Origin of the sequence: Sphaerisporangium sp. NPDC051017, from assembly GCF_040683095.1 — a bacterium.
Classification (GTDB): Bacteria; Actinomycetota; Actinomycetes; order Streptosporangiales; family Streptosporangiaceae; genus Sphaerisporangium.
Map to the genome: position 1 here is coordinate 1 of NZ_JBFBCI010000038.1, position 57,671 is coordinate 57,671.

Consider the following 57,671-nt stretch of genomic DNA (forward strand, 5'->3'; position numbering starts at 1 on the left):
GGCCGGGGCCCTCATTGGGCGATCTCGGGGTTCAACACACGCCGCGGCGCGTGTTCCCCCCGGGGCGGGGGGCCGGGCCCCCCCCCGCGCCCGAGCCCAATTCGGTGGGAGCGCTCCCATTACTCGGCGTGATTTCACCCCCGAGTTGACGAGATCCGACGGGATGACCCCGGCCCACGCAGGCTCCAAACCCCCTGGCACGGCGCCCAAAACCGCCGCCCCAACCGGAATAGGATGAGTCCATCGTCCGACGACCGGCGTGTCACGGCAGACCACGGTTCCACCGACCTGCGGTTTCCCGCCGGCAGGCCCCAGATGCCCAAAATTGGGGCACACCCCCATGTCGAACCAGAATCGGTTGACCGCCCCCTCGAAAGCGTTTAGCTTTTGACGCTATGGGAGCGCTCCCAAACGGCCTGCTCACAGCATGGGCAAATTTTGATCACTGCCCGGCAACGAGGATGATGGGACGTACCCGCCTCGGTTTCGCCCGATTCAGGGCGCTCGCCCGTCGACGAGAGGATTCCCCGTGCCTCAGTACGTTCTTCAGGGTGGTGGCTACCACGCCGAGATAAGCCCCATGGGCGCCGCCCTGCGGGTGCTCACGCACGGCGGCCGCGATCTCGTGGCGAGCTGGCCGGAAGGCGGGCCCGTCCCCTTCTTCAGCGGCACCCTGCTCGCGCCGTGGCCCAACCGCCTCGGTCACGGCCGCTACACCTTCCAGGGCGAGCGCCTCGAACTGCCCGTCAACGAGCCGGAGCGCGGCCACGCGCTGCACGGCCTCGTCGCCTTCGCCGACTGGGAGCCCGCCGGGCCGCCACCCGCCGGGGACGGGCTCTCGTCCATGCGGCTCGCGCACACGATCGAGCCCTCCCCCGGCTACCCCTTCCGCCTGGCGCTGCAGGTGACCTACACCGTCGGCCACGAGGGCCTGACGACGACGCTCACCGCCGAGAACGTCGGCGACCGCCCGGCCCCGTACGGCTGCGGCCCGCATCCCTGGCTGATCGCCGACGAGGGCCCCGAGACGGGCTGGGAGTTCGACCTGCCCGCCGGGCACGTGCTGTTCACCGACGAGACCATGCTGCCCACCACGCTGGAGCGGGTCGAGGACACGACGCTCGACTTCCGCGTCCCCCGCCCGATCGGCGCCACAGTCGCCGACCACGCCTTCACCGGCCTGGAGGCGGACCACGACGGCGTCACCCGGGTGCGGCTGCGCGGCGCGGGCGGCGGCGTGCAGATCGCCTGGGAGGCGGCGGCCATGCCATGGGTGCAGGTCTGCACCGGCACCGGATTCGGCCACCGGGGCATCGCCGTCGAGCCGATGACCTGCCCGCCCGACGCCTTCAACTCGGGCAGCGACCTGGTCGTGCTCGATCCCGGGACCAAGCACGAAGCCGGCTGGACGATCTCCGCCCTCTGATCGTCTCCCGGCTTCTCTCCCCCAGACACCCCTGCCCGGCTTCCACCGGCCGGGCGGCGGCCCGGCCGCCGGCTTCCGCATGGCCCGCAACGGGCGGCGGACCGGACCCCACGGCCGTCCCCCATCGTCCCGACGACTCTAAGTGAAGTGACCGAATGGAGAGCAGGACCAAGCGCAGGCTGTCACCCGACGAACTGGACGCCCTCGCCGCCAGGGCGCTGGGGACGGGGGTGCGGTCGTCCGAGGAGCTCCTGGACGGGTTCGCCAACGCCGTGTGGCGCCTGACCCTCCGGGACGACCGCCAGGTCGTGCTGAAGGTCGGCCCGCCGCCCGGCCTGGAGATGCTGCGCTACGAACGCGACCTGCTGCGCACCGAGGCGCTGGTGTACCACCTGGCCACACCCACGGGGCTTCCGCTGCCCCGCCTGCTGCACTCGGGGTTCGACGATCCCGATCTTGGCGGCGACTATCTGATCATGGCGGCGCTGGACGGGGTGCCGTGGAACCAGGCGCCCACGCTGGGCGAGGCCGACGAGCGGGCCCTGCGGCACGAGCTCGGGCGTCACCTCGCCACGCTGCACACGATCCCCGGCGACGGCGTCTACGGCTATCCGTACGCCGGGCTGACCGGGACCACCTGGCGCGACGCGTTCCTGACCATGCAGGGCGCCCTGCTGGACGACGCCGTGCGGTACGCGACCCCGCTGCCCCGCACGCTGGTGGAGATCGCGGGCGCGGTCTACGCGAACGCCCACGCGCTGGACGAGGTCACGGCGCCCGCGCTGGTGCACTTCGACGTGTGGCCCGGCAACGTCTTCCTGACGCCGTCCGCGGGCGGGCCGCCGCGGATCCAGGCGCTGATCGATCACGAGCGGGCGTTCTGGGGCGATCCGCTGGCCGACTTCGTCACCCCGACGATCTTCGGCGAGCTGTCCGACGACGATCCGCTGCTCGCGGGCTACCGGGAGGCGGGCGGGAAGGTGGAGCTCACCCCGGCGGCGCGGACGCGCGAGGCGCTGTACCGGCTGTACCTGTACCTGATCCTGCTGGTCGAGCACGGGCCCCGGCAGTACCCCGAGGAGTCCTACGCCCGCATCCGCGACCTGGCCACCGCCGGGCTGGTCAAGGTCCTGGACTTCCTCGGGAAGCGCTGATACCCGCACTCCGGACGGCGGGGGCGCGTGTGCCGCCGCAGCGGTGGCACCGCGGCCGTGACAGGCGGCGGCGCACCGGTTCCAGGCCGGCCGGTTCCCGCACGTACTCGTCTCCACCACGACCCCAGCGGGGGCTCCCCTGCCGTCAGGGCGTTTCCGTCGTGCCCGCGCACGACCGGCCCGCCTTCACGATGATGGAGAGTATGACATAATTTCAACGGGTGATGAAAATGTCGACGACATGTGCGATCGCCGGAGGCGGCCCCGCCGGGGCCGTGCTGGCGCTACTGCTCGCCCGCGCGGGCGTCGAGGTCACGCTGCTGGAAAAGCACGCCGACTTCCTGCGCGACTTCCGCGGGGACACGATCCACCCCTCCACCATGGAGGTCCTGGACGAACTCGGCCTGTCGGAGCGGTTCCACACCATGATCCCCCGCACGATGACCGGCCTGGAGATGTGGCTGGACGACGGCGTGGTGGAGCTGGTCTCCCTCAAGGGGCTCGACTCGCGGTACCCGTACATCGCGTTCGTGCCGCAGTGGGACTTCCTCAACATGATCACCGAGGCGGCCCGCCGCTACCCCACGTTCCGGCTGCTCATGGAGGCCGAGGTCGTGGGGCTGATCCGCGAGGGCGGCGCCGTGCGCGGGGTGCGCTACCGCGACCGCGACGGCGAACACGAACTGCGCGCCACGCTGACCGTCGGGGCCGACGGGCGGCACTCCGACGTGCGCAGGGCCGCCGGGCTCGTCCCGGTCGAGCAGGGCGCCCCCATGGACGTGGTGTGGTTCCGGCTGCCCCGCGAGGAAGGCGACCCGGTCACGACGTTCGGCCGTATCACCACGGGCCGCATGATGGTGGCGATCAACCGCTCGGAGTACTGGCAGCTCGCCTACCTCATCCCCAAGGGCGGGTTCGACCACCTGCGGGCCGGGGGAATCGAGGCGCTGCGCTCCTCGGTCGGCGAACTGCTCCCCTTCCTCGCCGGCCGCACGGGTCGGCTCGCCTCGTTCGACCAGGTCAGCGAGCTTCGGGTCGCGATCAACCGTCTGCGCCGGTGGCACCGTCCCGGGCTGCTCCTCATCGGCGACGCCGCCCACGCCATGTCACCGATCTTCGGCGTCGGCATCAACCTCGCCATCCAGGACGCCGTGGCCGCCGCCAACCTGCTCGCCGGGCCCCTGCGCGCCGGGCGCCCCGTGCCCGAGGCGCTGCTCCACAGACTCCAGCGCCGCCGCACGCCGCCGACGGCGATCACGCAGTTCGCCCAGCAGATCTTCCAGGACCGGCTGGTGCGTCCGGCGCTGAAGGGCGTGCCGAGGCCGGTGCGGCTCCCCCGCGACCTCCCGAGCGTGCCGATCCTGGGGCCTCTCATGCGCCGGTTCATCGGCCTCGGCGTCCTGCCCGAGCACGTGCGAACCCCTGAAGCGCCCCCTAAAGTCCCGGCCCGCCCGGCGTCCACCAGGCCGGGGGCCTGAGAACTTTCTCACCCTGTGGACACCTCCTCGGTTCAACCCGGCAAGGTGCAATAGCCTTCTAACGTGAACGCCGATCCGATCAACCTCGATAGCTGGCGGGACCTCCCCGCCGCTCAGCAGCCCGACTGGCCCGACCGCTCCGCGCTGGAGGCCGTCGTCGCCGAGCTGCAAGGCATGCCGCCGCTGGTGTTCGCCGGAGAGTGCGACGAGCTCAAGGACCGCCTCGCCGCCGTCGCGCGCGGTGAGGCGTTCGTCCTGCAGGGCGGCGACTGCGCCGAGACCTTCGCCGGCGCCACCGCCGACAACGTCCGCAACAAGCTGAAGACGCTGCTGCAGATGGCGATCGTGCTCACCTACGCGGGCCGGGTCCCCGTCGTCAAGATCGGCCGCGTGGCCGGGCAGTTCGCCAAGCCGCGCTCCAAGCCGACCGAGACGCGCGGCGGGCTGGCCCTCCCGGCCTACCGCGGCGACATGGTGAACGGCTTCGACTTCACCCCCGAGGCCCGCACGCCCGATCCCGGCCGGCTGCTGCGCGCGTACCACTCCTCGGCGGTGACGCTCAACCTCGCCCGCGCCTTCACCAAGGGCGGGTACGCCGACCTGCGCCAGGTGCACGCCTGGAACCAGGACTTCGTCGCCGAGTCCCCCGCCGGCCGCCGCTACGAGCAGCTCGCGCGCGAGATCGACCAAGCCCTGGCGTTCATGCACGCCTGCCGCGCCGATCCCGAAGAGTTCCACACGGTGGAGTTCTACTCCTCCCATGAGGCGCTGATCCTCGACTACGACCGCGCCCTGACCCGCGTCGACTCGCGCACGGGCCTGCCGTACGACGTGTCGGCGCACATGGTCTGGATCGGCGAGCGCACGCGTCAGCTCGACGGCGCCCACGTCGAGTTCTTCAGCCGCATCCGCAACCCGATCGGCGTCAAGCTCGGCCCGTCCACCACCCCCGAGGACGCCCTGGCGCTCATCGAGCGGCTCAACCCGGCCGACGAGCCCGGCCGTCTCACCTTCATCGCGCGCATGGGCGCCTCCCGGGTGCGCGACGCGCTGCCGCCGCTGGTCGAGAAGGTCCAGGCCAGCGGCGCCAAGGTCGTGTGGATCTGCGACCCGATGCACGGCAACACCTTCGAGGCACCGAGCGGCCACAAGACCCGCCACCTCGACGACGTGCTCGACGAGGTGGCGGGCTTCTTCGAGGTGCACCGCGCGCTCGGCACCCACCCGGGCGGCATCCACATCGAGTTCACCGGCGACGACGTCACCGAGTGCGTCGGCGGCGGGCACGCGATCGTCGAGGAGGACCTCGCGCTGCGGTACGAGACGGCCTGCGACCCGCGCCTCAACCGCGGCCAGTCGCTCGACCTCGCCTTCCGGGTGGCCGAGCTCTACCGCTCCAGCTGACCCCGCCAGGACGCGCAAGAGCCGGCTCCCGCTCGCCACGGGGCCGGCTCTCTTCTTCTCACCGGGGTGACCCGGCTCTCACACCCGGCTCAGCCACCGGGGCGGCCTGGGCTCCCGGAGGTCACGGACGTCGGCCGTCCTCGGGGCCCTCGGCGCGCCCGGAGTCGATGTCGCCGGCGATCTCCTTGCGGATGGCGTCCATGTCCAGGGCGCGGACCTGGCTGATCAGGTCCTCCAGGGCGGGCGCGGGCAGGGCGCCCGGCTGGGCGAAGACCACGATGCCGTCGCGGATCGCCATCACCGTCGGGATCGAGCTGATGTCGAACCCCTCCGCGAGGCCGCGCTCGACGTCGGTGTCAATCTTGCCGAAGGTGATGTCCTCGTGTTTCTGGGATGCCTTCTCGAAGATCGGCCCGAAGGTCCGGCAGGGCCCGCACCAGGCGGCCCAGAAGTCAAGGAGGACGATCCCCTCGTCGGCGATCTCGTTGAAGTTGGTCTCGGTCACCGCGATGGTCGCCACAGATGCTTCCTCGTCTCGTCTCTCGTCGTGTTGATCGGCATAACCACCTACCCCCTCCGCTCATTCCTCACGCCCCGCCGCTACGGGTATGCCCGGCGGTCTTAGGGGTGCGGACGGGGCCACGATCGCCGGCGCTGGGCCGGGCTTCCGGGCGGCCGGGAACAGCAGATCGGTTTTACGCTCAATGGGATACGCCCGGGGGGTGGGCCTGCGGCTGGAGACGCGGTTGGCGGGCGTCGTGGTGCGTGGTGAGCATGCGGGTGATGTCCTTCGCGGCGGCGTGTAACAGGCCGGCAAGCCGACCGGGTGCGAAGGAATTGGTGCGGCCGCACACCCCGATGGTGCCGATCAGCGTTCCACCGGGGTCGCGTAATCCCGTCGCCACGCAACTGAATCCAGCCCGCAGTTCTTCATGTTCGATCGCTGTTCCGGTATCGCGAACGGCCTGCAGTTCTCTTTCGATCCCTCTCCACGACGTGAGGGTCTGTCTGGTGAAGCGAGGGAGCGGTCGTGAGCGCAGGCGTTCGGCGACGTCGAGCCGGTCCGCGAGCAGGATCCGGCCGGCTGCGGTCGCAAGGACCGCGGGGCTGTCCAGGTGAACCGGCCACCCGTGCCGCCGGACGTCATCGGCCCGATTCGCGCCGAACGCGATGTCGACGAGAGTGAAGACGGTCGGCGTGAGCACGTTGATCCAGACGACCTCCCTGGTACTGGCGAACAGATCCTGTACATACGGGGTGGCGACCTCGCGCAGGCCGTGCTACTCGGCCGCGCGAACGCCGAGTTCGAGCAGGTGGACGCCCAGCCGGTACCGGCCGTCCGCGCACCGGGCCAGCAACCGCCGGGACATCAGGTCGGCCGCGATGCGCCGCACCGTGGGCTTGGGAATGCCGACGGCACGGGTGAGCTCGGCCAAGGTCATCGGGTCACCGGCCGCGACCGCGTCGAGTATCGCCGCGGCCCGTCCGGTAACGGTTCGGTCGTCCATGCGCGCTCCCGTGTCACTCAGTGACCCGCTTTTATTGCGGCCCCCGGCACCGGACCGGGATGTTCGTGATGGCATCAGAATGCCCGCGTGTGAACATCACCGCCATCATCGGAAGGTGCGAAAGAGAAATGACCGGAGTAAAACGGCTCGCCCGTCTGGGGGCGGCAATCGGCCTGGGGATCGTGAGCGTTCTCATCCCGTCGGGTACCGCCGCCGCCAGTTACGGCCCGTACGAGATCATCAGCAATCTGAGCCATCTGTGCGTGGACACCGTCAACGGCAGCATGGACGACAACGCCCCCATCCAGCAGTGGTGGTGCTGGAACGGCCCGCCGCAGAGATGGACGATGGTTTTCGTGAAGACCGCGTACAGACCGCAGACCGGCGACACGGCGTTCTTCAGGCTGGAAAACCAGAAGAGCGGAAAATGCCTCGACGTGCCCAGTGGAAATCCCACGGCGGGAGTGAAGGTGCAACAGTGGCGGTGCTGGGACGGCGACATGCAGTTGTGGTCGGTGGTCACCCAGAACCAGACGGGCACCGTGCAGATACGCAACCTCGCGACCGACCTGTGTCTCGACGACACCGACTGGAGCAACACCCCGGGCAACCGCCTCCAGCAGTGGCCCTGCAACGACATGGCACCCCAGCAGTGGTACCTTCTCTAGCGGTAGCCGCCTGAGGCACTGCACGCCACGTGATCACGGCCCGCGTGCCGCGTGCCGAGGCCGGACGAGGTACGGGAGTCGGCCGGGGGGCCGGACCTCGGCCCCCCATTGACGATGTGCGGCCACCTCGTACGCGGGCCGCCGGCGTCCGGTGAGGCTGCGCCCGCCGGCCGCTATCGGCGGAAGGTGATCCAGTGAAAAGCGGGAGAGCTGACGCGTTCATCCAGGTCGAAGATGAACCATGTTCGCCCTTTCCGGAGAGGCGCCGTATAGCTTGACCGATCCCCCATCACCTATATCCAAAGCACATTATCGAGTTTCTTGCTTCGACATCGGTATCGGCGAGGCCGCCCACCCGCCGACCCCTCCCGTCGATCCCAAGATCGATCCGTTGACAGTCGCATACTCCCCCGCGTCACAGACGCCTGCAATACGGGCAAGCCGCCATTTGGGGACACGCGTCGAGGAGGCGTGCCGACGCGAAACACCTCCTCGGCAGGAGAACTCATCTGTGGCGCCACATCCAGGCGCGGCGATTACCCGCACATTGTCAGCGTTAGGGGGTGATGCTGCTACCAATGGTGATGGACCATGGATGTCGGGGAATGGCGCATGAGGGAGCCACGCTGGGCGGCGTGGCTCGCCGTGCTGGTCGGCGTGGTCACCGTCGCTTCCCGACCCCCCTCGGCACCGTCGTAGTGGTGTGCGAGGCAGTAGTCGCAGACGCAGCCCGAGTGGGCCGACCTGCAGGGTGCCTCCGGATCAGCGGCGCCGCTCACGCCATACTCGCTCGTACCGCTCATGTCATACTCTGCTGGCGACTCAATGTCATAGCGCGGATACCGATGCTACTCGGCAACGTCGACGCGGCACAACCGCGCCGGATGAACGGCGCGGATCAGGCCAGGAGGTTGCGCGCGTGGTCTCGGATGTAGTCGACGAGCACCGTGGTCGGAGTACCGGGACCGAACACCTCGTGCACCCCGTAGGTCTTCAGGGTGTCGGCGTCCTCCGGCGGAATCGTCCCGCCCACGACGAAGAGGACGTCGGCCCGATCGTTGTCCCGTAGCAGTTCGCCGAGTTCCTTCGCGTATTCCAGGTGCGCCCCGGACAGACTCGACAACCCGAGCACGTCCGCGTCTTCCTGGACGACCGCGCGCAGGATCGATTCCGGGGTCTGGTAGATCCCCGTGTAGACGACCTCCATCCCGGCATCGCGAAGCGCGCGAGCCACGATCTTGGCTCCGCGATCGTGTCCGTCGAGTCCGGGCTTGGCGACCACGACCTTGGTCGGCTTGGCCTTTTCCGGCAATGCCTGCATATCCAATTCTCCCTTAGAAGACCGTTGACGGTTGATGCTGTCCCCACACGCCCCGCGGCCACGACTCGACCGCGTCGTCTCAGTCGAATTCAGTGCTCATCGGGCTCGTAGCTCCCAATTCTTCGCAGCACTGTCCAGAATTCGGCCGACAGCGTCGCGCATGTTGCCGCCGTCGGTCACCGCCACCGCCTCCGCGCACGCGGCGACCCATCCCTCGGCGACCAGGGCGGCGTCAGAGGCCCACTTCCGGCTGCGCAGGGTGCCGATGACGTCGCTCTCGACGAGGTCGAGCCACCGCTTCTCGAGCGCGGCGCACACCTCGCTCACTCCCTTGCCGTCGGTGGCGACGGTTTGCAGCACCTCCATGCCGCGTCTGGCCGCCAGGCGCAGGTGCCGCGCGCTCTCCGCGGCGCCGGGGCGATCGGCCATGTTGACGACGAACATGTCGGCGACCTCCATCAGGCCCGCCTTGATCGTCTGAACGGCGTCGCCGAGCCCGGGCACGGTCACGAGCAGGACGGTGTCGGCGATCTCGACGATCGCGATCTCGGTCTGGCCGGCCCCGACCGTCTCGATCAACACGACGTCGAACAGCTCGGACAGTTCGAGCAGCCGGGCGATGTTCCTGGTCGCGGCGGCCACCGCGCCGTGTGACCCCCGGCTGGCCAGGCTGCGGACGAAGACCTCGGGCCGACCGGCCAGGTGGGTCTCCATTCGAAGCCGGTCGCCCAGCACCGCACCACCGGTGGTGGCGCTGGAGGGGTCGATCGCCAGCACGGCGACGCGCGATCCCGCATTCGCGTAGGCGTCGATCAAGCGTCCGGTCAGGGTGCTCTTCCCCGCGCCGGGCGGCCCGGTGATGCCGACGATGTGCGTACGCGAGCTGGACTGCGGGAGCTCCACGTCCCAGGCCGGCGCATTCTCGATGAGGGTCACCGCGCGGGCGAAGGGACCCCAGTACCCCGCCCGGGCCTTGGTGACGGCGTGGCGCAGCCGGTCAGGCGTGAACAAGTTCCAGCTCCCCGTTTCCGATCATCCGTTTGACGGCCACCTTGTCCACCTTCCCGATTCCCGCGATCGGCAGGTGCGGTACCAGCGCCGCGCCCGACGGCCGTTTGAAGCTCACGAGATTCCCGCGGCAGAACTGCAGGAGCTCGTCGGCCCGCAATCCACAGCCAGGCTTGGCGACCGCGACCACCACGGGCGTCTCGCCCCACCGGTCGCTCGGCACCCCCACGACGACCACCTCCTGCACGCCCTGGTGGGCCGCCGCGACCGCCTCGATCTCGGCCGGTACGATGTTCATGCCGCCGCTGATGATGACGTCCTTGAGACGGCCGGTGAGGAAGACGAGTCCGTCGTCGCTGATACGGCCGAGATCGCCGGTTCGAAGGGCACCGTCGTCGGTGAGGCTCGCCGTGGTCGTCTCCCGATCGTTGAAGTACTCCTTCATCCGGGCGGGCGTCACCGCGACGAGTTCCCCGGCGTCGCTCACCGGAGTCGCGCCGTCGCGGGCCTGCAGCCCGGTCGTGGGAAACGGCCGGCCGACCGTCGTCGGCTCGGCCTTCAGCAGCCAATGCGGTGCGGCCGCCAGCGGAAGCGCCTCGGTCATCCCGTAGAACTGGTGCATCTGCAGGTCCGGCAATTCCGCCCACCAGCGGCGCAGAAGATCGGTGGGCATCACTTCCGATGCGAACAGCACCCACTTGAGCTTCGACAGCTTCTCGAGCGGAGCGAATTCGATCAGTCGCCTCAGGATGGTCGGGACGGCATCGAAGGTGGTCGCCCTGGTGCACGCGTCGGCGACTCGCTCGACGTCGAATCCGGGCAGGATCTCGAGCGCTCCGCCCGTGCACAGCGTCGGCAGGACCTGCTCGGGGATGCAGGCATACAGCGGCAGGAACACCACCCCGCGCTCCCCGGGACCGAACGGGAAGGCCGAGGCGACCTGCATGCTCCCGTGCAGCATGGACTCATGTGTGTGGACCACGCCCTTCGGCTGTCCCGTCGAGCCACTGGTCAGCATGATCGAACAGCCGGCACTCGGCCCGATGCTGGGCAGCCGGCCCTGCGCGGCCCTCGGCGCCGCCCGTAGATCACGCACGTCGTACGAGCCGTCGAGCGCCTCTCGGATCTCGGGCTTGACGCGGCCGACGAAGATCGTCTTGGCTCCGACGAACTCCATTTGCGGGCCGATCGCCGTCGGGCCGAGCATGGCGTTCATCGGGACGGCGACGCCACCGGCCCGCAGAATCGCCATGTAGGTGGAGACGTAGGCGGATTCGTTCTCGCCGACGATCGCCACGCGGTCACCGGGCTGAAGGCCGCCGGCGAGCAGATCCCGCGCCAGGTCGGCCGAACGTGACCACAGTTCCCGGTACGTCCACGTCTCGCCGTCGAATACGAGCGCCGGCTCGTTGGGGCGTGCCCGGACGACCGCTCCGATCCACGAGACGACCGTGTTGGTTCTGCTTCCCATCGCTAGGACGCCTGAGCCGGCCGGCTTCGCCCGACGACGATCGTCGCGGTCGCGGTCGCGGCCAGCACCGGGCCGTCCTGCTCGAGCCGGCAACCGTTCTCGTCCACGCTCAGCACCCGGTAGACGCGAGCCTCCACCTTTCGGCTGCTGTTCCCCCGGGAGGTGACCCGAGCGACCCCTTCGACGTAGTCGCCCACCCGAAGCGGCGCGAGGAACTCGACCGAGTCGTAGGCGGCGCACAGCCCTTCGTCGCCGCCCTCCAGCAACGCGAGCTCCGTCTCGAGATCGGCGAAGATCTCCATCACCTTCGAGCCAGGCACCAACCCGCCGGCGTAACGAGCATCACTCGGCGCTAGGCGGAGGCGAATCCGGGCTTCATCCTGGCTGGGCGCAGACACGTCGTTCTCCCGTCGATGGCTGATCGGCGTCAGCAACTTTGCCCTAGTAGGATAGGTCAAAGATTTTACGGGTACAAGAGGCTGTGAGGTTGACGAGGGAAGGCATGTAGAGCGGACGCACGGGTGGGGCAGAAGCCGGCCCGGCACCGATAGCATGTCGCGTGTGGTACTACATCTGCGCGGAATCTTCCTGCCCGACGAGACGCAGCGCGACGCCTGGATCGTCGAGGGCCGCCTGAGCTTCACGCCGCCGGCTCGCAGCTCCGACGTCGACACGATCGTCTCGTCGGGCTGGGTCATCCCCGGATTCGTCGACGCGCATTGCCATATCGGCATCGCCTCGACGGGGCACGTCCGCGACCCGCGGGCCCAGGCGCGACAGGCGCTGCTCGACCGCGATGCGGGAGCCCTGCTGCTTCGCGAGGCCGGTTCGCCGGTGGACACGAGCTCGGTGCGGCAACGCGACGATCTGCCCCGCCTCATCCGGGCCGGCCGGCACATCGCCCGTACTCGCCGCTACATCCGTGATCAGGGTGTCGAGGTCGACCCCGACGCGTTGGCCGACGAGGTCGAGCGGCAGGCCGCGACCGGCGACGGGTGGGTGAAGATCGTCGGGGACTGGATCGACCGGGCCAGTGGCGATCTCGCGCCGACCTTTCCCGAGGACGCACTCGAACGCGCGGTCGCGCGAGCCCATGCCCTGAATGTGCGCGTGGCCGTGCACGCCTTCGGGGAGGATGCGGTGGCCGCGGCCATCGCGGTCGGCGTCGACTCGATCGAGCACGGTACGGGACTCACCGGGCAGATGCTCGGAGATGCCGTGTCGAAGGGCATCGCCCTGGTGCCCACCCTGATCAACGTCGACAACTTCCACAAGTTCGCCGCGGCCGGCGAGCACAAGTTCCCGATCTACGCGCGGCACATGCGGGCTCTCTACGCGTCCTCGCGCGAGCGGGTTCGCGACGCCTATGAGGCCGGCGTGCCGATCTACACCGGCACCGACGCCGGGACCGACGTCCCGCACGGCACCATTCGCGGCGAGATACAGGCGCTGGTGGGCGCCGGGCTGCCGCTGCCGGAGGTCATCGCGCAGGCCTCATGGCGCGCCCGGCAGTGGCTCGGCTGGCCCGGCTTGGACGAGGGCGCTCCCGCCGACCTGGTCGTCTTCGACGAGGATCCCCGCGTCGCGCTCGACACGATCTACTCCCCTCGGCGAACGGTGCTGCGCGGCGTGGTGGTCGGCTGAACCAGGCGACGTTCAGCCACCGCCCGGGAGGGACTCGAGCAGCTTGCGCGTGTACTCGTGCTGCGGATTGTCGAGTACCGCGCCGGTGGGCCCGGATTCGACCACGCGGCCGCGATACATGACGTACACGAACTCCGACACGTGCCGCACGATCGACAGGTCGTGGGAGATGAACAGGTAGCTGATCTCCTGTTCGGCGCGAAGCGTCGTGAGCAGGTTCAGGATCTGCGCCTGCACCGACATGTCGAGCGCGGACGTCGGCTCGTCGCAGATGAGCACCTTCGGGCGGACCGCGAGGGCCCGCGCGATCGCGACCCGCTGACGTTCACCACCCGACAGTGCCCGGGGCAGGCGCCGGGCGTAGGTCGCCGGCAGGCCGACCATTTCCAGCAGCTCGCCGACCCGCTGTTTCGGGTTGGCCGCATTCTTGTCGTGCGTGGTGATCGCCTCGCGCAGCGTCCAGCCCACGGAGCGCATCGGGTTCAAGCTCGAGTAGGGATCCTGGAAGACGGTCTGCACGTTCGAGCGCAGTTCCCGGCGTTCCTCGTTGCGCACCTTCGCCCACTGGCGCGTCGTCGTATCCCCGATGACGATCTCGCCTTCGGTCGGCGTCTCCAGCCCGACCAGCACCCGGGCCAGCGTCGTCTTGCCCGACCCGGATTCCCCGACGATGCCGACGCTCTCGTTCGCTCCGACCTGAATAGAGACGTCGTCGAGTGCCCTGACAGCGCGGGATCCGACCTGGAACGACTTGCCGACGTTGCGGACCTCCAAGATCGGCGAAGGCCGGTCGGTGCTCGGCGCGGCCGCGACCTGCTCGGCGAAGGTTTGCAGGCTGCGCATCTCCTCCCTGATCTCGGGCAGCCGGATGCAGGCGGAAAGCCGATCGGGTGTCACCTCGGCCAGCGGTGGCGCGCCCTCGCGGCACGCCGGCCCGGCCCATCGGCACCGAGGCTCGAACGTGCACACCCCCTGGACCTCATCAGCGGTCGGCACGGCTCCCGGCATGGCGACGAGCTTGTGCACCCGCCGGCCGACGGGCGGCTCCGAGAGCAAGAGGCCCTGCGTGTACGGATGTAGCGGCTCGGCCTGCATGCGCTGCGAGTCGCCCACCTCGACCAACGAGCCGGCGTACAGCACGTAGATCCGGCTGCACGTCTCGAACGCGACCCGAAGATCGTGCGTTATCAGGATCAGGCCCATGCCGCGGGCCCGTTGGATTTGCTTGATCAGTTCGAGGACCTCGCGCTGCGTCGCGACATCCAACGCCGTGGACGGCTCGTCGGCGATGAGCACCTGCGGGTCGCGGCACAGCGCGGCGGCGATGGCGACCCGTTGCCGCATGCCCCCGGACAGTTGGAACGGGTAGCGGTCGATCACCGACTCGTCGGTGATGCCCACCTCGGCAAGACGACGGATCGCCTCCTCGCGGGCACTCCGGCCGCCGTGGATGTACTCGGGCAGCAGCGATTCCTCGAGGATACGGCCGCACGGCATGACAGGGTTCAGCATCGTGAACGGGTCCTGGAGGATCATCCCGATCTCCAGGCCGCGGATCGTCTGCCACTTGCGCTCGTTCGCCGTCAGCAGGTTCTCGCCCTTGTACGAGAGTTGCCCCGTTGCCGTCACCCCGGCCGGCAGCAATCCGATCAAGGACTTGGCCGTCATCGACTTGCCACTTCCCGACTCGCCGACGATGCCGATCGACTCGCCGCGCCGCACCGACAGCGACACCGACGACACGATCGTGCTCTCGCCGCCGCGCGACCGCTTGGCCACGATGCGCAGGTTCCGCAGATCGGCTATCGGAGTGTCCACGCCCTGCGGCACGACCTCGGCCACGCCCGTCATCGGCTCGCTCCTCGGCTCGACAGCCGGTCGTAGCCCCAGTCGCCGATGATGTTCACCGCGGCCGCGACCAGCACGATCGCCGCGCCCGGCGCCAGCGACGCGACCGGATTCAAGAACAACGAGTTCTGCCCGTCGGACAGCATCTGACCCCAATCCGGCGAGCCGGGGGTTGCCCCGACGCCTAGAAACGACAGGCTCGCCAACCCGACCAGCGCGCCGGAATAGGCCAAGCAGGTATTCGCGACCACCACCGCCGAGATGTTCGGCCAGATGTGCAGGAAAATGATTCGACGGTTCGAGACGCCGAGCGTCCGCGCCGCCTCTACGTAGGGGCGCGGCACCTGCTCAAGGGTCGCGCCCCGCACGACCCGCGCGTCGAAAGGCATCAAGAGCAGCGTCAAGAGGCCGACCGCGACCCAGTAGCCACCTCCGATCGTGCCGGCCACGACGATGATGATCAGCAGTCCCGGCACGGCCATCAGCAGATCCGCGAGGCGCATGATGAAGGCGTCGATGATGCCACCGCGATAACCGGCCAGGAGTCCGAGAATGTTGCCGATGAGCATCGCGCCGCCCGCGACGATCAGCGGACCGAGGAACACCGCTTGGCTGCCGACGATCATCCTCGAGAACACGTCGCGTCCGAGCTCGTCGGTCCCGAGCCAGTGCGCGCCGCTCGGCTGCGCCAGCACGAGGCTCAGGTCCTGGGCGGATGGATCCTGCGGCGCGATCAGCTCCCCGAACACCGCCGTGACCGCGACCATCGCCATGATCAGGAAGGAGATCGTGACCGATCCGCGCACGCGGCGTAGCCCGTGCACCAGCCCGCGGCGAACGGTCCGGGCCGGGGCTTGCCTCTCCGCGAGGTCGAGTTCGATTGATGTCATGCTTCGTGTCTCCCGAGGCGGATACGTGGGTCGATGACGAGGTAGGTGATATCCGCCAGCAGGTTCATCACGATGATGACGGCGGCAACGACCAGTGCGACACCCTGGATCATCGGCACGTCCTTCGACTCGACGGACTGGATCAGCAGGGATCCGACACCGTTGAGTGAGAACGTCTGCTCGACGATGACCGCGCCGATGATGAGGCTCGCGAGCAGGGTGCCGCTGATCGTGACGACCGGCATCAGCGCATTCCGCAGTGCGTACTTGAGCATGACGCGGCGCGCCGCCAGACCGCGCGCCCACGCGAAGGTGACGTAGTCCTGGTCGAGAACGCCGATCATCGCGGCGCGGGTGTGCCGCACCAGGAAGGCCACCACGGACAACGCCAAGGCGATCGCCGGCAGGGTCAGGTGCCACAGCCCGTCGACGAAGCCTTCGCCTGGTCCGGAGGCTGGGAAGATCGGTACGACGACCGCGAACAGGTAGAGGGCGTAGACGCCGGACACGAAAGCCGGCGTACTCAGCGCGATGATCGACCCGGCCACGGTCACACGATCGAGGGCGCCACCTCGGCGCATCGCGGCGACCACGCCCGGAATGACCCCGAACGCGAACGCGAGGATGTACGCGTACACACCGAGGTACAGCGATGTGGGGAGCCGAGACGCGATCTGGTCGCTGACCGGCAGCGTCGCCTGGATCGAGTCGCCGAAGTCCAGGTGCGCGGCGCCCTTCACCCAGTACCAGTACTGGGTGAAGAACGGCTCGTTCAGGTGGTACTTCGCGGTCAGGGCCGCCACGGCCTCGGGTGTCCGCATGTTCGGGCCGAGCAGCACGTCCACCGGGCTGCCCGGCGTCAGGTAGGTCAGCGAGAAGATCACGAACGAGAGCAGAATGAGCAGTAGCACCATCGCGGCCAACCGCCGCGCGATGTACATCAGCAGGCTTGATCTGGTCATGTGCGTGCCGCCGGTCCCGTCATCGCGTCCTCCTGGTGACTGGTGATCGCGGCATCGGTCCGCAACCGAAGCCGTGATCCACTACGTTGGCTGGGTCGTCTTCACCGGCTCGATGGCTAACGCGGCTTGATGTTCAGCGGCCAGCACGTGTGCGCCCAGAAGTCCCCGAAGTTCACCCACTCGAAGTTGTTGGATGCGTAGCTGGTTCCCTCGCGGAACAAGGGGATGTAGGGCAGATCCGTGGCGAGCTTGTCCAGGATCTGGATGTAGATCTGCAGGCGCTTCGCCGGGTCCGTGGTTGCCAGACCGTCCGCGATGAGCGTGTCGACCTCCGCCGGGTGGTAGTTCGCCAGGTTGAGCCGGCGGTCCCCGATGAAATTGTTGCCCCAGGACGGGTCCGGCGCGCAGCCGCCCGTCGAGATGAACAGCGGGGGGCGCTTGTCGGCCGGCCCGAGCAGAACCGCGTAGTACGCCGTTTGCGTCATCGGCTTGATCTCGAGGTTGATGCCGATCGTCTTCAACTGAGCGGCGATCGCCTGGTTGATCTTCAGAGTTGCCTGATCGTTGCCGGACGCTATCGTGGCGGAGAAGCCGTTCGGCCGGCTGGACTGCGCGATCTCCTGCTTCGCCTTGTCCATGTCGTGCGGGTACGTCGGAAGCGTCTTCAAAGCAGCGTCCGCCGCGCCGGCGTCGCCGAGGTTCTGCAGCAGCGACGGGGCGATCACGGTGTCCAGCGTGTCGATGTTGGCACCGCCGGTCACCTTGAGCAGCTCCTGCTTGTCGAGCGCGTACGCGACCGCGCGCCTGACGTGAACGTCACTCCATGGCGCGGTCTGGGTCGGCATGCTGAACAGCGACGAACCACACGTCGTTCTCGTCACCACCTGCACGCCCGATGCCGACTTGAACGAGTCCGGCTCCCCGACGACGGGCGCAAGATCGACTTCGCCGGCCCGCATCGCGAGCGCGAGGCTGGTTTCGCTTTGATAGAACTTGACGGTGATGTGCTTGATCGGCGGCTCACCACCCCAGTACGTCGGGTTGGCCGCGTACTCGGCCCCCTTCGTCGGGTCGAGGCTGTTGACCTTCCATGGCCCGGTGCCCATCACCAGCGTGCCGGGCTTGCCGAAGGTGTCCTGGTGCGCCTCGGTGAACGCCTTCTGGTAGATTTGCGCATAGGCCAGTCCCGGCGTGTTCTTCCAGGCCGCATCGGGATGCTTCAAGGTGACGACGACCGTGTGCGGATCGCGAGCCTGGATCTTGCTCACGCTTCCGTAGAATCCGGCTTTCCCCAACGCCACTCCGGCGTTACGCGTCAGCGAGAAAACCACGTCGTCGGCCGTGAGTTCGTTGCCGTCCCAGAACTTGACGCCTTGGCGCAGGGTGTAGACGTACTCGGTCGGGCTGTTCTGTGTCCACGAGGTCGCCAGCCACGGCTGCAGCTTGCCGTCGGGCGTGACCCGCAGGAGCGTTTCCAGGCTGAGCTGGCCCATGATGAAGTAGCCGGAACCGCCTGCGCCGCCGGTCGTGTCGAGCGAGGTGAACGGCCCCGAGTACCCGATCGTCAGCTTCTGGACGGGCGAGGTCGCGGCCGCCTTTCCCGGAGCGATGGAGACGACGGCCTCGCCGCTGGACTTGGATTCATCGTTTCGCGGACTCCGGTTACTCGGGTTACTCGCGCAGCCGGCCGCTACCATACAAACGGTTGCCACGCCTGCGATGATCGCAAGCGTCCACCGCGCGTGAGGCCGGCGGACCCGCAGGCCGACGATGCCAGACATCAGAACCTCCGGTTCGGGTGAATATCTCATGCAGGACCTACGAGATCTCTCTGGACACGAGTGCTTGCTCGGCAAAGCCATGGCCACATCGCCGGCCAATCGGCCGACCAGGTCCTACGGGACCGATCCGCGTCGTCCGCATCGAGGCGCGCGACCGAGGAAGGGCCGGGCGCCGCGTCATAGATGGGCCTTAACCTGAACTCTCATCGGCGCACCTGCCGAGCGAGGATGCCATCGGGACGTACCTCCGATGTGTCGAGGCTGCCTCTGGACCGATGGCCTAGGGCACGCTGTACGCACCTGACGCACGAGCTAGGCTCATCATGTGGCGGTAGTTTGTCGCAGGCCATAATGACTGTCAAGGCCTAAGTGCCTAGGTCAGTAGTTGATTGTCGGGCCTGGTTCGCCGCCTCGGCCGAACCGCCGCCGTGGCCGCACATCCACCACGACGGCAGCAACCACGGGGGAAAGATCTGAGCTAGGCCATCTTGCCCTTGGGTTACTCGGTAACTAGAGTCGTGGCCCATCGCACTATGACAATTGCTGCGAGCAGACGACATCTCTATAGGCGGAATCCATGTCGGTACTGCATGACGAGGCGACGGTCGTCGACCTGCACAACGACCTGATACTGCTGGTCGACCACTTCGACCATCGCGGTCGACCGGACTATTTCGCGGACTTCTGGCTGCCCGAGCTGCGCACCGGCGGGGTGGACGTCCAGGTGCTCCCGATCTGCATCGAGGAGCAGTTCCAATCCGAGGGCGCGCTGCGCCGGACGCTGCTCCTCGTCGAGCGCATCCACACGCTGGCGCGACAGCACCCCCAGGTCGCCGTCTGCCTCACCGGCGCAGAGGTCGCACAGGCGACGGCCGCCGGGCGGATCGCGCTGATCATCGCCCTCGAGGGTGCGCACGGGATCGGCCAGGACCCGGAACTGATCGGCACGATGCGGCGGGTGGGCGTGCGGATGGCGTCGTTGGCCCACCTGGGGCGGACCCACCTCGCCGACGGAAGCGGCCTCGACGACTCGTCCCGCGGCGGACTCACGCCCCAGGGGATAGAGGTCCTGACCGAGATGGAGCGCGCGGGAATCGTCTTCGACGTGAGCCACCTGGGCGTTGCCGGCGTCGACGACGTTCTCTCCCGGGCCACCCGGCCGCTGCTCGCGACCCACTCGGCCTGCCGGGCGGTCACCGACATCCATCGCAACCTGGCCGACCAGCAGATCAAGGCGATCGCCGACCTCGGCGGGGTGATCGGAGTGGCGGCGGCCATTCCCCCGTTCATCGACCCGGACCAACCTACGGCGGCCCGCGTGGTCGACCACATCGAGCACCTCGCGTCGATCGCGACGATCGACGCCGTCGCGCTCGGTCCCGACTTCGTCGACGACTACTACAACGAGGTCTTCGGCGGCTGGATGGTCATCCCCGGGGTCGATCAGCCGTCGCTCGACAGCGACATCCGCCGGCCCTCGGACCTGCCGAAGATCACTCACGAGCTGGTCGCACGCGGTTTCTCGGACGCCGACATCAGGAAGGTGCTCGGCGAGAACGCGCTGCGGGTGCTCGACCAGGTCATGGGGATCCCCGGCCGTTGAGGCCGTTCATCGAAATGGGAGGCCACTGCTATGCCCACCGAACCGACCGCGCCCGCTTCCGGTAACGGCGACGGCTGGACGTACACGCTCGTGCCGCTGCCCGACGGGCGCACCTGCGAGGTGCTCGTACACGGCAGGCAGGACCGCGTGCTCGTCCACCAGCCCGGTACACCCAGCGGGGCGGCACCCGACCCACTGCTGGCCGAGGTGAGCGACTCCCTGGGGCTGCGGGTCGTCGTCCCGCTGCGGCCGGGCTACGGACGGAGCACGCCGAACCCGGGCCGGCGCATGGCCGACGTGCCCGGCGACATCGAGGCGGTGCTCGCCCATCTGGGCGTAAGCGAGTTCGTCAGCGCCGGCTACTCCGGAGGCGGGCCGCACTCGCTGGCGACGGCCGCGCTCGCCTCGGCGTGCCGGGCGGCGGCGGTCGTCGTCAGCCCCGCGCCCCGGGACGCGGCCGGTCTCGACTACTACGCCGGTATGGCCGCGTCGAACTTCGAGGAGTGGGCGCTCGCCGATCAGGGTGAGGCGGCCGTCCGGCCGTGGCTGGAGAAGCAGGCCGCCGAGCTGCGCGAACGGCCGATCGACACGTACGTGGAGCTGTTCGGTGACGCGCTGCCCGCGCCCGACCGGGCCGTGGTCGATCGCGACGGGGCCACGCGGATCGGCGTCGGGCTCCGCAAGGCGCTGGAGAACGGGATCGAGGGCTGGCTGGAGGACGACATCGCCCTGACGACGCCGTGGGGCTTCGACCTGACCACCGTCACCACTCCCGTGACGTTCTGGTCCGGGCGGCAGGACGCGTTCATCTCCTACGAGCACTCGCTCTGGATGGCTCAGCGGGTGAGCGGCTCGGACCTGCATCTGCTGTCGGCCCACGGCCATCTGAGCCTGATGCGGACGCTGCTGCCCGACCTGCTGGGCGACCTCGTGACCAAGGCCGGCTGGAGCTAGGAGGCCTCGCCTCGTGCACTGAGCCGCACTGAGCTGGGCCTGCGCTGCCCGGGCCGCCCGGGCAGCGCAGGCGACGTTCAGCTGGGCATCGCGGCGGCCATGAACTCGGCGATCGCCGCGGTGAACGCCTTACGGCTCTCCTGCCAGGCGTAGAACATGTGCCCTCCGTCGAAGTGGCGCACGGTCAACCGTTCGGCGACGCTCGGGCCGAGACGCATCAGGTTCCGGAAGCGGTCCGTCGCGTAGTACGGCGTCATCAGGTCGTAGCGGCCGTGTGTGATGAATGCCTTCATGTGCGGGTTCATCGCCATGCCGTACCGGAAGTCGTCGACCGCGCCCTGCGTCTGCTGGATGTAGTGGATGGCTTCGTCGTTCTTCCACGCCAGGGTCACCTCGGTGCTGAGCAGCAAGTACTCGCGGTCGGTCTCGACACCGAGTTCGGAGCGCAATCGGCGGTTGATCGCGGTCGTGAAGACGGCGCCGATCCCGGTGAGCGTCGGGTCGGCGCCACTGAAAAGGTCGCGGTCGGCGAACGGGTCCGTTGCCGTGATCGTCGCGTCGTACATGCCGATCACCTTCTGCTCGTCGCGGAGCAGCTCCCGGGCGAACTGACTGACCCGGACCCGGCCCTCGGCCCGAGCGACGAGTTCCCGGTCCAGTCCGGTCAGATCGGCGAAGCGGGTGAGTACGCGATCGCGCTCTTCGGCCGGCATCGACGCTCCGCGTGTGAGAAACGTGGCGTATTCGCCCGTCGCGAACGACTCCGCCTCCCGCTGGACGTCCTCGGCCGGCGCGCCGCGGTCGAACGCGCGCGACCGACCGTGATGCACGGCGGCCAGGGCCATGGTCGGCAGCGTGTCGATCCACGGCACCACCTCGTAGTCGCCCCAGCCGAACACGGTGGACAGGTGCGCGGGCTCGAGCGCGGGCGAGATGAGGATCGCCCCGTTCAGCGCGACGCCCGCCTTCTCCTGCAGCATCCGTGTCAAGCGGCCCACCCGGTAACCGCCGTAGCTCTCACCGGCGATGAAGACGGCCGAACCCCAGCGGCCGTTGTCCGACAGCCAGCGACCGATGAACTCGCACATCGACTCCAGGTCGCGGATGATGCTGAAGTACTCGTTCGGATCGGCGCCCGCACCGTTGCCGTCCTTCTTCGCGTCGTCGCTCTCGATGAGACGGCTGAACCCGGTACCCACCGGATCGATGAAGACGAGGTCGGTGAACGCCAGCCAGGACTCCTCGTTGTGCACGAGCCGCGGCGGCAACGGCGGCAACGTACCGTCGGCCGGAAACTCGACGCGCTGCGGACCGACCGCACCGATATGCAGGTAGGCCGAGGCTGCCCCGGGGCCGCCGTTGAAGACGAAGGTCACCGGCCGGTCGGGGCCGGGCGAGCCGTCGACGTAGGAGATCGAGAAGATCTCCGCCATCGGCTGCTCCTTCTTGCGGAGTACGAACCACTTCGCTGTTGCCGTGTAGTCGATGCCGTTCCACGTCCCGGTCGTCGAGGAACCCCGCGGCGGCTCGTGGTCGACCTTCGCCTGCTGCCCGTCGTCACTCACGCGTCATGCTCCTTTGCTCGGCCTGGCCCAACCGCGTGGACGGCACGCCGCACGGGCCGTCCGGCACGGGCGATGGTCAGTGGCCGGCGTCCAGACGAGCCTGGAATGCGGCGAGCCGCACCTGGAGCGGCAACAGAATTGCGGCTCTCAGTCGCGCAATAATGATCCACCGTAATAGGTCAAAACAACGGGCGTCAAGGGCGTCTCGGCGGCGATGTCCGTGCTATTGTGCCCTAGGAGCCTAGGCCAACCGGAGGCGGCGAGTGCAACGGGTCGGAGTTATCGGAGGCGGCCTGATGGGGGCCGGCATCGCCGAGGTCAGCGCCCGGGCGGGCCACGACGTGATCGTGACGGAAGCGGGAAGCGCCTCGGCCCGGGCCGCGCTCGGCCGGTTGGAGAAGTCGCTTGCCCGCGCCGAAGCGAAGGGCAAGCTCGCGTCGGCCGCCGTGGTGCTCGATCGGATACGGGTCACCACCGACCTCGATGCCGTGGCCGACCGCGACGTCGTGATCGAGGCGATCGTCGAGGACGAGACGGCCAAGGCCGAGTTGTTCAAGCGGCTCGACACCGTCGTGACGTCGCCGGACGCGATCCTCGCCTCCAACACGTCCTCGATCCCGATCATGAAGCTCGGCGTCGTCACCTCACGGCCGCAGCAGGTGATCGGCATCCACTTCTTCAATCCCGTCCCGGTACTGCAGCTCGTCGAACTGGTGCCGTCCCTGCTCACGTCGCCGGAAACGACCGAGCGCGCCCGCGCCTGGGTGGAGGGGCCGGTCGGGGACGGCGGCCTGGGCAAGCGGACCATCGACTGCCAGGACCGCGCGGGGTTCGTGGTGAACGCATTGCTGATTCCGTTCATCCTCTCCGCGATCCGGATGTACGAGTCCGGCTTCGCCTCCGCCGAGGACATCGACCGCGGCCTGGTGCTGGGAGCGGCGCACCCGCAGGGCCCGCTCTCACTGGCGGATCTGATCGGTCTCGACACGACCAAGGCCATCGCCGAGTCGCTCTACGAGGAGTTCAAGGAGCCGCTCTACGCTCCGCCGCCCTTGCTGCAGCGGATGGTCGACGCCGGATTGCTGGGTCGCAAAACGCGACGCGGTTTCTACACCTACGAGTGACGCGCCTGGTGATCGGCCGAAGCAAGGGCCATGTCACAGCCGGTGCCTGTTGAAGGGAGCACAACGTGGCCGAAACGGTAAGGTGTCGCGACCTCGGGATCAAGATTGGCATCTTTCCTCCCGGGTCGCACAACGCGATCACCGATGTCCCGGGCGTCCGCGTCGGACATTGCACGATCGTCGAGGGCGAAGGACCGTTGGCCGTTGGACGAGGTCCAGTGCGGACGGGCGTGACGATCGTGGAGCCGCGCCCGACGGTATGGCGATCACCGGTCTACGCCGGTTCGCATCGACTGAACGGCAACGGCGAGATGACCGGGCTCGCCTGGATCCGCGAGAACGGTCAGTTGACCACTCCGATCGGGCTCACCAATACCCATTCCGTGGGCACTGTGCGAGACGCGATCGTCGCGGAGATCCACCGTGAGCGAGGCGACGATGAGCTGTACTTCTGTCTTCCCGTGGTCGCCGAGACCTATGACGGCATTCTCAGTGACATCAACGGTCAACACGTCCGCGCCGAGCACGTCGAGGCCGCCTTCCGCGCGCTCGACGATGGGCCGGTCGCTGAGGGCGGCGTGGGCAGTGGTACCGGCATGATCTGCCACGAGTTCAAGGGCGGCATCGGTACCTCGTCGCGCCTGGTCCCCACAGGAATTTCCGCATCGAGCCTGGTCCCCGCAAAAGGCTCCATGTACACCGTTGGCGTGCTCGTCCAGGCGAATCACGGTCAGCGCCGACGCCTGCGCGTCAACGGCGCCCCGGTCGGCGAGCGGATATCGAACGACGTCGTGTCGTCGCCGTACGAGGACCTTCGGCAGGCGATGGCCGGCAGTGGCTCGATCATCGTCCTGATCGCCACCGACGCGCCGCTGCTGCCGCATCAGTGTCAGCGGCTGGCGCAGCGCGGTGCTCTGGCGATCGGCCGGACCGGAGGGATGGGTGAGCACAGCAGTGGTGACCTGTTGCTCGCCTTCTCCACGGGCAACGACGCACTGCCGGCGGTCGGCCTGGGGGAGGCCTCCCTGGATGACATCGAGGTGCGCGCGGCCAGCGACGTGATGATCGAGCTGCTCTTCGAGGCGGTGATCGAGGCGACCGAGGAAGCCATCGTCAACGCGATGGTCTCCGCTACCACGACTGTCGGCCGAGACGGCCTCACCGCGCACGCGCTGCCCCACGATCTGCTCCGCGCGGCATTGGCCGGCTCGTGACCCGACCGCAGGGCTCCCCCGAACCGACCCGGCAGCATGAAGGTAGGCGACTGAATTGGTCAACCTGACGCGCATCTACACCCGCACCGGTGACGGTGGGCAGACGCGGCTCGGCGACATGAGTTACACGAGCAAGACCGACCCGCGTCTCGTCGCGTACGCCGACGTCGACGAGGCCAACGCGCAGATCGGCCTGGCCGTCGCGCTGGGTGAGCTCGACGGCGAGATCCTCGAGGTGCTGACCGTCGTGCAGAACGACCTGTTCGATGTCGGAGCCGACCTGTGCGCGCCGATGGTCGAGGACCACGAGTCTCCGCGGCTGCGTGTCGAGCAGGGCTACGTCGATCGGCTCGAGACCTGGTGCGACCGGTACAACGCGGGCCTGCCCGCGCTGCGGTCCTTCATCCTCAACGGCGGCACTCCGGGAGCCGCGCTGCTGCACGTTGCCCGGACCGTCGTGCGCCGGGCCGAGCGATCGGGTTGGGCCGCCTACGACCGGCACGGTGAGACGATGAACGTCCTCGCGATCACCTACCTCAATCGCCTGTCGGACCTGCTGTTCATCCTCGCCCGGTACACGAACCGGGCCGCCGGCGACGTGCTGTGGGTTCCCGGGAGTCACCGATGACGACGCACGCGCTGACGCCCGAGGACTTGGCCTCCATCCGGCGGGTCACGCACCCTCAGACCGCCGAGGACGGGACCGCGCACGCGTGCGTCGTGCACGATGCCGCCCCGACGCGCGGTGAGCCGCCGCGATCGGACATCTGGTACTCGCGCCGGGACGAGCCTCTGCGCGCGGTGGCATCGGGTCCGGGCGAGGACACGCTGCCACGCATCTCTCCCTCGGGACGGTGGCTGGCGTTCGCCTCGGACCGGGAGCGGGCCGGGCTCTGGCGGCTCTACGTGCTCCACCTCGACGACGGGACCGGTACGCCGCCGCGGTTGATCGACGAACTGCCCGGAATCGTCGAGGACATCGTGTGGGCGAGCGATGACTCGGGCCTGCTGGTCCTGGCCGCCGACGAGGGTTCCGATACCGGCAACGTCGGCGGTGGCAAGCGGTTCGTGCGGCCCGGCGAGGAGGACGCCGCGTTCGTCGTCCGGCGCCCGGCCACCGAGTGGCGGCGCCTGTACCGGGTCGTCCTGCCGTCGGGCGAGGTGTCGCCGGCGAGCCCGGACGACCTGACGGTGTGGGAGATCGGCTGGGCCGGGCACGGCCCGGTCGCCGCGGTGGTGTCGGCCGACCCGAGCGAGAGCGGTTGGTACGACGCCCAGTTGGCGCTGATCGACGTTGTCGCGCGGACCGCGCGGTGCGTGTACACGCCCAAGTGGCAGCTGCAGTCACCGGCGCTGAGCGAGGACCTGCGACGTCTCGCCTTCGTCGAGGCGCCGCAAAGCGATCGGGCGCTGCTGGCCGGCGAGATCGCGATCATGGACCTGGACAGTGGAGCCGTCGTCCGGCCGCGGCACGAGGCGGACGTCACTCGCGTGCGCTGGACGAGCGACGGCCGCCTGTTCTGGGTCGGGGTCGCGTCGGTCGAGACGGCATGCGGCTTCCTGGTTCCCCATCCCGGGCCGGGTGGTCCTGCTTGGCAGGTGGACGAGTGGTGGCGCGGCCGTCACACGCTCGGGCAGTTGCACCGGGTCGGCGCCGACTGCAGCCGGCGCGCCGACACGATCGTCGCCGCCGTGCAGTCGCACGATCGACCGGTCGAGCTGGGCATCCTCTCGCCGTCGGACGACGGCCGCCGCCGGTGGCGGGCGCTGACGAGCGTCAACGCCGACCTGGCCGGCCGCGCGCGGGCCCGCGAGACCGTACACCGCTGGACGGCCCCGGACGGCCTGGAGATTCACGGGTTGCTGCTGCTGCCGGACGAGGCCGGTGAGGGGCCACTGCCGCTCGTCGTCGTCGTTCACGGCGGGCCGACCAATGCCAGCACGTCGGTGTTCGCATCCGGTGGCCACCGCGGGGACGCGCTGCTGCTCACCCAGGCCGGGTGCGCCGTGCTCCTGCCGAATCCGCGTGGTTCCATCGGCCGCGGTGTCGAGTTCATGTCGGCGAACATCGGCGACATGGGTGGCGGCGACCTCGCCGACATCGAGTCCGGGGTGCGGTCCCTGGTGGCCGAGGGCCTGGTGGATCCCGGTCGTGTCGGGATCGTCGGCCTGTCCTACGGCGGCTTCATGGCGGCCTGGGCGGCGGTGCGCAGCGACGTGTTCGCCGCGTCGATCCCCATAGCCGGACTGATGAACTGGCTGAGCTTCCACAACACGTCGAACGTGGGCCGGTTCGACGAGATCTATCTCGACGGCGATCCGTACGATCCGGCCGGTCCTTACCTCCCTCGCTCGCCGATCATGTACGTGAACGGCTGCCGGACCCCGACGCTGCTCCTGCACGGTGACATCGACCTGGCCTGCCCCGTGGGCCAAGCCCAGGAGTTCTACCAGGGCCTGGCCCGGGCGGGATGCGAGACCGAGTTCGTGACCTACCGCGGCGCCGGGCACGGAATGACCGAGCGCGAGCACGTCATCGACGTCAGCAATCGGATCCTGGCCTGGTTCACGCGACACCTGGGTCTGAGGCGGCCAGAGTTGGCAGATCATTGAGACAGACAATGCCCTAGAGCATTGACGTCATATTGGCTCTATTTCTACGCTGCCAAGAGCCCGAGTCACTGGCGGGTCGGCTCCTGGTACGGACTCGGCCACGTATGACCAGGCCGAGACGCGCGTCGTCGTTCGAGGGAGACATATGCAACGCGAGACCGCTCCGATACCGGCAATCGCCGTGTTCTCACCGGGACTGTCGTTCACCTGGATACGGCGCGACGGTGACGCTCTGCTCTGGATCGAGAACCGGCCGTCCGAAGGAAGATCGGTCCTCGTCCGGTGGGAGCCGGGCCGCGAACCGCTCGACCTGACGCCCTCGGGACGCTCCTGCAGCAACATCGTCGGCTACGGAGGCATCCCGTACTGCGTCGCGCCACACGGCGAAATCCTCGCGTGCGACAGCGAGGACCAACGCATCCACAGCCTCCGGCGCGGGATCCCGCTGACGCCGCCGTCGTCGAACAAGGCGACGCGCTGGGGCGATTTCGTGGCCGGCGCCGATCACCTCTTCGCGGTTCGCGAGGAGCACCACGACGACGGCCGAATCACCAACGAGATCGTGCGCGTCGCATTGGAGCCGCCGCACGACTGCGTGGTTCTGGTCAGCGATCACGACTTCGTCGGGGCACCCCGTCTGTCGCCCGACGGCTCGCGCTTGGCCTGGATGGCCTGGGACCACCCACAGATGCCGTGGGACGGCACCGAGCTGTGGCTGGCCGACCTCGGCCCCGAGGGGCTGCGCAACGCGACGCGGGTCGCCGGCTCGGCGGACGAGTCCGTTGTGGAACCGACCTGGACCCCGGACGGCGAGCTGCTCTTCCTCAGTGACCGCAGCGGTTCGTGGAACCTCTATGCGGCCGGGACACCCGAGCCCATCGTGGCCATGGATGCGGAGATGGGCGAACCGCTGTGGTTCCTCGGCCTGCGCAACCTCGACGTCTTCGACGACGGGCGCATCGTCTGCAAGTGGACGGTCGACGGCATCGAGCACCTCGGCGTGCGCCACGCCGACGGGCGCATCGACGAGGTCCTGACCCCGTACACGCAATTCCGATCGCCCACCGTGGTCGGCGACCAGATCGCGGTCGTCGCCGCCGGACCGCGCCATGCCCAGGCCGTCGTCGTACTGGACCCGGCCATCGGCGGCACGGGTGTGGTGTTGCGCGACTGCGGAGCCGTCGTGCCCGAGACGATCTCGGTGGCCGAACTCATCTCGTTTCCGACGACCGGTGGCGCCGTGGCCCACGGGTTCTGGCTCGCACCTACTGCGCCCACCGATGGGTTGCCGGCCCTCATCGTGAACTGTCATGGCGGTCCCACGTCGCATGTCGTGCCGACGTTGGACCTGCGGCAGCAGTACTGGACCAGTCGCGGCTACGGCTACCTGGAGCTCAACTTCCGGGGCAGCAGCGGCCGTGGACGGCCCTACCGGGACGCGCTCAAGGGGCAGTGGGGTGTCGTCGACGTCGACGACGCCGTGGCGGGCGCCCGGTACCTCGTGGACAAGGGCCTGGTCGACGGCGACAAGCTCATCGTCCGCGGGCTCAGCGGCGGTGGCTGGTTGACCCTGTGCGCGATGGCCTTCCGCGACGTGTTCGCGGCGGGCGGCAGCATGAACGGCGTCGCCGACGCCGTCAACTTCTCGGAGGAAACGCACAAGTTCGAGTCCCACTACCTCGAGTCGCTCATCGGCCCGCTGCCGGAGGCGAGCGAGCGGTACGCCGAACGCTCGCCGATCACCGCCGCGGCGCAGATCACCGCGCCACTCATCCTGCTGCAGGGCGAGGTCGACGACGTCGTCCCGAAGAGGCAGGCCGACGCCATCGCGGCCGTGCTGCGCGAGCGCGGCGTCGAGCACGAGTACCACATCTACGAGGGCGAAGGGCACGTGTTCGCCAAGGCGGAGAACCTCGCCCATGCCCTCGACGCCGAATGCGCTTTCTACGCGCGGGTCGTGGCCCCGCGGACTCACTGATTGGAGCGCGGGATGACCCTGCCGACGCTGATCGACGTCGAGGAGTTCTTCGCCGACCCGGAGTTCTCCGGAGCGTCGATCTCGCCGGACGGAACGCGGATCGCCTACCTCGCGCCGGCGCACGGCCGGACCAACGTCTGGGTCCGCGGCATCGACGAGCGGCACGAACAAGCCGTCTGCGTCACCCACGACGCGCGGCGCGGCATCAAGACGTACTACTGGACCGACGATCCGCGGTGGTTGCTGTACCGGCAGGATACCGACGGCAACGAGGACTGGCACCTGTACCGGGTCGACCTCGAGGCACCGGACGAGCCGGCGGTCGACCTGACCCCGTTGGAGCCGGGATCGCGGGTGGTGGGCAGCGAGATCATGAGGTCGATGCCGGGCAGCGTGCTGGTGGCCATGAACAAGCGCCCGATGTTCTTCGACGTTTTCCGGATCGATGTCGCCACCGGCGAGACGACTCTGGTGCGGGAGCAATCCGAGCCGCTGGGCAATTTCGCCGGTCCCGACGGGGAGGCCCGCTTCTACGTAGCCGAGGCCGAGGACGGCACGCACGAGTTCTACGCCGTCGACGAGGCCACCGGCGACAAGCGTCTCATCGCGTGCGAGGCCGGTCCCGAGCACCCGGTGGGCGTCTACCCAACGTTGCCGACGCCGGACGGTAAGGCGTTGCTGCTCGGGGTGTATCAGGATTCCGACGACCTGCGGCTCATCCGCGTCGACCACGAGACCGGTGACCAGACGGTCGTCGCCGCAGTGCCGGGGCACAGCCTGTGCGACATGGGGAGCGTCACCGAGGACTTCGGCCACCCCCCGTCGGTGTTCATCAGCCGGCGCACGGGCGAGGTGATCGCGGCGCGTTTCGTCGGCGACCGGCCGCGGATCGAGGTGCTGGACCCGCACTTCGCCGAGGTGTACGCGGAGTTGTCCAAGCTCTCGGACGGCGTACTCGGCTGGGTGTCCTCGGACGACTCCGAGCAGCGGTGGGTCGTGACGTTCATTCACGATCGTGAGCCAGGGCAAACCTTCTTCTACGACCACGGCAGAGGGAAGAGCCGGCCGCTGTTCCGGTCACACCCGAATCTGGACCCGGCCGACCTCGCACCGATGCGGGCGGTGCGCCTGACCGCACGTGACGGGCTGCCGCTGCACGCGTTCCTGACCTTGCCCGTCGGCATCGAACCGAAGCACCTGCCGCTGGTGCTATTGGTGCACGGCGGGCCGTGGGCACACGACATGTGGGGTTACAACCGCAAGGTGCAGTGCCTGGCCAATCGGGGTTATGCGGTGCTGCAGGTGAACTTCCGGGGCTCGTCCGGTTACGGCAAGCGGCACATCACCTCCGCGATCAAAGAGCTGGCCGGCGCGATGCACGACGATCTCATCGACGCCGCGAACTGGGCGGTGGAGCAGGGTTACGCCGACCCGAAGCGCATCGGCATCTACGGGGGTTCCTACGGCGGCTACGCGACGTTGGTCGGAGTCACGTTCACCCCGGACTACTTCGCCGCCGCCGTCGACTACGTCGGTATGTCGAGTCTGGTCAACTTCATCGGCAGCCTGCCCCCCTGGCTCCGGCCCCTGCTCAAGAACAGCTGGTTGACCTACGCCGGCGACCCCGACGATCCCGCACAGGCGACGGACATGCTGGCGCGTTCACCCATCACCAAAGTGGACGAGATCCGTACGCCCTTGCTGGTCGTACAGGGCGCCAACGACGTCCGGGTCGTCCAGGCAGAGTCGGACGGCATCGTCGAATCGCTGCGAGCCCGCGGGGTTCCCGTCGAGTACTTGGTCGCCGAGGACGAAGGCCATGGCTTCCAGAACCCCGAGAACCTCATCACGATGTTCCACGCGATCGAACGGCACTTCGCCGAACACCTCGGCGGCCGTTGCGGAGAGGCCGGTGTCCGATGACCCTTGCCAAGTTGATCGACGTCGAAGAGTTCTTCGCCGATCCGGAGTTCTCCGGAGCGTCGATCTCGCCGGACGGAACGCGGATCGCCTACCTGGCGCCGGCGCACGGTCGGCTGAACGTCTGGGTCCGTGGCCTCGACGAGGGGCACGAGGACGCCGTCTGCGTCACGCGCGACGCGCGGCGCGGCATCAAGATGTACTACTGGACCGAGGATCCGCGGTGGTTGCTGTATCTGCAGGACACCGACGGCAACGAGGACTGGCACCTGTACCGGGTCGACCTGGAGGCGCCGGAGACACCGGCGGTCGACCTGACTCCACTGCCACTCGGTTCCGGTGTGCTCGGCGTGGAGCCGATGCGGTCAAGGCCGGGCACGGTGCTGGTGACGATGAACCGCCGGCCCCGGTTCGTCGACGCGTTCCGGATCGACATCGCCACGGGTGAGACCACGCTGCATCGGGAAAGTCCCGTCATGACAAGCAGCTTCTTCTTCGGCCCGGACGGCGAAGCGTTCCTCACGGCGATGGCCGATGACGGGACATGGGAATTCTTCGCGATCGACGACGCGACCGGACAGCAGAAGTTGATCCGCCGCTGCCCCGGCCCGGAACACCCGCTGGGCGTGTTCCCCGTGGAGGTCACGGCGGACGGCAAGGGCCTGCTGCTGGGCGTCTACCACGATTCCGACGAGCTGAGCCTGGTTCGGGTCGACGGCGAGACCGGTGCGGAGACGGTGGTCGCGGCGCTGCCCGGACACAGCCTGTGCACCGCCGCGATCGGCCCCCCGACCCTGTTCCGGAGCCGCCGCACCGGTGAGGTGCTGGCCGCGCGTTTCGTGGGGGATCGACCGATCGTCCACGTCGTGGACCCGCACTTCGCCGAGGTGTACGCGGAGCTGTCCAAACTCTCGGACGGCGTGCTGGCGTCGGTGTCCTCGGACGAGTCGGAGCGGCGGTGGGTGGCGACGTTCTTCCACGACCGCGAGCCGGACCTCACCTACCTCTATGATCACGGCACGAGGGAGAGCCGGCTGTTGTTCCGGCCCTACCCGCGGCTGGATCCGGCCGACCTGGCGCCGACGCGAGCGGTCAGCCTCACGGCGCGCGACGGGCTGCCGTTGCCCGCGTTCCTGACCCTGCCGGTCGGGGTCGATCCCGTCGGTCTGCCGTTGGTGCTGGTCGTACACGGCGGGCCCTGGGCGCACGATGCGTGGGCCAACTACGCCGCACTCAGGGTGCAGTTCCTGGCCAACCGCGGTTACGCGGTGCTGCAGGTGAACTTCCGTGGCTCGTCGGGATACGGCAAGCGGCATATCACGGCCGCGATCGGCGAGTTCGCCGGCGCGATGCACGACGACCTGATCGACGCCGCGGACTGGGCGGTCAAGCAGGGCATCGCGGATCCTGCCCGCATCGGGATCTACGGCGGCTCGTACGGCGGGTACTCGGCCCTGGTCGGGGTCACGGTGACCCCGGACTACTTCGCCGCCGCGGTCGACTACTGCGGCATCTCCAGCCTGCCGAACTTCATGCGGACCGTGCCCGAGCTCTGGTACTCGACGATCATGAAGAACAGCTTCCTCCTGTACTGCGGCGATCCCGGCGACCCGGACCAGGAGGCCGATCTCCTCGCCCGGTCGCCGATCACGATGATCGACCGTGTCCGCACGCCGCTGTTGGTGGCGCAGGGTGCCAACGACGTTCGCGTCGTCAAGGAGGAGTCCGACAACGTCGTCGACGCGCTCCGTGCGCGCGGGGTCCCCGTCGAGTACTTGGTGGCCGACGACGAGGGGCACGGCTTCCAGAACCCGGAGAACGTCGTCACCTTGTTCCGCGCGATCGAACGGCACTTCGCCGAACATCTCGGCGGCCGGTCGGCCTGACCGCTGCGGCATTCCCTCATCCGAACACGAGGAGGCACGACGTTGAGCACGGTCGACCTTGATGGCGTTCTCTCGGACATCGAGAAGGACGCCGAGGAGTACCTCGCTTCCCGGGACGACGGGACGCTCGTCATCGGGCTGTCCGTGAAGGGCGAGCGCCACATCCGGTGCCTGCGGTCGGCCCGGGCCGAGCACGCACCGCTCCCCGACGCGGAGTCGGTCTATGAGATCGGATCGGTCTCGAAGGTCTTTACCACGACGATCCTGGCCGTGCTGGAGGACCAAGGACTGATCGGGCTGGACGACCCGATCAGGAAGCACCTGCCGAAGCAGCTGCGGTTGCCCGATGAGATCGGATCCATCACCATCCGGCAGCTCGCCACGCACAGCTCCGGCCTCGGCTCGGTCGGAAAGCAGCACCAACGGTTCATCGACGAGGAATTGCGCGGCACCGAGCCGCCGTTCGGTGTCTACACGCACTATCTGCGGTACCGGAAAGAACACCTGTACGCCGACCTCGAAACCGCCGAATTGGAGTACCCGACCGGACAGGGCTGGCTGTACTCGGTCATCGGCATGGGAACGCTCGGCCACATCCTGGAGTTGGTGACCGGCCAGCCGTACGAGCAACTGCTCAAGGAGACGATCTGCGAGCCGCTGGGCCTCACCGACACCTGCTACAGCTTGTCCAAGGAGCAGCAAGGCCGGGTCGTCCACGCCTATGACCGAGCCGGTCAGCCGTGCCCGAACTGGTACCACGACGTAATGCTTCCGCAGGGCGGACTGCGTTCGACGATGAACGACCTGCTCACCTTCACCGAGGCGAACCTCAAGGCCGGCATCGACGGGGATGACTCCGTGCTGTCCAGGGCGATGCGCCGAACTCGCGAGGAGCACTTCGACGGGCCCGCGGCGTACCCGATGCCGGACGCCGAGGAGTCGCGCGACTTCATCCAAGGCCTGGGGTGGCGGGGCCTGTCGCACCCCAGCGGCCGCGCCTGGTGGCACCCCGGCACGACGCTGTTCTACCTCGCCGGCGCCGGCGTCGATGAGCACGCCCAGGTCGGCTTCGCCATCGTCTCGTCGCACGGCAGGAGCCTCGTTGATCAAGCCGTCCTGCATCCGCTTCAGCAGGACTGGTTCCGCCGTGCCTGCCAGTAGACCCACCGCACCCACTCTCACGGAAGGCGGCGATCGATGCCTCGGAGCACCGGATCGCGGATATCCCCGTCGCCCCTGACATGCTCACATACTGGTGATGAGGCTGAAGTGTACGACGTCATCGTGGTCGGCGCCGGTTCGGCGGGAGCGGCCCTGGCGGCGCGGCTGACCGAGGACGACGGCCGCCGGGTTCTCCTGCTCGAGGCCGGACTCGACTATCGCTCGGCGGACACGCCGGCCGAGATCCGAAGCGTCGAGCCGGCCATGCTCCAGCCGACGGCGAAGCTGGCGGACACGCACACCTTCCCGCAGCTGCAGGCATCGAGGTCGGCCGGGCAGCCGCCGATGCCGTACATACGGGGGCGCGGCGCGGGGGGAAGCTCCGCGGTCAACGGGCTGTTCGCGATCCGGCCGACCGTCGAGGACTTCGACGGCTGGGCGGCGCAGGGCTGCGCCGGATGGGGATACGGCGACGTCCTGCCGCTGCTCAACAAGCTGGAAAGCGACCAGGACTTCGCTGACGAGCCCTATCACGGAGCCGACGGGCCGATCCCCGTCCTGCGCCCGCGGCGCGAGAACTTCGCCGCCGTCGAGGCCACCGTGGACCGGGTCACCGAGCGGCTGGGTTACCCGTGGGCGCCGGACCACAACGCCCCGGGCACGACCGGTGTTTCGCCTTACGCCTACAACAGCTTCGGCACCGTGCGCGTCTCTACCAACGACGCCTATCTCGAACCGGCTCGCGAGCGCCCCGGCCTGCACGTCGTCGGGAACGCGCTCGTCGACCGGATCCTGTTCGCCGGCAGCCGGGCCGTAGGTGTCACCGCGGTGGTCGACGGCGCGGTCAGCGAATTCCGGGCGGCCGAGATCGTGCTGTCGGCCGGGGCCATCCACTCGCCGGCGATCCTGCTGCGTTCTGGCATCGGCCCGGTCGCGGACCTCCGGCAGCTGGGCATCAGGCCGGTCGCGAACCTCCCGGTCGGACGAGGACTGCAGGAGCACGCCGGCATCGCGCTGGCGCTGTCCCTGCACGACCTGCCCGACTACGGACCCGGGCCGAGTCGAGGTCAACTCTGCCTGCGCTTCACCACCGGGGTCGGCGACGAGATCAACGACGGAATGATCGCCGTGGTCGGCGCCCTGGGGCTCGGCGTGCCGTTGGCGGGAATCGCGGGTTGGGTGAGCCGTGCCACCTCCACGGGTTCCGTCCGGCTCGCGGCCACCGATCTGTCCACCGATCCGACGGTCGAGTTCAACATGCTGTCCACTGCCGACGATCTGCGGCGATACCGCGCCGTGGTCGACGTACTGCGCAGCATCGCCGCACAACCGGAGCTGCGGAAGCTCGCCGCGTTCATGGGCATCGGCACGGCCATGGTGGCGCCGGACGTGACCATGCCGGATCGCGAGTTCGCCGAATTCGCGTCGGCCAACGTGATCGACACGGTGCACGCCACCAGCACGTGCCGCATGGGCGCTCCGAGCGATCCCGACGTGGTGGTCGATCCGGAGGGCCGGGTGCTCGGCATCGACGGGCTGCGGGTGGCTGATGCCGGCGTGCTGCCGTGGGTGCCCCGGGCGAACACCCACCTGAGCGCGGTGCTCGTGGGGGAGAAGATCGCCGAGTCGATGCGTCGACCGGCGTAACCGACAAATCTTGATGTACAGAGAGGTGGACCAATAGCCACGATGACGCGTCGTCGGTCGAGCCCGACGCATGGGGGCAATAGCTGGGCCGTGGAGTACGCTGGTTGCTGGACCTCGCGGATACGCCAGTGGGCCAAGACTGAGAACATGCTACACCGACCACCGTATAGTGACCAGGTTCCGACCAGGAGTTGGACCGCAGACCTAGGACAATCATCGTGCAGCGGATCGAGTTGAATCGAGCGTCGGGCGTTCCGGTTTTCCGGCAGGTGATCGACCAGGTCGTCTTCATGATCGAGGCCGGCGAACTCCGCGACGGTGATCGGCTGCCGAGCAGCCGGCTGCTCGCCGCGAATCTCGACGTGAACCGCAACACGACCGCGCGCGCGTATGCCGAACTCGGCCGGCTCGGCTATCTCGCCTCGCAGGGCCGTGGCGGCATGGTGGTGAAGCGCCCTGATCGGGCCCGTGAGCACCTCGCCTTGCACGAGGCGGCAGTTGCCGCGCTGGCCGGGCCGATCCAGGAATGCCTCGAATTGGGGCTGTCCGCCGACGAGATCGCGATGATCGCGTACCACCAGAGCCTGCACGCCCAGCAGAGCTCCATCCGGGTCGCGTTCGTCGAGTGCAACGAGGAGCGGGCCAAGTCATTCGCCACCGAACTGTCCGAGACGGTGGGCAGCGACGTGCTGGGGCTGGTGCTCAGCGACATCGAGGAAGCCGAACTCGCCGATTGCGACCTCGTCGTGACGACCTTCTTCCATCACGCCGAGCTCAGGCGCCGGATCCACGCCATGTCGTTGCCCCGTCCTCCCGAGATACTCGCGATCGTCGCTGCCCCGCACATCAAGACGCTCACCCGGTTGGCGGCGATCCCCAAGAGCAAGCGGATCGGGATCCTGTACTCGACCGACGACCAGGCCGAGGCGATCCGCCAGTCGTTGTCGGATACCGGTCTGAAGAACGTGAAGGTCCTGCACGGTCCGAACGACGCCGAGTTCAAGAACTGCGACGTGGTCGTCGTGCCCAGCGAGGACCCTGCGCTGGCGGCGAAGGCGGCCGAGAAGGCGCGGGACGGCTCGAAGGTCATCGAGTTCGGTAACGTGCTCGACGCGGCGTCGCTGCGGATGGTCGCCGAGATCGTCGATGAGATTCGCGAGCGCAAGGATCGCATGCTGCTCGACCACGACCGGGCGACCCGCGAATAGCGGGCGTCGCGCCCGCACGACCCTCTGAACGTGCAGCGGCGCGGGTCGCCGGTGACGCTAATGGCGCCGGCGGTCGCGCCGTGGTAGCCGCGGTAGGCGGAAAGCACCTTGTGCCGGCGGGTGTGCAGCCGGGCCATCCGGATGGCGTTCTCTTTCGCCTCGGCGCCGCCGCTGGTGAAGACCTGCGTCAGCGGACCGGAAGCGAGTTCGGCGATGAGCCAGGCCGCCTCGCTGCGCACGTCGATGGCGCTCCCCCGCGAGTACGCCCGCCGTCGCCGGCCGGCCGTCGCGGGGCTACGTCGGCACGGAATCGACGTCCTGGATGGCGACGGCATCAATCTGTGGCTGCCGGTACGAGACAGTCGGCCGCGTTCGTCTCGCCGGCCGGTCGCGGCATCGGCGCCGCCGCCGGCTCCCCCTTCGAGGCCGCGCCGACGGTCGGGCGACAACCTGCCGACCGGCCGTGTAGGTCGCCGAGACGCCGGCCGGCCTGGCCCGGGCGAGTAGGCCGCATGCCCCGTTCACGGCGGAGGCGACGTTGCCCCACGCGGTCAGAGGTGACACACGGCAACGCTCGACGACCTGTTCGGTCAGTTGCCCGACCGGGCCATGAGCGGCCCAGCCGGTCAGAGTCGCGCCCGACTATGGCGCGATCCACACGCTCGCCTTCCTAGAACACGGTCGACGGCTGGTGGTAACCCCACACGCCGCGCAACACGTCGCAGATCTCCCCGACCGTGGCGCGCGCTCGCACGGCATCCTCGATGAGCGGCATCAGGTTGACGTGCAGGTTCGGTGCGGCCTTTTCGATCGCCCGGAGGGCCGCCGCCACCTGGCTCTGCTCCCGCGACCGCTTCACGTCGGCGAGCCGCTTCATCTGACGCTCCATCACGCCGGGCACCGGGCGGTCGATCTCGATGTTCTGGGTCTCGTTCTCGTCAACGTAGTCGTTCACGCCTACGATGATCGAGTCGTTGCTCTCGATCTTGATCTGCTGCTCCCAGGACGAGTCGGCGATCAACTGGACGGCGTAGCCGGACTGAACCGCCTCGATCATGCCGCCCATGCCGTCGATTCGTTCGATCAGGGCCCGGGCATCTTCCTCGATCTGGTTGGTCAAGGACTCGACGTAGTACGAGCCGGCGAGCGGGTCGACCACGTCGGCCACCCCCGTCTCGTGCAGGATGATGGCCTGGGTCCGGACCGCGATCTTGATCGCGCTCTCCGACGGGATGGACAGCGCCTCGTCGAGCGAGTTGGTGTGCAGGGACTGGGTGCCGCCGAGCACCGCGGCCATCGCCTGGATCGCCGTTCGGGCCACGTTGTTGTAGGGCTGCTGCGCGGTGAGCGTGACGCCGGAGGTCTGGCAGTGCGCCCGCATCAGCCACGACCTCGGGTCCTTGCAGCCCAGTCGGTCGCGCGTGAGCCGTGCCCACAAGCGACGGGCCGCTCGGAGTTTGGCGGCCTCCTCGAAGAAGTTGTTGTGCACATCCCAGAAGAAGGACACCCGCGGGGCAAGCCGGTCGACATCGATGCCGCGCTCGATCGCGTGCTCCAGATAGCAGAGCGCGTTGCTCAGGGTCAGTCCGACCTCTTCGACCGCGGTGGCACCGGCATCACGGATGTGATAGCCGCAGACATTGAGGGGATTGAACCGGGGCATGACATCCGCCCCGTACTCCATGGTGTCGACCACCAGTTGCACGGAAGGTAGCGGAGGGAAGATGAACTCGTTCTGGGCGATGTATTCCTTGAGGATGTCGTTCTGCGTTGTCCCGGTGAGCACATGGCCCGGGTAGCCCCGCTCGTCAGCCACCACGCGGTACATCGCGAGCAGCACGGCCGCGGAGGGGTTGATCGTCATGGACGTGGAGATCTGGTCGAGCGGAATTCCGTCGAACAGGGCGTGCATGTCGACGACCGTGTCGACGGCCACGCCGATGCGGCCGACCTCGCGCCGGTACACCTCGTGATCGGAGTCGTAGCCCAGCAAGGTCGGGAGATCGAAGTCCGTGGACAGTCCCGTCTGGCCGGTCTTCAGCAGGTACTTGTACCGGTTGTTGGTGTCCTCTGCCTGGCCGAAGCCGGCCACCTGCCGGATGGTCCACGGGCGTCCGCGGTACATGGTCGAGTGAACGCCGCGCGTGAACGGAAACTCGCCGGGCAGACCGATGTCCTCGGCCGGATCGAGGTCGCGTAGGTCCGCGCTTGTGTAGACGTCCTTGACCGGAACTCCGGACATCGTCGTGTACTCGGCGCGGCGGGACGGGATCCGCTCATAGTCGGCGGCGACCCGCTCTCGTCGCCAGGCTTCGACGCGCTCGTCCCAGCGCTTCTGTTCGTCGGTCACTGAGCCCATCGGGTCGACTCCTTCAGGATCGGGCTTGCGGACGGCCGCGTGTCCGGTACGGTAGCGCATTACGGCCTAACTCGCTAGGCTAACTTTGACTGATCAGCTCGACACTATTGCCACTATGCCACCTGGCCCCGATCAGAGAAAATGGCCGCGTGCGCCGGTTCATGGTGCCGCGCCACGTCGAGGTGAGCACCTGCCCGCTGCCCCGCACGCCCACGGAGAAGATCGCCAAGGCCGGCCCGCGGCGCCGCGGGCCGGCCGCCGAGACCTGGGATGCCGAGCTCGACGACCGCGTCGGCGCTCGCGGGCCGGCCCGACGCTGATCGCCCACGCCCCCCTCGATGAGAGGACACACCGTGCCGCACCTCTCCGAAGCCTTCCTGGCCCGGCCGCGCACCGTCGCCCACGCGGTGGCCGCGTTCCTGGTGCAGGCCGGCGTCCGCCGCATCTACGGGCTCACCGGAAGCCACATCAAGCCGATCTGGGAGGAGGCCACGCACGCGGGGCTGCAGGTCGTCGACGTCCGTCACGAGGTCGCCGCCGTGCACATGGCCCAGGCCGAGGCCGACCTGACCGGGCAACTCGCGGTCGCCACGGTCACCACCGGTCCCGGGCTGACGAACGCCGTCACCGGCCTGGCGGCGGCCTTGTCGGCGCGCTCGCCCGTGCTCGTGCTGTCGGCCGTACCCCCTCGGGGCCAGCTCGGCCTCGGTGCCCTCGAAGAACTCGACCAGGCCGGGCTCGTCCGTCCCGTCACCCGCTTCGCGCGAACCGTCAGTCACGACCGGCAGCTGCTGCTGTTCCTGCACGCCGCCGTCGCGGCTGCGCTCGGCGAGGACGGGCCGTCCGGTCCGGCCTACCTGGACTTCCCCGTGGACGTCCTGCGCGGCGTGGCCCGGTGGTACGATCCCGGCGCGATCGACGGCGTCCGGACGGCGGCGAGCCCGATGGACCCCGACGACGGAGCGCTCCAGGCCGCCGCGTCAGCGATCCGGCGAAGTCGCCGGCCCGTCGTCATCAGCGGCCGAGGTGCGGCCCCGCACCCGCAAGCGATCGTGGACTTCCTGGACGCGACCGGCGCTCTGTACCTCGACACCTCCGAGAGCCGGGGCCTGGTGCCCGCCACGCACGCCGGCTACGTCCCGGCCGTTCGTTCGGCGGCCATGAGCCAGGCCGACACGGTGATCACGATCGGTCGGCGGCTCGACTTCGCCCTCGGCTACGGCTCGCCGGCCGTGTTCGGATCCGCCCGCGCCTTCGTCCGCATCGGCCGCAGTTTCGAGGAGCTGGCCGAGAACCGCGCGCCCGAGGTCCAGGTCAAGGGGGACCCCTGCCGCGTGCTGTCTGCGCTGACCGAGCACGACGTCGCGCCTCGCGACCCCGACACCGCCTGGCGCGAGCGGCTGTGCGGCGACGACCGGCGCCGCCGGCAGGACTGGGTCGTGAAGGCCCGAGCCACGCCCTACGGCCCGGACGGGCGCATCCATCCGAACGCGCTGATCGAGGTGCTCAACCGCACGCTCGACGACCCGCAGGCGCTGCTGATCGCCGACGGCGGCGACATCCTGTCCTTTGCCCGGGTCGGCCTCCAGCCACCGGCCCGCCTGGACACGGGCACGTTCGGCTCGCTCGGCGTCGGGGTGCCCTTCGCGGTGGCCGCGTCGCTGATCCACCCCGACCGCCGCGTCGTCGCCGTGATCGGAGACGGGGCGTTCGGCTTCAACGCCATGGAGCTGGACACCGCCCGCCGGAGTGGCGCCCGACCCGTCTTCGTCATCAGCAACAACCAGGCGTGGAACATCGAGCGGCTCGACCACGTCGAGAACTATGCGGCGAACCCCCGCTTCAACACCGAACTGCCGGGCTGCCGCTACGACCGGATCGCGAGCGCTCTGGGGCTGCACGCCCAACGCGTCACCCGCATCGAGGAGCTCGAACCGGCCATACGGCTCGCGCTGACAGCGGCGCCGGCCCTGATCGACGTGCAGACCAGCGGCGCCGTGCACTCTCCCGACTTCTCGGCCGGGCTGGCCGACCTGCCCGATCTCCACGTGCTGCGCGCCTGGGACGAGGCCGAGCGCGAGGCCCTCCGCTAATGGGGAGCCACCGGGTCGGCTGATCGATGGTCTCGCAGCACTCCGCGATCGGTCATCGAGATCACGGTTCCGGCCGGGATGGTGGTGACGGCGGTGTTCTCCACGGTGTTCCCCCAGATCTTGTGGGTGTACGCGCGGCGTGGTCTGGCCGCAGAATCAGCTTCATTCTTAGGACATTAATTGTCCTAAGAGCATTGACTTAGCAGTGCACGCATCATTAGGGTTTGCACGGCACCGCCACCCAGCCGTCCCAGCGCCTTCGCGCTTCGTCTCGTGTCGCGTCGCCGGTCGGCCTCATCTTTAGGAGCGGTAATGACGACCGATCTGACTGCCCGCTACGCCAAGGCCGAGGCGCTGCTGCCGCACAACCTCAAGACACTGGTCGACGCGCCGCGCGTCACCCCGAACTGGATCCAGGACACGGAGACCTTCTGGTACCGCAACACCACGAACGGCGGCACCGAGTTCATCCTCGTCGACGCGGCGGCCGGCACCAGGCAGCCGGCGTTCGACCACGCGAAGCTCGCGGTGGCGCTGGGCGGCGTCGTCGGCCACGACGTCGACCCGGCCGCGCTGCCGTTCTTCGCCATCGAGTTCGTGGGGGACTCGGTGCGGGTCGTGGTCGGCAAGCAGCAGGTCGAGGTGTCGCTCGACACGTACCGGGCGCGGGTCGTCGGGCCGGCGCCTACCGGTGAGGCGGAGTCTCCGGACGGTCGCTGGGCTGTCGGAGTTCGCGACCACAACCTCTACCTCCGCGACACGGCCACGAACGAGGAACGGCAACTGACGACGGATGGCACCGAGGCGTACTCGTACGCCTGCTTCAGCGATGCCTGCTCGATGCTGGTGATGCAGGAGAACCTCGGCTTCACCATGCCGCCCGTGGTGGTCTGGTCGCCGGACTCGCGCCGGTTCATCACCCACCGGCTCGATCAGCGCGAGGTGGGGCTGATGCACCTGGTGCGCTCCTCGCCGTTCGACGGCGGCCGTCCGAAGGCGCTGAGCTACCGCTACGCCCTGGTGGGCGACGAGAAGGTGGCCACCTCGGAGTACTTCGTATTCAACGCCGCGACCGGCGAGAGCACCCAGGCCAAGTGCGAGCCGATCCTCAGCCCCTTCGTTCCGGCCATCGTCTACGACTTCGTCTGGTGGAGCGCCGACTCGGCGAAGGCCTACTTCATCTCGAGCGATCGGGGCGACCACAACGTCTGGCTGAACGAGCTCGACCCCGACACCGGCGACGTGTCCGTGCTGCTCGAGGAGTCCAGCCCGTCGCACATCACGCACGGCTCGCAGCACCAGGAGCGCAACGCCCGGGTGCTGAGCACGGGCGAGGTGCTGTGGTGGTCGCAGCGCAGCGGCTGGGGGCACCTCTACCTGTACGGCAAGGACGGCACGGTCACCCCCGTCACCTCGGGCGACTGGCCGGTGCGCAGGATCGTCTCGGTCGACGAGCAGGCGCGTCGAGTGGTGTTCACCGCGTCCGGCCTCGAGCCCAGCACCGACGTCTACCTGCAGGAGCTGTACTCGGTCTCGCTCGACGGCGGCGAGATAACGGCGATCACCTCCGACGGCCTGGACCACGACCCGGTGCCGTCGCCGTCGGGCCGGTTCTTCGTCGACGTCACCTCTAGGTACGACGTCCCGACCGTGTCGGTGCTCCGCGACGAGACGGGCCAGGTCGTACTGGAGCTGGAGCGGGCCGACGCCTCGGCGCTGTACGCGACTGGATGGACGCCGCCCGAGCGCGTGGTGGTGAAGTCGGCCGACGGGGTCACCGACATCTACTGCGCCGTCTACAAGCCGCACGATTTCGATCCGGACAAGAAGTACCCGGTGCTCGACGAGATCTACCCGGGCCCGCAGATCTCCTGCGCCCCGCTGCGCTTTCCACTGGCCGGCGGCGTGCTCACGGCGGAGCGGTCGGGGGCGATCTTCGCCGCGCTCGGGTTCGTGGTCGTGGCGGTCGACGGGCGCGGATCGGCCCTGCGCAGCAAGGCATTCCAGGACCACGCGCGCCGGGTCGGGGACGGCCAGTACGTCGACGATCACGTCGCGGCGATCAAGCAGCTCGCGCAGACCCGGCCCTGGATGGACCTCGACCGCGTCGGCATCTTCGGCCACTCATGCGGCGGCTACGCCTCGACGAGGGCACTGCTGACCGCGCCCGACTTCTTCAAGGTCGCGGTGTCGTCCGCCGGCGACCACGACGACCGCATCAACCACTCGTGGTGGGGCGAGAAGTTCTACGGTCTGGTCGACGAGTTCGATTTCGCCGCGCACGCCAACGTCGCGCACGTCGACGGCCTCGAGGGCAAGCTGCTGCTGGTCCACGGGGAAATGGACGACAATGCCACGCCGCACGGGACGATGCGCCTGGTCGACGCGTTGATCGGCGCCAACAAGGACTTCGACCTGCTCATCATCCCGAACGCCGACCACAGGCTGTTCGTGCACAACGCGTACTGGCTCCGGCGCCGGTGGGACTACCTCGTGCGGCACCTGATGGGCGAGACGCCACCGGCTTACCGCATCGCCGACGTCCCGCTCGACCCCGAGCTGCTGGGCGGCTGACGAGCAACGACCTACAGATACCGCTGGACCGGCGATCCGCGCTGGATGGTGTACGCGCAAGACGACGACGGGGACGAGTGCCGGCACGTGTTCCGGGTCGACCTGGACGATCCGCAGACACCAGCGGTCGATCTCACGCCGCTCCCCAAGGTCGTCGTCCACTACGGACTGCTCGACGACGACCCGGCGCCGGCACTGATCACCGGCGCCGGCCGGACCTGTTCGACGTGCACCGGCTGAACATCGTGACGGGCGAGATCGAACTGGTCGCCCGCCGATCTCGCGGCTCGACGCGATCTGCCGTCCACTGCTGGTGATCCAGGGATCGAACGACGCCCGGGTCGTTCGAATCCGGTTCGGCGGGAGGCCGCGCGGAAGGTGCCAGCCGAGCGGCTGGCACCTTGCTGCGCGGCCCCCCATCCAGCCGGCTGCTCGCCGGCCATCGGGAAGCGACACGAGCTCGCAACGCGTCAGGCGCTGTGGGTCATGTCCGAACCCTTCCTGCGATCGGTCACAGCTCGACCGGAACGTCGTCGAGGCGGTAGGGCGGAGGGGTTTCGCCCAGGAGGTGCTGGACGAAGTAGTCCCACCGCCGCCGGAGGAAGTAGGCCCTGTTCACCATCATGAAGTGGTCGGCGTTCGGGATGATGAGCAGGTCGAAGTCCTTGTTCGCCCCGATAAGGGCGTCGACCAGCCGCATCGTGTGGTGCGGGGTCGCGTTGTCGTCCATCTCCCCGTGGATCAGCAGCAGCTTGCCCGTGAGGTTGTCGGCGAGCGAGACGTTCGCCTGCGCGCCGAAGTCGAAGTCGGAGGTGAGGCCGAAGAACTTCTCGCCCCACCAGGAGTGGTTGATGCGGTTGTCGTGGTTGCCGGCGGAGGACACCGCGACCTTGTAGAAGTCGGGCGCCTGCAGGATCGCCCGGGCGGAGGCGTAGCCACCTGCTGAGTAACCGTAGATCCCGACCCGGTCCAGATCCATCCAAGGGCGGTCCTCGGCAAGCTGCTCGATGGCGGCGACGTGGTCGTCCACGAAGACGGCGTTGCCGGACACGCGGGCATGGTCCTGGAAGGCTTGAGACCGCAGCGCGGCGCCCCGTCCGTCCACCACCACCACCACGAACCCGAGCGCCGCGTAGGCCTCGGGATAGTTGAACGCCATCGCCGCACCCGTGAACGTGCCGCCCGAGAGCGGGAATCGCAGAGGGGCGCAGGAGATCTGCGGCCCGGGGTAGATGCAATCGAGCACCGGGTACGTGTTCGCCGGGTCGAAGTCGAACGGCTTGTAGACCGCGCAGTAAATGTCCGTCACGCCGTCAGCCGCTTTCACCACGGCCCGTTCGGGCGCGGCCCAGCCGGCGGCGTAGAGCGCGGTGGCGTCCGACCGCTCGAGCTCGAGCACCACCGCACCCGTTCGGTCGCGCAGCACCGAGTGCGGCGGCGTGTCCCAGCGGGAGGTGACGTCGACGAAGAACCTGCCAGACGGCGACGGGGTGGTGGCGTGATCGAGGCCGTCGGCCGTGATCGCGGTGACCTCCCCGCCGTTCAGCGACACCGAGCACAGCTGCTGCAGGTACGGGTCGGCGTCCGGGTCGTGGCCGCCGGCCGTGAACACGACCCGACGCGCTTGCTCGTCAATGGTCACGACGTGCCGCACCATCCAGTCGCCCGAGGTCAGCGTGGTGACTGAACCGTCTGTGCGGTACAGGTAGAGGTGGCCCCACCCGGTGCGCTGGGACCACCACAGCACCTCACCGGTCGACAGGGTGCGCACGTTGCGGTCCTGCTGCTGCGGGCCGTAGAGAATGTGCGACGAGCTACTCTCCTCGACCAGCACGGTGACCTCGCCGGTGTCAGCGTCGAACTGGTGCAGGGCGACGTTGTGGTCGCCGCGGTCGTTGGACAGCCAGTACACCTTTGTCTGGTCCTGGCTCCACCACACCCAGCCGTAGGCGATGGCGGGCACGAAGGGCATGTTGATCGGCTCGCACTTGGCTTGGACCGACTCGCCGGTGACGGCGTCGAAGACGAAGAACTCGGCGCTTGCGACGTGCTCGTCACCGGGCAGCGCGTAGCGGTAGGACAGCAGCCGCGGCCGGCCTCCGTCGAACGGCGAGGAGCGCACCAGATGCATCATCTCGACGGCACGCTGGTCGAGGCGGTGCGTCACGAAGCGCGTCGAGTCGGGTGACCACACCACTATCGGCGGAATGCTGATTCCGAGGTTCTCGCGCATCACGGGGGTCGAGACCTGGTCGTTCATCCCGCCGTAGGCGTGCCCGTCCACGCCGTCGGTGGTGAGCTGCCGCTCGACGTCGGTGGTCGTGTCACGCAGGTAGAGGTTGTGGTCGCGCTGCAGCACCGCCCAGCGACCGTCCGGTGACGGCGCCTCATCCATGCGCACCGGACCGATGACCGTCGCGGTGTAGCTGTCGAGGGCCACCTCCAGCTGCACCGCGCCGAAGGTGAGCCGCACGGCATCGTCGCGCAGCTCAAGCTCGGCCAGCGGCATGGCCGTCGGGTCGACCTCGATCTCCAGCACAGCGGACAGGGCCGCGGCCAGCCGCACGTGGTCGAACGCCGGCCGCTTGGTGCCCGTCTCGGCGTCGACCACGACGAACTCATGGCCGGCGCCGGTGTGCTTGCGGTAGCAGAACGTCTCACCCTCACCGACCCAGCTCGGCACAACGTTGAAAGACGTTATGAGCCTCTTCATCTTGTGCGGCAGCATCGACTCGGCCTTGGCGTAGCGGGTGGCGAGATCAGTCACGGGCGGGCTCCTAAGTGCGTCTTGTTGGCGGATGTTGGCTGGGACGAGGCCCAGGTGCTGCGGGTGTGGCGGAAGTGGTCGTGCATCAGGTCGGCGAGGTCGTCTCCGCGGCCGGCGCGCACGCCCGAGCGTGCGGAAATTCCGCTACGGTGCCGGCCACGGTACTCATCGGGCGACCTCGGCATCCCAGGTCGACGGGCCGACGCCCCGAAGGCGTAGCTCCGGCTTGGCGATCTTCTGTGTCGGGGTGCGTGGCAGCCGTTCGGTGCCGATGTCCAGGTAGCGCGGCACCATGAAGCGCGGCAGTTGCTCGCGGCAGTACGCCATCAGCTCCGCGGGATCGAGCGACGTACCGTCGGCGACCACGACGAAGACCAGTACGTCGTCCTCGCTGAGCTCCGAGGGCACGGCGACCGCGGCGCACTCTTGCACCAGCGGGTGTGCGTCGATGACGGACTCGAGCTCGAACGCCGAGATGTTCGAACCCCGCCGTCGGATCACGTCCTTGATCCGGTCGCGGAAGTAGAGCCAGCCGTCCTCGTCGAGATACCCGGCGTCCCCGCTGTGGAACCAGAGGTTGCGCCACGCACCGAGCGTTGCGTCCGGCATCGCGTGGTACCCCGAGGACATCGACCAAGGCTGCTTCGGACGCACGACGATCTCTCCGATCGCGTGCGGCGGCAGTGGCTGGTCGAGGTCGTCCACGATGCCCACCTCGAAGTGCTCGTCCGCGACCTTGCCGCACGAACCCGGACGCCACTGGTCGGGTGTGTCGTAGGAGACCCAGTTCGTCTCGGTCTGGCCATAACCCGTGACGAGGCGCAGGCCGAAGCGCTCCTCGAAGTCCCGCTTGAAGGCCACCATGGGCAGCGCCTGAGCGACGCGCAACGGATTGTCGGCGTCTCGGGCAGACGGCTCCTGCTTCCAGAGGATGTGGCCCATGGAGCCGAGCATGTTCGTGGCCGTCGCGCCGCTCTCCCGCACCTGTTCCCAGTAGCGGCTCGCACTGAAGCGCTCGACAAAGGTGCCCTTCGTGCCGAACACCAGCGGGAAGTAGACCCCCCACAACTGCCCATCGGCGTGGAAGAGCGGTAACGGGGTGAAATAGCTGTCGTCGTTCGTCAGCTGCAGACTGCGCGCGTAGAGCTCGACCCAGACGTAGTACTGATGGTGCGGCATGACCACGCCCTTGGCGGGGCCCGTGGTGCCGGACGTGTACAGGATGGCCAGTGGATCGGTATAGCTCACGTCGACGTCGAGCGAGGTCGACGGCCCGGTGAACAGTTCCGGGTAGGTCAGGACGCAATCGGCCGTGATGCCCGCGGCGCGCGCGTCCTCGACGCCACCGGCTACGACGACGACGGTTCGGAGGGCTGCCTGCTCGTTCACCACAGGGGCGATGACGGCCAGGAACTCGCGATGGCAAACGAGTACCTCCGCCCCTGAGTTGCCAAGAACGTGAGCCAGCAGGATGCCGCGCAACTCGACGTTGATGGGCACCTGGACCGCGCCGAGCTTGGCGAGGGCGAACCAGGTCGTCACGATCTCGACGCAGTTGGGCAGAATCATGGCGACGCGATGTCCGTGGCCCACGCCGAGGCCGCGAAGGCCGTGCGCGAGCTGATTCGTCCGCAGCTCGACCGCACCGAAGGTCGTGGCGGCCGCCCGCCCGAACTGGAGGAACGCGTCGTCAGGACGCCGTTCGGCCTGCCACCTCAGGATGTCCGGCAAAGTGCGGGCCTGCAGGTCAATCGTTGTCACGCGGCCACGACCTCCATCGCCTTGTGCATCAACCCGTCGGCGAACGCCGGAAAGACGTGGATGTCGTCCAGATTCGTGTCACTCGACATGAACGCCACGAGCCCTGTTTGAGTCTGTTCGCATACGCCGAGATACGACTGGCTTGAACGGGTCGCACCGCCATGGGACGAGATGATGCCGCTCGGCCCTTCGTGTCTCCGCCAGCCGAGCGCTTGCCTGAACGGCGGGGTCCCGCCGGCCGGATTTGGACGCTCGTCGCCCTCGGGCCACTCGAAGTGCGTCTCACGGGCGCGCCGCAGGTCGGTCGACAGCTGTGACCCGTCGTTCCTGAGGTTGGCTTCCGCAAAGGCCAGCATGTCGTCCAACGTGGAGCGAAGGCCGCCTTGCGGCACCATCACGTCCCAGTACCAAACCGGTGAGGGCCGGCCCGTTTCGTCGTCGCCCCGTACCACTCGGGCCAGCTGCTCCTCCGTGAGCCTGTACGCGGTGTCATGGAGGCCCAGGGGCTCGCAGACGAACTCCCTTAGGAGGCGTTCGTACGACTGGCCGGCCGCTACGTCCAAGACATGGCCGAGCACCGACATTCGAATGATCGAATATGCCCATCCGCTGCGGCGCGGACGAGCGAGTTCGGCGACGCGCCGCTGTTCGTAGAGGTCCTCCCTGCGGTATTGCAGGTAGCAGGAGCGCACATCCTGGTCGACCATCCTGGCGAGGACCCTGCCGATGCGATCGACGCCGGCCGTGGATGTGGTGTCGTCGAGGGAAATCATCCCCTTCGACTCCATGACGGCCAACAGCGCCGTGGTGAAGACATTCGAGAACGAGCCGATCTCGTAGACGGTCTTCTCGCCGGCGACCGAAGCACGTTTGGCATCGGAAGACCGGAACGACCTGATGTGACGCGTCCCGCCGTGCGTGATGCCGGCGATGACGGTCAGCTCGTGGCGCTCGGCGCAGTAGTCTTCGACCTTCTTCGCGATCTCGGACATGGCACGTTCGGCGGTGGCGTCGTTCTTGAACACGGGGTTGGCCATGCGGGTCATTTCGACGGCCTCGCACGCTCGAGCATGCGCAGGTAGGACTCGCCGCAGATCATGTCGACCTCGTCCTGACTCAGCCCGCGTTCGGACAGGCCGGCGGCGAGCTCGCTCAGCCGGCTCGGGTCCTCGAGGCCGTCCGGGCCGAAGCTGTAGAGCTCACGGGCCCGCCCTTTGATGCCGTGCGCACCCTCCGGGTCGATCCAGTCCAGCACCGGGATCAGCATCTCGACCGGCGACTCGCAGTAGTCCGCACCGATGCTGATGTGCTCCGGCCCGACCAGATCGCACATGTGGATCGCATGATCGAGCAGATCCGACAGCGTCGCCTTCATCGGATCCGAGGACACATACCCCCGGAACGTGTTCAGACCGATCACCCCGTTGCGCTCGGCCACCGCCTTGATCTGATCATCGGTCAGGTTGCGCGGATGCGGGCAGATCGCGTCGGCGTTCGAATGCGACACGAACAGGTCACCGTCGTGGTAGCGCAGCGCATCCCAGAACGAGGCCCGAGACATGTGCACGAGATCGATCATCATCGGCACGTTCTCCAACTCCCTGAGCGTCTCCTTGCCCAAGTAGCTGAACCCACCCTCCATCGGCTCGTTGCTGCCGGTACACAGCAGGTTCTGCCGGTTGTGCGAGAACGTGAACGTGGTAACACCCAACTGGGAAAGCGTGTAGAGCGCCTCCAGATCACCGGCGAATTCACCATGCCCCTCCAGCGAGAGGAAGATCCCGAACGAGCCCTCCGGACGGTTGTCGTAGTCCGCCCGCGTCGCGCAGTAGGTGATCTCACCCTCCGCGCGCGAGAACTCCGCGAAGTACATGTTGATCGTGCGCCAGTCCGACACCTGCACCACCGCGGCCGTCAACCCGCCGGCCCTCCACCGCGGAACGTAGGTATCTCGCAATACATTCGCCCGACTCCCCGGAACCCCGTGATGCGCCAACACGTCATAAACCACCCCACCGACGTAGCTGTTGATCACTCGAATCTCCTCACGTGAGTCCGCCGGCTAGATCACCGTCGAGGGCGTGTGCACACCCCGGACGTTTCGCAGGACATCGCAGACCCAGGTCACGCCATGTAGAGGTCCTTGACCGGATGCCCGGAGAGCGTCTCGTACCTCTCCAGCCGCGGCGGCAGCCGCTCGTAATGCTTGGCCGGCCGGGTTCGCTGCCACGTCCTCGGCCGTGGCATACACGCTAGGGACGCCTCGTGAAGCACGTCCATCACACATCTCCTGATCTGGTGTACGGCAATTACGAACAGCTAGAGTCGATGGCGTGCCCATCAACCCGTGGCGGCTGCGCCTGCTGTGCGAGCTCGAGACGTTGGGGACGGTGCGGGCGGTCGCCGAGGCCGTGCATCAGAGCGCATCGAGCGTGTCCCAGCAGTTGTCGCTGCTCGAGAGCGAGGTCGGCACGCGCCTGATCGAGCGGACGGGACGAAGCGTCCGGCTCACTCCGAACGGGCACCTGCTGGCCAAGCGTGGCCGCGCGATCCTGGACGCGATGACCGAGGCCAGGGCCGAACTCCACGCAGTGGACAACGAGCCCACCGGGATGGTTCGGGTGGCCTCGTTCCAGAGCGCCATCCACTCGCTCGTCGTGCCCACGGTGGCCGCCCTCCGCAAGAAGCACCCCGCCGTTGAGGTTCACGTCGAGGAGCTCGAGCCGAATGAGAGCTCGAATGCGCTGCTACGTGGCCACGTCGATGCGATCATCACTACGGAAGACGTGTTCGAAGCGCCGCTGCGATCCGAGTTCGACGTCGTACCGCTGCTCACCGACTCCATCGTCCTGGTGCTGCCCCCGGGCCATCCCGCCACTCGGCTCGAGACCGTCAACCTCTCCACGCTGGCCGACGAGTCATGGACGTTCGAGCCCGAAGGCCTCTACATGTCGAGCCTTGCGATCCAGCTCTGCCGAGCGGCCGGCTTCGAGCCACGGATCATCTGCCGTTTCAACAGCTACCTGATCGCGCTGCAACACATCGAGGCCGGCGGCTCCATCGCGCTGCTGCCCGAGCTTGCCGTCGACCGTCGCTACAATGTGGTCACGCGTGAACTCCGCTCGGCCTACCGCCGCCAGGTCGTCGGGGCGGTGCGTTCCACGTCCGCTACCCGCGCAGCCGTCCGCGTGGTGCTCGACCGGCTGCGCGAGGCGGCCGCGGGCTTGCCGGGGTCAGCCGACGAAGCGCGCGCCGCTGAAGAACTGCGCCCCTAGCCCCGATCCGAACTGGCCGATGCCGCTCACTCCCCAGACACTGGCGACGGGCGAGGAGTCGGGCGGCCCGTACGCCGAGTTGAGCCGCACCAGGCCGGCGCGCAGGCGGCGGCCCACCATCCGGGCCAGGGCGCGGTCCGCGCCGAAGACGTAACCGCTCAGGCCGTAAGGGTGATCGTTGGCGATCGCGACCGCCTCGTCGAGCGTCCGGTAGCTGCGCACTTGCAGGACGGGCCCGAAGACCTCCTCCCTCAGGTCAGCGGCCTTGTCGGCGAGCACCACGGTGGGCGCCAGGAAATGGCCTGCCCCTCCGGGGAGCTTGCCGAACCGGCGCACCTCGCAGCCACGCGACTCGAATTCGGCGAGCTGGGCCTCAAGCCGGCGCAGGTGAGGTTCGTGGGACAGCGGCCCGAGCTGGGTCGTGGGATCGGTGGTGGCCCCGATCGTGACGGATTCGAGAACCGTGCCGAACGCGGTGAGGTAGTCCTCGACCTTGTCTTCGGGAACGATCAGCCGTCGCGGCCCGACGCAGTACTGGCCGTTGAGCGTGAGCATCGCCAGGACGACCTGCGTGGCGACCTCGGCGGGCTCCGCGTCCGGCAGCACGACGACCGGGTTGTTGCCCGACAGCTCGAGGTCGACGGGCTTGAGCTGACGGGCGCATGCCTCGGCGACACCCTTGCCGCCAGGGACTCCGCCCGTGAACGAGACGACGGCGGTCCGCGCATCCTCGACGAGCGCCTCGCTCACCACGCGATCGCCTTGGATGATCTGCACGACGCCGGGGGGCAACGCGGCTTGGACCGCGTCGGCGAACGGACCCGAGGAGTGCGGTGACCACTCCGACGGCTTGAGGATCACCGGGCAGCCGGCGACCAGCGCGTCGGCTGTTCTGACCATCGCCATGTGTGTCGGTGCGTTCCAGGGCAGGAGCACAACGGCCGGGCCCCACGGGAGGCGCCACTGGTCGCACGGTCCTGCGGACGTTTCCTGCTCGGCGTGTCCGAAGCCTTCCTCGAGCTGCGCCGCCCCAGCCTCCAGGATCTGCGCCACCGCCCGGATGAACGCGCTGGTCACCGCATAGGGGACGCCGCTGTCCAGGCTGTCCGCGCCGGCCAGTTGCTCCACGCGCGCGGTCAGTTCGGCCTGCAGCGTGCGTAACGCGGCGGCGCGGTCGCCGAGGGGCAGGCCTGTCCATATCTCCTGCTCGTGGACGGACGCGGCCGTCGCGAGCGCTCGCTCCACCGAATCGGGTGCGCTGGCTCGCTGTCCGTGCAACACCTCCCCGGTGTCCGGATCCGTCAACGTCGGCGCGAGTTCTTGCGCAGGCACGGCGGCGTGGCCGTCGACCAGCTCGCGGATCGCGCATACGTGTTCGGTCATTGCGCATTCCGGAGGGTCGCGAGGTAGACGGTCAGGTCGGCCTTCATACGAGCGAGCGACGGCTCGTGGAGGTAGATCATGTGGCCGGACTCGTAGCGCTTCGTGGTGACGTTGCGGGCCCGCTCGGGCTCGAGGTAGAGGTGGTCGAAGGTCATCTCCGCCGGGAAGTAGGGCGTGCCGAGGTCGTAGTAGCCGCTCTGCAGGAGAACCTTGAGGTGGGGAGCACGGTTCATCGACGTGCGCAGCTGGGTGGCGGTCTCCAGCTGCGGGCTCCAGATGCCGTTCTGCTCCGTTTCGCGCGGCTTCCACTTGGGGAAGGGGATCATCATGCGGTAGGCCAGGCCCGGGTCGGCCTCGAAGCCGAGGTCCTCGCGCACGTAACGGTTGAACGCCCTCGTCGCGGGTCCCCAGATCATCGTCATGCTGGGGTCGTTCTCGAACGTCTCACCGACGATGTCGCTGTCGATGCCGGTCCAGCGGGTGTCGAGACGACCGACCGTGCGACGCCGGTCACGCAGCAGCGCCTTGACGTACCGCCACAATGTGACACGCAGATTCGAGCCGCGGACAAGGTCCGGCGACAGCCCGGTCAGCTCGGCCATCCGCTTGGCGATCCGGTCCTGCTCGCTGTCGGTGAGCCGCGACCCCTTCAACAGGGCCACGGAGTAGTCGTTGAGCGCGAAATCCTCGGCCTCGGCGACCAGCGGCTCCAGCTCGCCGGCCACGACACCGTGGTAGAGCGCGGTGGCCGCGTAGCTCGGCAGCATCCCGATCGCACCCAGCGCGGTGCCGACCCCGAAGCTCGCCCCGGCGACGTCCATCAGCGAGGAGACCAGCACGACGCCGTCGACGTAGAAGCCGGGCAGCCCCTGCAGGTAGTCGGTGACCGCCGGGGTCCGCAGCGTCCCGTAGCTCTCGCCCAGCAGCACGATCGGGCTGTCCCCGCGACGCTCGCGGTTGACGAACTCGACCACGAAGTCACCCACGACCGCCGCGTCGGCCTCCACTCCGTGGAACTGCTCGACGTCCTCGCCGGGCGCCACCCGGCTGAACCCCGTGCTCGGCGGGTCGAGGAAGACCAGGTCGGCGACGTCCAGCAGCGAGTGCTCGTTCTCCCGCAACTCCCAACGCGAGGTATCGAACAGCGGGTCGCCCTCGAACACGACCCGGCGCGGGCCCAGGCTGAACATGTGCAGCCAGATCGCCGACGAGCCCGGGCCGCCGTTCCACAGGAACACCAGCGGCCGGTCCCGCCGAGACTCCACCCCGTCGCGCAGGTAGGCCGTGTAGAACAACGCGACCTTCGGCGTCGCCTGCTCCTCGCCATCGTGGAGCACCATCCGGCCGGCCTTGGCCGTGTAGTCGATGCGCTCACCACCGATCGTCACCGAATGCCGCGTGACGAACTGCTGGTCCTCCAGCGGCTTGGCGTCCCCGGCCTTCTCGGCCGTCTTCTCGGTGGTCGCAGTCTCCGGCATCAGCTGACTCCTAGCTTGGTAGAAAGGACGGTTATGGCGGCCGGTCAGGGCCGGGCCCGCTCGAGCATGCGCAGATACGATTCCCCGGTGACCAGGTCGACCTCAGGCCGGCTGAGCCCGCGCTCGATCAGACCGGCGGCGAGCTTCCCCAGGTGACCGATGTCCTCGAGCCCGACCGGGCCCTGGGAGTAGACCGAAGTACCCGTGCCGTGCAGCCCGTGCGAGCCATCCGGGTCGACCGCGTCCATCACCGCGGCGAGTTGCTCCATCGGGCCTTCCCAGAAGTCGAGACCGAGCGCCAGGTGCTCCGGGCCGACGAGGTCGTACACGTGCATCGCATGGTCGAGCAGATCCGACAGCGTCGCCTTGAAGGGATCCTGGTGGACGTAACCCCGGTAGCTGTTCAGCCCGACCACACCGTTGCGCTCGGCGACTGCCTTGATCTGGTCGTCGGTCAGGTTGCGCGGATGCGGATTCACCGCATCGGCGTCCGAATGCGAGACGAACACATCACCGGAGTACAGGTCGAGGGCGTCCCAGAACGACGCGCGCGACATGTGGACCAGGTCCACCATCACCGGCAGCTGCTCGAGCTCCGCGAGCGTGGCCTTACCCAAGTGCGTCAGGCCACCCTCGCCGAAGCGCTCGTTGGCGCCGGTACAAAGAACGTTCTGCACGTTGTGCGAAAACGTGAACGCGGTGATCCCCAGCTCGGACAGGGCGTAGAGAGCGTCGAAGTCACCGGCGAACGACAGGTAACCCTCCACCGAAATGAAGAGCCCGAACGACCCCGCGGGCCGGTTGTCGAACTCGGCCCGGTTGCGGACGAATACCAGCTCGCCCTCGGACTGGGCGACCTCGGAGAGGAGCATGGCGAGCGTGGCCCAGTCGCTGACCTGCATCACCGCACCGGTCAACCCGCCCGCCCGCCACCTCGGCAGGTGATGCGTGCGCAGGACCTGCGCCTGGTGACCCTGGCTCCCGTGCAGGGCGATCACGTTGCCCACCGCCGGACCGACATAGCTGTTGATCATCGTTAGGCACACACCTTCTGTCGGGGTGTTGACGATGCTAGTTACGCAGACAAAAAGTCGTCAATATATTGGGGCATAATTCGCCTATCGCATCTGGCCCCGCCCGCGCTCGGCCTGCAGGCGCCACCCTCGGCACGACACGGCCGTTTCACAGATCGTGATGTGAGTCCGAGGATGGTGAAGGGCCTGGTCATGTGACGACCGGCCCAGCGGGTCGCTTCGGTGATGTCGGGACGCCCGGCCAGGCGGAGAGCGCTGATGGCGAGGTTGCGCAGCGAGGGTCAGGATGCGGGGTCCGGAACGGGTGCGCCCCCTGCTGTGGTCTTCGCGGTAGCAGGTGTCGCGTATTCAGTGCAGGGATTCGATGGCCCAGTGGTCTTGGACGTAGCCGGCGAGGGCGGCGGCGGCTTGGGTGGGGGCGTGGCGACAAGATCCGTGAGAAGACCTCGCCCTACCGGAGCTCCGCCCCTACTCCTGGCTTCGACACGCCGAAGCTCCGCTCACGACGCGATCGTGATCTTGAAACGGCCGTGGCCGCTTTGGCGACGGACAATGCGACAAAGAAGGCAGGCCGCGCCGACTGCGCGGTTCAGCCACACGCGCGATCAGGACCCGGAGCGAACGCTCCAGCACGCGCATCCGGGGTGCGGACAGGGGTGGGCGCTTCCCGGGCGCCCTCGCGACGGCGCCCGGGAGGACCTCCGCGACGGCCTCGACCAGGCCCGAGGTCAGCGGACGACGCCGACGCCGGTGAAGCCGTCCACGCCGGGAAGCCGCGGAAGCCTGGGCGCGTCCGGCTCCGGACGCCAGTCGTCGGTGGAGACGATGCCGGGCTCGACGATCTCGAAGCCGTCGAAGAAACGCTCGATCTGCGCGCGGGACCGGGGGGTGGCCGACCCGGCGGAGGTGCGGCTGTAGAGCTCGCGGCCCTCGCGCACCTTGTCCTCGTCGAGGTCGCCGAAGGACAGGTGGCTGATCGCCATCGCGCTGCCGGGGGCCAGCCGATCGCGCAGCGTCTTGACGATGCGCTCGGCGACGTCGTCCTCGGGGACGAAGTGGAGCACGGCGAGCAGCAGCAGGCCCACCGGCCGGTCGAAGTCGAGGTGTGCGGTGACGCGCGGGTCGGCGAGGATGGCCTCGGGGTCTCGCAGGTCGCCGTCGAGCACGATGGTCTGCCGGTTGTCCGCCAGCAGGGCCCGCCCGTGGGTGAGCACTATGGGGTCGTTGTCGATGTAGACGACCCGCGATTCGGGGGCCACGCCCAGTGCCACCTGGTGGACGTTCTCCTGCGTGGGCAGGCCGGCGCCGATGTCGAGGAACTGGCGGACGCCGGTCTCGGCCATGAAGCGGACCGCGCGGCGCAGGTATCGGCGGTTGGCCTGGACGCCCTCCTTGGCGTTGGGCGTCAGCTCGAAGATCTTCTCCGCGGCCGCGCGATCGGCGGCGAAGTTGTCCTTGCCGCCGAGAAGGTAGTCGTAGATCCGGGCAACGCTCGGAACCGTGGGGTCGAT

At 68.4% G+C, this 57,671-nt stretch carries 45 protein-coding genes and 1 pseudogene (1 of these 46 running past the window's edge); 23 read left to right on the forward strand and 23 right to left on the reverse strand.

Features of this window, described 5'->3' with window-relative positions:
• Positions 1 to 529 precede the first annotated feature (529 nt).
• The 4 genes from AB0M95_RS26215 to AB0M95_RS26230 all read left to right on the forward strand — a co-directional run bounded on the left by AB0M95_RS26215 (position 530) and on the right by AB0M95_RS26230 (position 5,462).
• Positions 530 to 1,426 (forward strand): aldose 1-epimerase family protein, encoded by an 897-nt coding sequence (locus AB0M95_RS26215; protein WP_363769666.1) that lies wholly within the window; start codon positions 530 to 532, stop codon positions 1,424 to 1,426.
• A 155-nt stretch (positions 1,427 to 1,581) separates the two neighbouring features.
• Positions 1,582 to 2,580 carry a phosphotransferase gene (locus AB0M95_RS26220; RefSeq protein WP_363769669.1) on the forward strand — a complete coding sequence of 333 codons (999 nt, stop codon included), beginning with the start codon at positions 1,582 to 1,584 and terminating at the stop codon, positions 2,578 to 2,580.
• 230 nt (positions 2,581 to 2,810) lie between these two features.
• Positions 2,811 to 4,058: an FAD-dependent oxidoreductase gene (locus tag AB0M95_RS26225; RefSeq protein WP_363769672.1), complete on the forward strand. Its 1,248-nt coding sequence runs from the start codon at positions 2,811 to 2,813 to the stop codon at positions 4,056 to 4,058.
• Positions 4,059 to 4,121: 63 nt separating this feature from the next.
• Positions 4,122 to 5,462, forward strand: coding sequence for a class II 3-deoxy-7-phosphoheptulonate synthase (locus AB0M95_RS26230; protein ID WP_363769675.1), 1,341 nt, complete (start codon positions 4,122 to 4,124; stop codon positions 5,460 to 5,462).
• 121 nt (positions 5,463 to 5,583) lie between these two features.
• On the opposite strand, the gene AB0M95_RS26235 is transcribed toward AB0M95_RS26230, so the two are convergent.
• The 3 genes from AB0M95_RS26235 to AB0M95_RS26245 all read right to left on the reverse strand — a co-directional run bounded on the left by AB0M95_RS26235 (position 5,584) and on the right by AB0M95_RS26245 (position 6,970).
• A complete protein-coding gene (locus AB0M95_RS26235; protein ID WP_363769678.1) occupies positions 5,584 to 5,982 on the reverse strand; it encodes a thioredoxin domain-containing protein in 399 nt (132 codons plus the stop codon).
• Positions 5,983 to 6,163: 181 nt separating this feature from the next.
• Complete coding sequence (locus tag AB0M95_RS26240) at positions 6,164 to 6,667, reverse strand: IclR family transcriptional regulator C-terminal domain-containing protein (RefSeq protein ID WP_363769681.1); 504 nt, start codon at positions 6,665 to 6,667, stop codon at positions 6,164 to 6,166.
• Positions 6,668 to 6,742: 75 nt separating this feature from the next.
• Entirely contained in the window at positions 6,743 to 6,970 is a 228-nt protein-coding gene (locus AB0M95_RS26245) for a helix-turn-helix domain-containing protein (protein WP_363769684.1), read from the reverse strand.
• Positions 6,971 to 7,059: 89 nt separating this feature from the next.
• On the opposite strand from AB0M95_RS26245, the gene AB0M95_RS26250 reads away from it, so the two are divergent.
• Positions 7,060 to 7,638, forward strand: coding sequence for an RICIN domain-containing protein (locus AB0M95_RS26250; protein ID WP_363769687.1), 579 nt, complete (start codon positions 7,060 to 7,062; stop codon positions 7,636 to 7,638).
• A gap of 898 nt (positions 7,639 to 8,536) precedes the next feature.
• Here AB0M95_RS26250 and AB0M95_RS26255 read toward each other — a convergent pair.
• From AB0M95_RS26255 to AB0M95_RS26270, 4 genes are all read right to left on the reverse strand, one after another.
• On the reverse strand, positions 8,537 to 8,959 hold the full coding sequence (locus tag AB0M95_RS26255) for a cobalamin B12-binding domain-containing protein (RefSeq protein WP_363769690.1): 423 nt from the start codon (positions 8,957 to 8,959) through the stop codon (positions 8,537 to 8,539).
• Positions 8,960 to 9,055: 96 nt separating this feature from the next.
• Positions 9,056 to 9,970 (reverse strand): GTP-binding protein, encoded by a 915-nt coding sequence (locus AB0M95_RS26260; RefSeq protein ID WP_363769693.1) that lies wholly within the window; start codon positions 9,968 to 9,970, stop codon positions 9,056 to 9,058.
• Positions 9,957 to 11,438 carry an AMP-binding protein gene (locus tag AB0M95_RS26265; RefSeq protein WP_363769696.1) on the reverse strand — a complete coding sequence of 494 codons (1,482 nt, stop codon included), beginning with the start codon at positions 11,436 to 11,438 and terminating at the stop codon, positions 9,957 to 9,959. The genes AB0M95_RS26260 and AB0M95_RS26265 overlap by 14 nt, the downstream gene beginning before the upstream one ends.
• A 2-nt stretch (positions 11,439 to 11,440) precedes the next feature.
• Positions 11,441 to 11,740, reverse strand: a complete 300-nt coding sequence (locus AB0M95_RS26270) for a hotdog domain-containing protein (protein WP_363769699.1) — start codon at positions 11,738 to 11,740, stop codon at positions 11,441 to 11,443.
• 259 nt (positions 11,741 to 11,999) lie between these two features.
• On the opposite strand from AB0M95_RS26270, the gene AB0M95_RS26275 reads away from it, so the two are divergent.
• Positions 12,000 to 13,082 carry an amidohydrolase family protein gene (locus AB0M95_RS26275; RefSeq protein ID WP_363769702.1) on the forward strand — a complete coding sequence of 361 codons (1,083 nt, stop codon included), beginning with the start codon at positions 12,000 to 12,002 and terminating at the stop codon, positions 13,080 to 13,082.
• Positions 13,083 to 13,094: 12 nt separating this feature from the next.
• Here AB0M95_RS26275 and AB0M95_RS26280 read toward each other — a convergent pair whose 3' ends face one another.
• The 4 genes from AB0M95_RS26280 to AB0M95_RS26295 all read right to left on the reverse strand — a co-directional run bounded on the left by AB0M95_RS26280 (position 13,095) and on the right by AB0M95_RS26295 (position 18,563).
• Positions 13,095 to 14,933: an ABC transporter ATP-binding protein gene (locus tag AB0M95_RS26280; RefSeq protein WP_363769705.1), complete on the reverse strand. Its 1,839-nt coding sequence runs from the start codon at positions 14,931 to 14,933 to the stop codon at positions 13,095 to 13,097.
• On the reverse strand, positions 14,930 to 15,820 hold the full coding sequence (locus tag AB0M95_RS26285; protein ID WP_363769708.1) for an ABC transporter permease: 891 nt from the start codon (positions 15,818 to 15,820) through the stop codon (positions 14,930 to 14,932). The genes AB0M95_RS26280 and AB0M95_RS26285 overlap by 4 nt, the downstream gene beginning before the upstream one ends.
• A complete protein-coding gene (locus AB0M95_RS26290) occupies positions 15,817 to 16,782 on the reverse strand; it encodes an ABC transporter permease (protein WP_363769711.1) in 966 nt (321 codons plus the stop codon). Before AB0M95_RS26290 ends, AB0M95_RS26285 begins: the two co-directional genes overlap by 4 nt.
• Positions 16,783 to 16,898: 116 nt before the next feature.
• The gene (locus AB0M95_RS26295; RefSeq protein ID WP_363769714.1) at positions 16,899 to 18,563 is read right to left on the reverse strand and encodes an ABC transporter substrate-binding protein; all 1,665 of its coding nucleotides are present in this window, start codon (positions 18,561 to 18,563) and stop codon (positions 16,899 to 16,901) included.
• 577 nt (positions 18,564 to 19,140) lie between these two features.
• On the opposite strand from AB0M95_RS26295, the gene AB0M95_RS26300 reads away from it, so the two are divergent.
• Both AB0M95_RS26300 and AB0M95_RS26305 read left to right on the forward strand, forming a co-directional pair.
• Positions 19,141 to 20,166, forward strand: a complete 1,026-nt coding sequence (locus AB0M95_RS26300) for a membrane dipeptidase (protein WP_363769717.1) — start codon at positions 19,141 to 19,143, stop codon at positions 20,164 to 20,166.
• 30 nt (positions 20,167 to 20,196) lie between these two features.
• Positions 20,197 to 21,120, forward strand: coding sequence for an alpha/beta hydrolase (locus tag AB0M95_RS26305; RefSeq protein ID WP_363769720.1), 924 nt, complete (start codon positions 20,197 to 20,199; stop codon positions 21,118 to 21,120).
• A gap of 77 nt (positions 21,121 to 21,197) precedes the next feature.
• Here AB0M95_RS26305 and AB0M95_RS26310 read toward each other — a convergent pair whose 3' ends face one another.
• Entirely contained in the window at positions 21,198 to 22,496 is a 1,299-nt protein-coding gene (locus AB0M95_RS26310) for a hypothetical protein (RefSeq protein WP_363769723.1), read from the reverse strand.
• 452 nt (positions 22,497 to 22,948) lie between these two features.
• On the opposite strand from AB0M95_RS26310, the gene AB0M95_RS26315 reads away from it, so the two are divergent.
• The 10 genes from AB0M95_RS26315 (at position 22,949) to AB0M95_RS26360 (ending at position 37,436) form a co-directional block, all read left to right on the forward strand.
• Positions 22,949 to 23,809, forward strand: a complete 861-nt coding sequence (locus AB0M95_RS26315; RefSeq protein WP_363769726.1) for a 3-hydroxybutyryl-CoA dehydrogenase — start codon at positions 22,949 to 22,951, stop codon at positions 23,807 to 23,809.
• Positions 23,810 to 23,874: 65 nt separating this feature from the next.
• Complete coding sequence (locus tag AB0M95_RS26320; RefSeq protein ID WP_363769729.1) at positions 23,875 to 25,023, forward strand: P1 family peptidase; 1,149 nt, start codon at positions 23,875 to 23,877, stop codon at positions 25,021 to 25,023.
• Positions 25,024 to 25,078: 55 nt separating this feature from the next.
• Positions 25,079 to 25,651 (forward strand): cob(I)yrinic acid a,c-diamide adenosyltransferase, encoded by a 573-nt coding sequence (locus tag AB0M95_RS26325; RefSeq protein WP_363769732.1) that lies wholly within the window; start codon positions 25,079 to 25,081, stop codon positions 25,649 to 25,651.
• Positions 25,648 to 27,636, forward strand: a complete 1,989-nt coding sequence (locus tag AB0M95_RS26330; RefSeq protein WP_363769735.1) for a S9 family peptidase — start codon at positions 25,648 to 25,650, stop codon at positions 27,634 to 27,636. Before AB0M95_RS26325 ends, AB0M95_RS26330 begins: the two co-directional genes overlap by 4 nt.
• A gap of 145 nt (positions 27,637 to 27,781) precedes the next feature.
• Entirely contained in the window at positions 27,782 to 29,614 is a 1,833-nt protein-coding gene (locus AB0M95_RS26335) for a prolyl oligopeptidase family serine peptidase (RefSeq protein ID WP_363769738.1), read from the forward strand.
• Positions 29,615 to 29,626: 12 nt separating this feature from the next.
• The gene (locus tag AB0M95_RS26340) at positions 29,627 to 31,537 is read left to right on the forward strand and encodes an alpha/beta fold hydrolase (RefSeq protein WP_363769741.1); all 1,911 of its coding nucleotides are present in this window, start codon (positions 29,627 to 29,629) and stop codon (positions 31,535 to 31,537) included.
• Positions 31,534 to 33,420, forward strand: a complete 1,887-nt coding sequence (locus AB0M95_RS26345; RefSeq protein WP_363769744.1) for a prolyl oligopeptidase family serine peptidase — start codon at positions 31,534 to 31,536, stop codon at positions 33,418 to 33,420. The genes AB0M95_RS26340 and AB0M95_RS26345 overlap by 4 nt, the downstream gene beginning before the upstream one ends.
• 42 nt (positions 33,421 to 33,462) lie before the next feature.
• Positions 33,463 to 34,581, forward strand: coding sequence for a serine hydrolase domain-containing protein (locus AB0M95_RS26350; RefSeq protein ID WP_363769747.1), 1,119 nt, complete (start codon positions 33,463 to 33,465; stop codon positions 34,579 to 34,581).
• Positions 34,582 to 34,689: 108 nt separating this feature from the next.
• On the forward strand, positions 34,690 to 36,228 hold the full coding sequence (locus tag AB0M95_RS26355) for a GMC family oxidoreductase N-terminal domain-containing protein (protein ID WP_363769750.1): 1,539 nt from the start codon (positions 34,690 to 34,692) through the stop codon (positions 36,226 to 36,228).
• 218 nt (positions 36,229 to 36,446) lie between these two features.
• Entirely contained in the window at positions 36,447 to 37,436 is a 990-nt protein-coding gene (locus AB0M95_RS26360; RefSeq protein WP_363769753.1) for a GntR family transcriptional regulator, read from the forward strand.
• 56 nt (positions 37,437 to 37,492) lie between these two features.
• On the opposite strand, the pseudogene AB0M95_RS26365 reads toward AB0M95_RS26360, so the two are convergent.
• Positions 37,493 to 37,771 (reverse strand): annotated as a pseudogene (locus tag AB0M95_RS26365) (hypothetical protein); the annotation flags it as partial.
• A 335-nt stretch (positions 37,772 to 38,106) separates the two neighbouring features.
• Positions 38,107 to 39,795, reverse strand: coding sequence for a methylmalonyl-CoA mutase family protein (locus AB0M95_RS26370; protein ID WP_363769756.1), 1,689 nt, complete (start codon positions 39,793 to 39,795; stop codon positions 38,107 to 38,109).
• Positions 39,796 to 39,944: 149 nt separating this feature from the next.
• Here AB0M95_RS26370 and AB0M95_RS26375 point away from each other — a divergent pair, with 149 nt between their 5' ends.
• The 4 genes from AB0M95_RS26375 to AB0M95_RS26390 all read left to right on the forward strand — a co-directional run bounded on the left by AB0M95_RS26375 (position 39,945) and on the right by AB0M95_RS26390 (position 44,702).
• Positions 39,945 to 40,115 (forward strand): hypothetical protein, encoded by a 171-nt coding sequence (locus AB0M95_RS26375; RefSeq protein ID WP_363769759.1) that lies wholly within the window; start codon positions 39,945 to 39,947, stop codon positions 40,113 to 40,115.
• 18 nt (positions 40,116 to 40,133) lie between these two features.
• The gene (locus tag AB0M95_RS26380; RefSeq protein WP_363769762.1) at positions 40,134 to 41,888 is read left to right on the forward strand and encodes a thiamine pyrophosphate-binding protein; all 1,755 of its coding nucleotides are present in this window, start codon (positions 40,134 to 40,136) and stop codon (positions 41,886 to 41,888) included.
• A gap of 312 nt (positions 41,889 to 42,200) precedes the next feature.
• A complete protein-coding gene (locus tag AB0M95_RS26385; RefSeq protein ID WP_363769764.1) occupies positions 42,201 to 44,462 on the forward strand; it encodes a DPP IV N-terminal domain-containing protein in 2,262 nt (753 codons plus the stop codon).
• 45 nt (positions 44,463 to 44,507) lie between these two features.
• Entirely contained in the window at positions 44,508 to 44,702 is a 195-nt protein-coding gene (locus AB0M95_RS26390; protein ID WP_363769767.1) for a hypothetical protein, read from the forward strand.
• 271 nt (positions 44,703 to 44,973) lie between these two features.
• Here the strand turns inward: AB0M95_RS26390 and AB0M95_RS26395 are convergent, their stop codons facing one another.
• The 5 genes from AB0M95_RS26395 to AB0M95_RS26415 all read right to left on the reverse strand — a co-directional run bounded on the left by AB0M95_RS26395 (position 44,974) and on the right by AB0M95_RS26415 (position 51,270).
• A complete protein-coding gene (locus AB0M95_RS26395; RefSeq protein ID WP_363769770.1) occupies positions 44,974 to 47,229 on the reverse strand; it encodes a DPP IV N-terminal domain-containing protein in 2,256 nt (751 codons plus the stop codon).
• Between the two features lie 165 nt (positions 47,230 to 47,394).
• The gene (locus AB0M95_RS26400; RefSeq protein WP_363769773.1) at positions 47,395 to 48,990 is read right to left on the reverse strand and encodes an AMP-binding protein; all 1,596 of its coding nucleotides are present in this window, start codon (positions 48,988 to 48,990) and stop codon (positions 47,395 to 47,397) included.
• On the reverse strand, positions 48,987 to 50,027 hold the full coding sequence (locus tag AB0M95_RS26405) for a serine hydrolase domain-containing protein (RefSeq protein ID WP_363769776.1): 1,041 nt from the start codon (positions 50,025 to 50,027) through the stop codon (positions 48,987 to 48,989). Before AB0M95_RS26405 ends, AB0M95_RS26400 begins: the two co-directional genes overlap by 4 nt.
• A 5-nt stretch (positions 50,028 to 50,032) precedes the next feature.
• Entirely contained in the window at positions 50,033 to 51,025 is a 993-nt protein-coding gene (locus tag AB0M95_RS26410) for a membrane dipeptidase (RefSeq protein ID WP_363769779.1), read from the reverse strand.
• A gap of 89 nt (positions 51,026 to 51,114) precedes the next feature.
• Positions 51,115 to 51,270: a hypothetical protein gene (locus AB0M95_RS26415; protein WP_363769782.1), complete on the reverse strand. Its 156-nt coding sequence runs from the start codon at positions 51,268 to 51,270 to the stop codon at positions 51,115 to 51,117.
• Positions 51,271 to 51,323: 53 nt separating this feature from the next.
• On the opposite strand from AB0M95_RS26415, the gene AB0M95_RS26420 reads away from it, so the two are divergent.
• Positions 51,324 to 52,265 carry a LysR family transcriptional regulator gene (locus AB0M95_RS26420; protein WP_363769785.1) on the forward strand — a complete coding sequence of 314 codons (942 nt, stop codon included), beginning with the start codon at positions 51,324 to 51,326 and terminating at the stop codon, positions 52,263 to 52,265.
• Here AB0M95_RS26420 and AB0M95_RS26425 read toward each other — a convergent pair.
• The 4 genes from AB0M95_RS26425 to AB0M95_RS26440 form a co-directional block, all read right to left on the reverse strand.
• Positions 52,224 to 53,648, reverse strand: a complete 1,425-nt coding sequence (locus tag AB0M95_RS26425) for an aldehyde dehydrogenase family protein (protein ID WP_363769788.1) — start codon at positions 53,646 to 53,648, stop codon at positions 52,224 to 52,226. The genes AB0M95_RS26420 and AB0M95_RS26425 overlap by 42 nt on opposite strands.
• The gene (locus tag AB0M95_RS26430; RefSeq protein ID WP_363769791.1) at positions 53,645 to 55,126 is read right to left on the reverse strand and encodes a peptidase S10; all 1,482 of its coding nucleotides are present in this window, start codon (positions 55,124 to 55,126) and stop codon (positions 53,645 to 53,647) included. The genes AB0M95_RS26425 and AB0M95_RS26430 overlap by 4 nt, the downstream gene beginning before the upstream one ends.
• Before the next feature lie 44 nt (positions 55,127 to 55,170).
• Positions 55,171 to 56,124 carry a membrane dipeptidase gene (locus tag AB0M95_RS26435; protein ID WP_363769794.1) on the reverse strand — a complete coding sequence of 318 codons (954 nt, stop codon included), beginning with the start codon at positions 56,122 to 56,124 and terminating at the stop codon, positions 55,171 to 55,173.
• A gap of 764 nt (positions 56,125 to 56,888) precedes the next feature.
• Positions 56,889 to 57,671 carry the 3' portion of an SAM-dependent methyltransferase gene (locus tag AB0M95_RS26440; RefSeq protein WP_363769797.1) on the reverse strand. It continues 27 nt past the right edge of the window, so 783 of the gene's 810 nt are visible here — the last part of the coding sequence; its start codon lies off the right edge, out of view; its stop codon occupies positions 56,889 to 56,891.

Bases quoted from the DNA above. Each gene is read 5' to 3' on its own strand.
- AB0M95_RS26220 (WP_363769669.1), top strand. From the start codon at position 1,582: ATGGAGAGCAGGACCAAGCGCAGGCTGTCACCCGACGAACTGGACGCC.
- AB0M95_RS26225 (WP_363769672.1), top strand. From the start codon at position 2,811: ATGTCGACGACATGTGCGATCGCCGGAGGCGGCCCCGCCGGGGCCGTG.
- AB0M95_RS26245 (WP_363769684.1), bottom strand. From the start codon at position 6,970: ATGGACGACCGAACCGTTACCGGACGGGCCGCGGCGATACTCGACGCG.
- AB0M95_RS26255 (WP_363769690.1), bottom strand. From the start codon at position 8,959: ATGCAGGCATTGCCGGAAAAGGCCAAGCCGACCAAGGTCGTGGTCGCC.
- AB0M95_RS26265 (WP_363769696.1), bottom strand. From the start codon at position 11,438: ATGGGAAGCAGAACCAACACGGTCGTCTCGTGGATCGGAGCGGTCGTC.
- AB0M95_RS26270 (WP_363769699.1), bottom strand. From the start codon at position 11,740: ATGGAGATCTTCGCCGATCTCGAGACGGAGCTCGCGTTGCTGGAGGGC.
- AB0M95_RS26280 (WP_363769705.1), bottom strand. From the start codon at position 14,933: ATGACGGGCGTGGCCGAGGTCGTGCCGCAGGGCGTGGACACTCCGATA.
- AB0M95_RS26285 (WP_363769708.1), bottom strand. From the start codon at position 15,820: ATGACATCAATCGAACTCGACCTCGCGGAGAGGCAAGCCCCGGCCCGG.
- AB0M95_RS26290 (WP_363769711.1), bottom strand. From the start codon at position 16,782: ATGACCAGATCAAGCCTGCTGATGTACATCGCGCGGCGGTTGGCCGCG.
- AB0M95_RS26295 (WP_363769714.1), bottom strand. From the start codon at position 18,563: ATGTCTGGCATCGTCGGCCTGCGGGTCCGCCGGCCTCACGCGCGGTGG.
- AB0M95_RS26300 (WP_363769717.1), top strand. From the start codon at position 19,141: ATGTCGGTACTGCATGACGAGGCGACGGTCGTCGACCTGCACAACGAC.
- AB0M95_RS26305 (WP_363769720.1), top strand. From the start codon at position 20,197: ATGCCCACCGAACCGACCGCGCCCGCTTCCGGTAACGGCGACGGCTGG.
- AB0M95_RS26330 (WP_363769735.1), top strand. From the start codon at position 25,648: ATGACGACGCACGCGCTGACGCCCGAGGACTTGGCCTCCATCCGGCGG.
- AB0M95_RS26335 (WP_363769738.1), top strand. From the start codon at position 27,782: ATGCAACGCGAGACCGCTCCGATACCGGCAATCGCCGTGTTCTCACCG.
- AB0M95_RS26340 (WP_363769741.1), top strand. From the start codon at position 29,627: ATGACCCTGCCGACGCTGATCGACGTCGAGGAGTTCTTCGCCGACCCG.
- AB0M95_RS26345 (WP_363769744.1), top strand. From the start codon at position 31,534: ATGACCCTTGCCAAGTTGATCGACGTCGAAGAGTTCTTCGCCGATCCG.
- AB0M95_RS26370 (WP_363769756.1), bottom strand. From the start codon at position 39,795: ATGGGCTCAGTGACCGACGAACAGAAGCGCTGGGACGAGCGCGTCGAA.
- AB0M95_RS26380 (WP_363769762.1), top strand. From the start codon at position 40,134: ATGAGAGGACACACCGTGCCGCACCTCTCCGAAGCCTTCCTGGCCCGG.
- AB0M95_RS26385 (WP_363769764.1), top strand. From the start codon at position 42,201: ATGACGACCGATCTGACTGCCCGCTACGCCAAGGCCGAGGCGCTGCTG.
- AB0M95_RS26390 (WP_363769767.1), top strand. From the start codon at position 44,508: ATGGTGTACGCGCAAGACGACGACGGGGACGAGTGCCGGCACGTGTTC.
- AB0M95_RS26405 (WP_363769776.1), bottom strand. From the start codon at position 50,027: ATGGCCAACCCCGTGTTCAAGAACGACGCCACCGCCGAACGTGCCATG.
- AB0M95_RS26415 (WP_363769782.1), bottom strand. From the start codon at position 51,270: ATGGACGTGCTTCACGAGGCGTCCCTAGCGTGTATGCCACGGCCGAGG.
- AB0M95_RS26425 (WP_363769788.1), bottom strand. From the start codon at position 53,648: ATGACCGAACACGTATGCGCGATCCGCGAGCTGGTCGACGGCCACGCC.
- AB0M95_RS26430 (WP_363769791.1), bottom strand. From the start codon at position 55,126: ATGCCGGAGACTGCGACCACCGAGAAGACGGCCGAGAAGGCCGGGGAC.